We start from the raw sequence: 57092 nt of genomic DNA, 5'->3' as shown, positions 1-57092 counted from the left end.
ACGCGGCGGACGTGGCGGCAGCGGGCTTGCGGGCCGCCGTACGGCTGCCGGCGGCCCCGGAGTGGTCGGCCTTCTCGTGTTCCTGCACGGGAGCCCCTTTTCTGGCGCGAGATCGTCAACTTCCCTGCGTACGCGGCGGGGAGTCACCGGCGCAAGGTACGGAAGGGCAGCATGAACCGACCGGACGGGCAGCGGCCCCACCGCCACCGGGCTCCCCGCGGACCACAGCCACGGCTACGGCCACGGCCCCGGCCATGTCCGGTCGGGCCTTGCCGGGGCCGACGTCAACTGCCGCCGCGGCAGCACGACATGAGGCCCGGGAGACAGCTCCCGGGCCCCTCACCTGTGCGGGCTGAACCCGCCGGTCTCAGGTCGCCGTCGTGAGGATGACCAGTTGCTGCGTCGCTCGGGTCATCGCGACATAGCGGTCCACCGCTCCTTCGATGCCGACTCCGAAGTCCTCCGGGTCGAGGAGGATCACCAGGTCGAATTCGAGGCCCTTCGACAGCTCGGGGGTGAGGGAGCGGACGCGGGGCGTCGTACCGAGGGCCGTGGGGGAGGCCGTACGGGATGCGGGGTCGGCGATGACGCAGGCGATTCCGTCGGCGTGTTCCGCGAGCCAGGTGTCGAGGACCGGGTCCAGGTCCGAGGCCGGTCCGTGTACGACCGGGACGCCGCCGCTGCGGATGGACGTCGGGACGTTGGCGTCGGGGAGCGCGGCGCGGATGACCGGCTCGGCCTCCGTCATGATCTCTTCCGGGGTGCGGTAGTTGATGCTCAGGGACGCCAGGGTGACCCGGTCGAGCCCGATCCGCTCCAGCCGCTCCTGCCAGGATTCGGTGAAGCCGTGCCTCGCCTGGGCGCGGTCGCCGACGATCGTGAAGCTGCGGGACGGGCAGCGCTGCAACAGCATCTGCCATTCCGCCTCGGTCAGTTCCTGCGCCTCGTCCACGACGATGTGGGCGAAGGGGCCGGAGAGCAGGTCCGGGTCCGCGGTGGTCAGTTCGGACTCGTCGACCAGGCTGACCTTGGCGTCCTCGCCGCGCAGCATCGTCACCAGGCCCTCGCCGTCGTCGGCGTCGGCGCCGGAGTTCGATACGGCCTCGATCAGGTTGTCGACGACCTGTTCCATGCGCTCGCGCTGGGCGGCGATGGTGGCCGCGTGCCGGCGCTTGCGCTGGGCCGTCTCCGGGTCGCCGAGGCGTTGGCGGGCCGCGTCCAGGAGGGGGAGGTCGGAGACCGTCCAGGCCTGCGGGTCCTCGCGCTGCAACCGCCGCACTTCCTCCCGGCTGAGCCAGGGCGCGCACATACGGAGGTAGGCGGGGACCGACCACAGGTCTCCGACCAGGTCGGCCGCTTCGAGGAGGGGCCAGGCGCGGTTGAAGGTGGTGACCAGTTCCCTGTTCTGCAGGAGGGACTTGCGGAGGAGGTGGGGCGGGGCGTCGCCGTCGTGTTTGTCGGTCAGGATCGTGAGGAGTTCCTCCCAGACCTGGTGGCGGGCCTCGTTGTGCGGGGTGCCGGGTTCCGCCGCTTCGAAGGCCGCCGTCCAGTCGTCGGCGCTCAGCCAGATGTCGGACCAGTGGGTGGTGACCGTCATGCCCTGGGTGGGCGGCTCCTCGTAGAAGCGGACGGCCTTCTCGATCGAGCCCACCAGGTCCGCCGACGACTTCAGGCGGGCCACCTCCGGGTCGGGCTCGATGCCGGCCGCCGCTCCCTCGGTGACCAGGTCCCGCAGGATGCAGGTCTGTACGCCCTCCTCGCCGAGGCTGGGGAGGACATCGGCGACGTAGGAGAGGTACGGGCGGTGAGGGCCTACGAAGAGGACGCCGCCCCGGCGGTGGCCGAGGCGGGGGTCGGAGTGGAGGAGGTAGGCGGAGCGGTGGAGGGCCACGACCGTCTTACCGGTGCCGGGGCCGCCGTCCACGACCAGGGCGCCGCGCGAGCTCGCCCGGATGATGGCGTCCTGGTCGGCCTGGATGGTGCCGAGGACGTCTCGCATCCGCTCCGACCTGTTGGTGCCCAGGCTGGCGATGAAGGCGGACTGGTCGTCGAGGGCGGCCGCGTGGTGGTCGGTGAGTCCGTCCAGTTCGTCCGGGGAGAACACCTCGTCCCAGTAGTCGGTGATGCGGCCGCTGGTCCAGCGGTAGCGGCGGCGGCTCGTCAGGCCCATCGGGTTGGCGTGGGTCGCGCCGAAGAACGGCTCGGCCGCCGGGGAGCGCCAGTCGATCAGCAGGCGGCGGCCCGTCGTGCTGTCCGTGAGGCCGAGTCGGCCGATGTAGACGGGCTCGGAGTCGTCCGTGCTCACCATGTGGCCGAGGCACAGGTCCAGGCCGAAGCGGCGCAGGGTGCGCAGACGGGCGGTCAGGCGGTGGATCTCCGTGTCCCGGTCCATCGCCTGCCGGCCCAGGCCGCCGGGTGCCTTGCGCGCGGCGTCGAGCTGGGCGGTCACCTCGGCGATCGACTGCTCCAGGCACTGCGCGAGGGCCGCGAAGTGCCGCCCGTCGTCGGCGATCAGCTCCGGGTCGGCCTTGGCGGAGAGACGGTCGGGGAGGTCGAACGCGCTGGTGGTGGTCGGGGGGTTCACGTTATTGACTCCGAACGCTCCGAGTGTGGGGTCGCTTACGACCTTGGGTTCTGCTCGATGGCTCTGCTGTGACCATGGGTTCTGTTCGATGGCTCTGCTGTCACCATGGGTTCTGCTCGATGGCCCAGCCGTGACCATGGGTTCTGGCTGTACGGGCCTGCCGTGACCTTGGGTTCTGGCTGTACGGGTCTTCCCTGACCTTGGGTTCTCGCCCTACGGTCCTGCCGTGACCATGGCTTCTGGCTCGGTGGCCCAGCCGCGACCATGGGTTCTGGCCCTACGGTTCTGCCGCCACCTTGGGTTCTGGCTCGACGCTCCTGTTCGTTCACGGGGTCCTGGCCGGCGGACCTCGCTCGACGACCCCGCCGGGATCACGTGGACACCGGCCGTTTTCTCTCGCCGGGATCAGGCGGACACCGGCCGTTTCTCCCGCCGGGATCACACGGACACCGGTCGCTTCTCCCGCCGGGATCACGTGGACACCGACCCTCCATCCTGGCTGATCGTGTCAAGGAGCAGTTTCGCCGCCACCATCGCCCCGTCCGTACGGACCATCCCGGCCACGGCGGTCGCCCGGGCACGCGTCTCGGGCGCCAGGGCCACCTCCAGCGCGGCCGACAGGGACTCGAACGTCGGGGCCGGGCCGTCGTGGGCCACGCCGATGCCCAGGTCGGCGACCCGCCCCGCGAAGTATGGCTGGTCCGCGAACTGGGGCACCACCACCTGCGGCGCGCCCGCCCACGTGGCCGCGGTCGTCGTACCCGCGCCGCCGTGGTGGACGACGGCGGCCACCCGGCGGAACAGCGCGTGGTGGTTGGCCTCGCCGATGACGAAGCAGTCGTCCCGGTCGTCGACGAGGGCGAGGCCGGCCCAGCCGCGGGAGACGACCGCGCGGCGGCCGTGCGCGCGGATCGCCTCGACGGACGCCCGGGCGACGTCCTCCGCGCCGCCCAGGACGATGCTGCCGAAGCCGACGTACACCGGGGGTGTGCCGGCGTCCAGGAACGCGGTCAGCCCGGCCGGCAGCGGGCGCTCATCCGGCACGATCCACGTACCGGTCTGTACGACATCAAGGTCAGGCTCCTGCCCCGGGCCCGAGGCGGAGCCCGGCGCCTCCTGCCCCAGCCCCGAGGCGGAGTCCGGCGCCTCCTGCCCCGGGCCGAAGGCGGAGCCCGGCGCCTCCTGCCCCAGCCCCGAGGCCGAGTCCGGCGGCCCCTGCCCCAGCCCCGAGCCGGACCCCGACGCCTCCCGCCCCACCCCCAAGGCGGAGCCCGACCGCTTCTCCCGCAAACCTGAGGCGGAGCCCCCCGCCCCCCGCCCCACCCCCAAGGCGGAGCCCACCCGCTTCCGCCACGGATCCAGGACCGGGTCCGTCCCCAGCCACGGGCGGTCCGTGAAGACATGGTCGCGGACGTCGTCGACCGGCGGCAGGCCGACCGACTCCCGGTGGGCGTTGATCACCTCGCCGAACAGTTCGTTCGCGCTCCGGGCGTCCAGGTCCCACAGCACGCGGTTGTCGGTCACGTCCGGGGGCAACGGCCGGCCCGGCCGCTGCATCGGCGGGTGGTGCGGCGAGGGCAGGGAGATCGACTGGAAGCTCGCGTACACGTAGGGGATGCCCAGTTTGTCGGCCACCGACCGCACGCAGGCCGCGGCCGGGAGCAGACCGGTCGCCACCAGCACATCGCAGCCCTCGGCCGCCTCCGCGACCGTGTCGAACTGCGCGAGCAGCTCGGCCGCGCGCCGGGGCACGCCGTCCGCCGTCGGCGACGTCGCCGCGGTCATCAGCGCGCGCACCGACCGGCCGAACGGCACCAGCGGTACGCCGACACCGGCCAGCCGCCGCTCGAACTCCTCGTCCGGCGGCGCGCACACCCGCACCTCCGCGCCGAGTTCACGCAACCGCATCGCGAGTCCCGCCACCGGTTCGACGCCCCCGCGCGAGTCGTAACTCGCCAACAGCACACGCATGTGCGCGCCCCCATTTCCTCGCGGATTCCGGCTCAGGCCGGAGATTCTGCGGCACGACGGGGGCCTTGCCGCAAGCCCCCCGGTGCGCTATAAGTTGAGAGTGGCAAGGAGTGGGTTACCTCCTTGCCTTTGCTTTTGACCCGGCACCCCGAGGGCGTCCAGCCAGGGGGCCGGGTTTTTCTGTGCACCTCGTCGTGCACCTCGTCGTGCACCTCGTCGTGCACCTCGTCGTTCACATCCTCGGACGAGAGTCAGTTCACCAAGCGTGATCCCGGGTTGATCCCGCCATCCACCCAGCATCCACCCACCCGTGGTTCATCTATGTGAACAGAAATCACGTGCCGATCTATTGACGTGCTCAGGCCACCCTCTCGACACTCACTCGCAGGGAAAGCGCTTTCCGGACCGCACTCTGGATCTCATCCCTGGAGGCCGAACGATGCACACGACGCACGTGAGACCCGTCATGGCGACCGCGAGCGCAGCTCTGGTCGCAGGCCTGCTCGTCGCGGTGTCCGGTACGACGGCGCACGCCGCGACCACCCGGTACGAGGCGGAGGCCTCACCGGCTGTCTGCACCGGCACGATCGACTCCGACTGGACCGGATACTCGGGCAGCGGATTCTGCAACGGCACCAACGCCGCAGGCGCGTACGCGCAGTTCACCGTGACCGCACCCGCATCGGGCACGGCGACACTGTCCGTCCGCTTCGCCAACGGCACCACCGCGGCGCGGGCCGCGAGCGTCACCGTGAACGGTGCGACGGCCGCGACCACGTCCTTCGAGGGCACCGGCACCTGGACGGCGTGGACCACCAAGACGCTGACCGTGCCCGTGAGTTCGGGCAGCAACGTCATCCGGATCAACCCCACGTCCTCCACCGGGCTCCCCAACATCGACCACCTCGACGCCAACGTGCCCGACGGCACCACCACACCGCCGCCGTCGAGCTCCGCGCTGTACGTCTCGCCGAGCGGGACGGACTCCGCGGCCGGTACGGTCTCGGCCCCCACCACCCTCACCTCGGCGATCAGCCGGATCACCGCCGGCGGGACCATCTACCTGCGCGGCGGCACATACGCCCACTCCTCGACCGTCACCATCCCGGCCGGCAGCTCCGGGACCGCCGCCGCCCGCACGAAGCTCTCCGCCTACCCGGGCGAGACCCCGGTCCTCAACTTCTCGGCACAGAGCGAGAGTTCATCGAACCGCGGGCTCCAGCTCAACGCCTCGTACTGGCATGTCTACGGCATCGTCGTCGAGCGCGCCGGGGACAACGGGATCTACGTCGGCGGCAGCGACAACGTCATCGAGCGGACCGTGACGCGGTTCAACCGGGACACGGGGCTGCAGTTGGGGCGGATGGCCTCCAGCACGCCCACCGCCGACTGGCCGTCGGACAACCTCATCCTGAGCGCCGAGTCGCACGACAACGCCGACTCCGACGGGGAGGACGCGGACGGGTTCGCGGCGAAGCTCACCACCGGGACGGGGAACGTCTTCCGCTACGCCGTGGCCCACAACAACATCGACGACGGATGGGACCTCTACACCAAGCCGGACACCGGTGCCATCGGGCCGGTGACCATCGAGGACTCCCTCGCCTACGAGAACGGCACGCTCAGCGACGGTTCGCAGGCCGGGAACGGGGACCGCAACGGCTACAAGCTCGGCGGTGACGACATCGCCGTGAACCACATCGTCCGGCGCAGCATCGCCTACGACAACGGCAAGCACGGTTTCACGTGGAACAGCAACCCGGGGACCATGGCGGTCTCGGGCAACGTGAGCATCGACAACACCGAGCGGAACTTCAACTTCGACGGTGGTACGTCGGTGTTCCGCGACAACACCTCGTGCCGGAGCGGCAGCGGTACGAACGACCGGATCATCGGTAACTCCGACAGCTCCAACCAGTTCTGGTCCGGGACGAACGGGGCCCGGTGCTCCTCGTACGACGGCGGCATGAACTGGTCCTTCGGCAGCGACGGCAGCCTCGACGTCACCTTCGGTTGAGGGCGTGACCTCGGTTGAGGACGTGACCTCGGCTGAGGGCGTGACCTTCCGTTGAGGTTTGCCCCCGCTCGGAACGGTTCGGTTCGCCGTTCCGAGCGGGGGGCCAAAGCTGTCGGTGGTGGCCCGGCTCGCCGGCGCTCAGCCCTGTGGCTCGCTGATGTTGACCATCCACGGGATGCCGAAGCGGTCCGTGCACATGCCGAAGACGTCGCCCCACATCTGCTTGTCGAGGGGGACGGCGACCGTGCCGCCGGCGGAGAGCTTCTCCCAGTAGCCGCGCAGTTCGGTGTCGTCGTCGCCGCTGAGGCTGACGGAGAAGTTGGTGCCGGGGGTGTGGTCCATGCCGGGCGGGGTGTCGGAGGCCATCAGGGTGAAGCCGCTCGGGGTCTCCAGCATGCCGTGCATGATTTTGTCGGACTCGGGAGCGTCCGGTTGGCCGAAGCTGCCGTAGGTGTTCAGCGACAGCTCGCCGCCGAAGACCTCCTTGTAGAACTCCAGCGCCTGCCGGGCGTCGCCGTCGAAACTGAGGTACGGGTTGAGCCGCGAGACCATGAAAACCTCCCTGAAACGGGCAAACGGTCAGTTGCCCGGAGACTAGCCCCCGGCACTGACAACGGCATGCCGGGCGCCTTCCGCGGCCGACTCCGCCGACCGACTCCGGCGTCCGCCCGCCCAGTTGTGGCCGCCGCCACAAACGGAACGGGACGCTTCAGGTCTTCACACAGTACCCATCGGTAGCAGGGGCCTCTGCTGTTACTTTCGGTTTCAAGATTCCCTGGAACCCCCACCGAGGCCCCCCATGCCCAGCACATCCCTTTCGCCTTCCCCCGCCCCTTCGCCTTTCCCTTCCCCTTCCTCTGTTCTCCGCGCGGGCGGTCGGCACCGTAAGACCAAGGCCCCCAACCCGGCGCTGCGCCGGGCGGCCGTGATCGCGGTGGTCGCCCCCGTCGCCGGGACGATCCTGGCCGGGCCGTCGGCCTTCGCCGCCGACAAGGCCACCGCCAAGGCGGGCACCACCGAACTCGACCCCACCGAGCAGAAGATCGCGGACAACCTGAACACGCGCAGCCAGGACACCCGGCTCGGCAGCACGCTCAGCGGTGTCGTCATCGACGCCAAGTCCGACAAGGTCGTGTGGGGGCACAACGCCGACACCGCGCTGATGGCCGCATCCAACACGAAGCTCGCGACCTCCACCGCCGCGCTGACGGTGCTCGGCCCGGACCACCGGCTCACCACGAAGGTCGTGTACGGCGACGGCACGCTCACCCTCGTCGGCGGCGGCGACCGCACCCTGACGACCGACGACCTCGACGCGCTCGCCAAGACCGCCGTCGCCGGGCTGAAGAACGCCGGGCTCACCTCGGTGAAGGTCCGTATCGACGACAGCCTCTTCCCCGAGCCGACCCTCGCCAACGGCTGGAACACCGGCTACTACCCGGACTCCATCGCACCGGTACGCGCGCTGGTCGTCGACTCGCACAACGTCGAGGACACCTCCCTCGACGCGGGCGGCGTCTTCGCGGGGCTCCTCGCCGAGCGGGGCGTCACGGTCGACGGCGAGGTCACCCGCGGCGTGGTCGGCAAGGGCGACGTGCCCGTCGCGACGCACACCTCCGACAAACTGTCCACCGTCGTGAAGCAGATGCTCAAGGTCAGCGACAACGACATCGCCGAGTCGCTGCTGCGCCTCACCGCGATCGGCGCGGGCCGCGCCGCCACCTTCGAGGACGGGACCGCGGTCGTCCGCGACGTCCTCACCCGGTACGGCATCTCGCTGGACCACTTCGAGATGTACGACGGCAGCGGGCTGTCCCGCGCGACGCGTATCCCGGCGCGGACCATGGCCGACATCGTCGACCTGGCCGCCGATCCGCGGCACAGCCAGACGCTGAAGTACATCATCGACGGGCTGCCCGTCTCCGGTGAGGCGGGCGCCACCCTGGGCCCGGAGTTCGGCCGCTTCGACACCGCCGACTCGCAGTGCGCCGTCGGCCAGGTCAAGGGCAAGACCGGCACCCTCACCGGCGCGGTCGCGTTGAGCGGTCTGACCAAGGACCAGGACGGCGACTGGAAGGTCTTCTCCTTCATCGAGAACGACTCCACCGCCGGCCCGTCCGACATCAAGGACGCCCTCGACGGCCTCGCGGCCACGGTCAACGGCTGCTGGGTGTGACGGCGGGAGCCGAGGGGGCGAGAAAAACTGTGATCACGGCAGCAGGATTTCGGTGGGGCCGCTGAAGTCTCCGTACGGGAACCCGCCCGACTCCCCGGTGTCGGCCGGGACTTCGCGGGCGGACGGTGAGGGTGGCGACGGCGGCCACGGCCGCTCTGACCGCTCCGGTGGCGCGTAAGAAAACTGGTGGCGCCGGAGGAGAAAATCGGCCGGGGTGGAGCGATGTTTTTATCGGTGTTCCGCCGGTATTCTTTCTGTATTTTTCCGGGCGGTTTTTGTTCTCCCCGCGTCGATTCCGTCCGTGCTAGGGTGGGCGTGAATTGCAGTTGTGGTTGCCATTTTCCGGTTCCCGGGCAGGTGATCATCACAGCGATCAGGGAGCCTGCGAGGTGCGGGTTCCAGTACTGCCACAGGAGAATTGACATGGCCACCGGTACGGTTAAGTGGTTCAACGCGGAAAAGGGCTTCGGCTTCATCGCGCAGGACGGCGGCGGCGCCGACGTCTTCGCCCACTACTCGAACATCGCCACCCAGGGCTTCCGTGAGCTTCAGGAAGGCCAGAAGGTGACCTTCGACGTCACGCAGGGCCAGAAGGGCCCGCAGGCGGAGAACATCGTTCCCGCCTGACGTCCGCATTACCTGACGCTCCGCGCATACACGGCGGAACAGAGGGCCCGCACCTTGAGGTGCGGGCCCTTTTCGTTGCCCGGCGCCGGTGGCCGCGGGCGCGGCGGTTCAGCCCGTGACCTCGAACGACGTTCAGCCCGTGACCTCGAACGACGCGGCGGGCGACACGAACTCCGTGTCGCCGTCCTCGGCCGTCGCCAGCGCCGAGATGTGCCAGGTGCCCTTGGCGAGGCCGGCCGCCTCCGCCTTCGTGACCTTGAGTGTGTAGGTGCAGCGGGACGTGTCGTCCGAGGTGCCGCGGCACTCGGCGCTGTCCACGTGCGTCATCTCCGCCTCGGTCGGGTCGAGCTTCGAACTCGCGGGCCAGGCGATGACCTTGAGGCCCTGGACGCCCGAGTTGTCGCTCACGTCCGCGGTGAAGGTGAACGAGCCGGCCTTGCCGCCGGTCGGGGCGACGTAGCGCGCCGACGTGTTCTCCACGGTGAGCTTCGTGGCGGCCGAGGCGAGGGCGAGACCACCGGCGGCCACTCCGCCGAGGGCGAGGACACCGACGACGGACGAGACGATGATGCGCTTGGACATGGGAAATCCCCCTGAATTCATTGCGGACGGAAATACACGGAAAGGTGAATCGCGGTGGAGCGATTCCCGCTTTCGATGTGATCGAGCTTATGGAGCGGGGTATATCCCGGTCGTCGCGCTGCGGGACGATTGCCCCCGTCGAACCGCAGGTAGAGGTCTATAACCCAGGTTCAAGAGGGACCTCCGCCTTCAGCCGGACTCGGGGCGCCGACCCGTGGCCCTAGCCTTGTCCCGCGATGATTCGAACAGATGACGACCGGCTGCTCCCGGTCCTGCTGATCTGCGCCCAGGCCCTGGTGTGGCCCGGGGCGGCGCTGGTGCGCGGTACGGTCCCGTCCGGGTCCGCGCTGCTGGTGGCGGCCCTGGTCGCCGGAGTGGTGACGGCCGCGCTCGCGCTGCGCCGTACCCGCCCGGTGGTCGCCCTCGTCGTGGTCGCGGCCGCGTGCGCGCTGGGTGCCGGGCCGCTGCCCGCCGGGGCGATGGCCGTCCTCGGCACGGCGGGGGTCGCGCTGGCCCTGTTCACCGTGGCGACCGAACGCGACACCTTCACCGCCGTGTTGTGCGGGGTGGCGCTCGCCGTCTGGCAACTCCTCCAGAACATCAGCCTGCACGGGCTCAGCGACCGCGACGGCCTCGACCTCGTCCTCACCGCCCTGCTGTACGCCGGCGCGTGCGGCGCCGGCCTCCTCGTACGACGGAACCGGCGCGCACGGCGGGCGGCCGAGCGGCGGTTGAAGCGGGCCGAGACCGAGCGGCATCGGCTGCCGGCGGTCGAACGGCGGCGGATGGAGCGGGAGTTGCACGATGTCAGCGCCCACCATCTGACGGCCGTCGTCGTCACGGCGGGCGCGGCGCTCGGGCTGCGCGACCGGCGTCCCGAACTGGCTGCGGAGGCCTTGGAGTTCGCGGTCGAGACGGGCCGTGAGGTCACGCGCGCGCTCAGCGCCGTACGGGCGCCGGCGCCCTCCCGCGAGGATCTGCCGTCGCCGGAGGAACGGCTGCTGGACCTCGTCGCCGGGTTCCGGCGCCTCGACCAGCAGGTGGACTGCGAGATCGACCCGCTGCCGGACGGTGCCGTAGCGGACGCGGCGTACGGCATCGTGCGCGAGGGCCTGACCAACGTGGCCCGGCACGCGCCCGGCGCGCACACGAAGGTGGTCGTCCGGTACGGCGACACCCGCACGGACGTCGTGGTCACCAGCGCGGCCCCGCCCACCGGTACGGCGGCCCACGCGGCGGGCCTCGGCGGCGGGCGCGGCCAGGGATTCCTGCGGTCCCGGGCCCGGGAGGCGGGCGGCACGCTGCACAGCGGCCCCACGGCGGACGGCGGTTGGGAGATACGCGCGGCCCTGCCCGGCCGCACCACCACCCAGGTCGAACAGTCCGCCCCGCGCGGCTACCGCCTGGCCCAGGTGATCGCCGCCGTCGCCCTCGTCCTCCAACCACTGCTCCCGGTCCTGGTCATCCGCGCCGAGACCACGTCGAGCGGGTCGCATGTCTCCGCGGGCATCCTCTTCGCCCTGCTCGCGGCGGCCCAGGCGGTCGCCCTGCTCTGGCTGCGCCGCGCACCCCGCACCGCCCTCGGCGCCCTCCTCGGCCTGGCCCCGCTCTGGCCGCTGGCGATGGCCGTCGGCGACTACACCGGCCCGGCCTTCCTGCCCCCCGCCCTGAGCATGCTGGCCACGTGCGCGGCTCTGGCGGGGGAGGCGGCGCGTGCGGTGGCGGATCCTGCGGAACGCACGGCCGCGGCCCCCGTTCGTACGGCCGACGAGCCGTCCCCTGCCGAACGGCCCCGCCATGTACGCCTGTTGGCCCTCCCGGGCACGGCGGCTCTCCAGGTCGCGCCCGTGGCGATCGCGGCCGTACTCGTGCACGCCCTCGCCGCCACCGTCGCCGTACTGGACCACGGCACGACGGCCCCCGACTGGGCGGTCGCCGTGGGGGCGTCGGCCGGGGCGGTCCTGGCGGTCGGCGCCGCCCGCTGGGGCGGCACCCTGCGTGGGCGGCGGGTTCTGGCGGTTCGGGGGACACAGGAGGAACGGCTCACCGTCTGGACCGAGGAGGCCGTGCGGGACGCGTGGGCGGAGCGGCGGCGGATCGCGGCGGGGCTGGAGACGACCGTGCTGTCCCGTACCGCCGACATGGTCGGGGAGGCGGAGGCGGGCCGGCTCGACGCGACCGCCGAACGTGCCCGTGAGGCCCTGGCCGCGATGCGCGCCCTGCTCGACGCGGTCCGGGAGAGCGAGGGCGAGGACGAGGCGGGGGCCCGGCGCCGTCCGCAGCCCACCCTCCAGGCGCTCGACCTGCTCGCCCACCAGTGCCGGGCCACCGGCCGCGACGTCGAGATACGCCTGACCGACCGCGTACCGCAACGCCTGCCCACCGCCGTCGACCTGGCCGCCTACCACGCCGCCGAGACGGTCCTCGCGGCCGGTGGAGACGAACCCGCGATGCTCGAACTCGACGCCGACGACGGTACGTTGACGCTCACGGCCACCGGGGTGCCGCGCGCCGCGCGCCCCGCCGTACGGGAGCGGCTGACGGCCCGGATCGCACCGCTCGGCGGCACCCTGACCACAGGCGGGCCGGGTACGGTCCACCTCCGGCTGCCGCTCGCCGCGGCGCCCGTGGAACAGGGCCGCGCGACAGACAAGGAAGAGGGAAGTGAGCGATGAGCCTCAAGGTGCTGGTCGTCGACGACCAGGGCATCGTACGGGCGGGGTTCGCCGCCGTGATCGACGCCGAGGACGACATGACGGTCGTCGGTGAGGCCGCCGACGGGGCCGAAGCGGTCCGGCTCGCCCAGGAGTTGGCGCCGGACGTCGTCGTCATGGACGTACGCATGCCCGAGCTGGACGGTATCGCCGCCACCCGCATCATCACCGGCCGCGAGGACGCGCCCCGCGTGCTCGTGCTGACCACCTTCGACCTCGACGCGTATGTCTTCGACGCCCTGCGCGCCGGAGCCTCCGGGTTCCTCCTGAAGGACGTGCACGCCGCCGAACTGCTGGCCGGCATCCGGGTGGTGGCCGCCGGCGAGAGCGTGCTCGCCCCGTCCGCGACCCGCCGCCTCATCGGCCACTACGCCTCCGGAACGGCCCCGGGAGCGGGGGACGGCAGCGTCCCCCGCGTACTCGAAACCCTCACCGGCAGCCAGCGGAACGTCCTCGGCCTGGTCGCCACCGGCCTCACCAACGCGGAGATCGCCGAGGAGCTCGGCATCACCGTCGGCACCGTGAAGTCCCACGTCAACGCCCTGCTGCGCAAACTCGGCCTGCGCGACCGCGTCCAGGCGACCATCCTCGCGTACGACCTGGGCCTCGCCCGCCCGAACCCACCGGGCGCCCACCTCTGACGGCCCGTACACCCCTCCCGCACCACAGCTGAGGAGCACACCGCCCGTGACCGGCACCGATACCGATACCGATTCCGGCCGATCCCTGCCGCGCCGATTCCCGCATGGCCGCTCGCGCCCCGCCGCAGGCGACATCCTCGCGCTCGTCTATCTCGCGGCCTGCGTCGCCCTGCTGATCTGGGCGATCGTGGTGAGCTCGGGCGACGGCTCGGACGGGTCCATGGCGGCCGTCATCCCTCTCCTGGCCACCGCGCCGGTCAGCTTCGTCTGGCTCGTGCTGCCGGACGGCGCGGTGACACTCGTCGTCGCCGTCGTCCTCGGCGGCCTGGCCAACGCCGCACTCATCACCTGGTGCGCCCGCGCCCTCCGCCGGGGCAACCGTCCGGACCCGACGCCCTGAGCCGTGCCTACTTGGTGAGGTGCTCGTCCAGGTCGCCGAGCACCTCGTCGGCGGCGGTCACGCCGAGGCCGAGGTACCAGGTCTCGTCCGGGACGTCGTAGGCGTGGCCGGACTTGACGGCGGAGAGGTTCTTCCAGAGCGGGTTGCTCTGGGCGGCGGACTTGTCGGTGGCCTTCGGGTCGCCGTAGACGCCGGTGAAGATGTAGTCGGCGTCGGCCTGGTCGATGTTCTCGGCGCTGATCTCGGCGGCGAGGTCCTCGATGTCCTGGTTCTTCGGACGCGGGACGCCGACGTCCTTGAGGATCGTGCCGATGAACGAGGCGTTGGCGTAGAGGCGGATGACGCCGTCCGGCATGAAGCGGACCATCGAGACGGTCGGCTTGTCGGCGCCGAGCTTCTTGCCGAGCGCGTCGGCCTTCGCCTCGTAGGCCGCCAGCTTCTCCTTCGCCTGGGCCGTCTTGTCGAGGGCGGCCGCGTTGAGGAGGTAGTTCTCCTTCCAGGTGAAGCCGGGGCGGACGGAGAAGACGGTCGGCGCGATCTGGGACAGCTCGTCGTACTTGTCGGCGGCGCGCAGCTGGCTGCCGAGGATCAGGTCGGGCTTCAGCGCGGCGATCGCCTCCAGGTTGAGGCTGTTGATCGTGCCGACGTTCTTCGGGCTGCCCGCGTCCTTCTTCAGGTACGACGGCAGCTCAGGGGAGCCCTCGGTCGGGGCGAGGCCGACCGGCTTGATGCCGAGGGAAACAACGTTGTCGAGCTCGCCGACGTCGAGCACGACCACGCGCTTGGGCTCGGCCTTCAGCTCCGTCTCGCCCATCGCGTGTTCGATGGTGCGCGGCCACTCGCCGGGCGCGGCGTCGGTGCCCATCGCGGCGGTCTTCTTCGCCGCGTCCGCGAAGTCCTTGCCCCCCTTGGCGACGTCCTTCTTGTCGGCGGCGCCGGCGGAGGCCCCGGCGCCCGACCCCTCCCCGTCGGAGGAACCGCCGCACGCCGTCAGGGAGAGCGCGGCGGCGAGGGCGAGGGCTGCGGCGGCGGTGCCGCGGCGGCGGAGGGACATGGGGAGGGCTCCCGTCGTAGAACTTAGGTACCCCTTACTTTATGGGCTTCCTGTGGGCCGGGACATCCTGGAGCGTGTGGCGCCGGACACCCGGAGGGCCCGGAACCACCAGCGGACCACCCGTCACCGGGTCCGGTACGACGACCGAGGCGAGCCCGAAGACGTCCTGGACGAGGTCGGCCGTGACGATGTCGGCGGGCGGGCCCTGCGCCACGATCCGGCCCGCCCGCATGGCGATCAGATGGTCGGCGTAGCGCGCGGCCTGGTTGAGGTCGTGCAGCACGGCGACCACCGTACGGCCGCGCTCGTGGTTCAACTGCCGTACGAGATCCAGGACTTCGACCTGGTGGGCGATGTCCAGGTAGGTCGTCGGCTCGTCGAGCAGCAGCAGGTCGGTGTCCTGGGCGAGGGCCATCGCGATCCACACGCGCTGGCGCTGACCGCCCGACAGTTCGTCGACCGGGCGCTCGGCGAGGTCGGTGGTCCCCGTGCGCTCCAGCGCGTGGGCGACGGCCGTCTCGTCGGCTTCGGACCACTGCCGCCACCACTTCTGGTGCGGCTGCCGCCCGCGCGACACCAGGTCCGCGACCGTGATCCCCTCCGGCGGCACGGGCGTCTGCGGCAGCAGCCCGATCACCTGCGCGATCCGCCGCGTCGGCACATGCGCCAACTCCGCCCCGTCGAGCAGCACGGCACCCCGGCGCGGCTTCAGCAGCCGCCCCAGGGCCCGCAACAGGGTGGACTTGCCGCAGGCGTTGGGGCCGACGATGACGGTGACCTTCCCGTCCGGGACCTCCAGGTCGAGGTCCTCGACGACGGTACGGTCCTCGTAGGCGAGGGTGAGGCCGCGCGCGGCGAGACGGTTGTCGGGCGCGGCGGCGTCGCCGTCGCGGGTGGTGCGGCGACCCCGGGTCGGCTGTGGCTGGTCGCGCGGTTCCCCGCGCTCCTGGGCCGGCTGCCGTTCGGCGTGGCCGGAAGCTTCGACTCTGTTGTGGTCGGTGGTCACGCGGTTCCTCCGGAGTGGGTGCCGCGGGTGCGGATGATCAGCCACATCAGATAGGGGGCGCCCACCAGGGCGGTGAACACGCCGACCGGCAGTTCCAGTGGCGAGAGCAGTTTGCGGGCCAGTACGTCCGCGACGACCACGATCAGCGCGCCCGTCAACGCCGAGCACACCAGCGGAGTGTGCGGGGTGCGGGTCAGCCGCCGGGCGATCTGCGGGGCGAGCAGCGCCACGAAGTCGACGGGACCGGCGGCCCCGGTCGCGACGGACGCGAGGACGACCCCGAGCACGCTCAGCCCGATCCGCACCCGGCCGAGCCGGAGTCCGAGCGCGGTGGCCGTGTCGTCGTCGAACGCCGCGCTCCGCTGCGCGCGGGCCGCCCACAGCAGGAACGGTACGAGCAGCAGCAGGACCGTCGCGAGCGGTGCGGCCTGGTCGTAGCCGCGGCCGTTGAGCGACCCGGTGAGCCAGGTCTTCGCCTGCTGGGCGACGAGATAGTCGCCCTTGGTCACCAGCAGCCGGGTCAGGGAGCCGAGCGCCACCGAGATGCCGATGCCGACGAGCACGAAACGGGAGGCGCTGAGCCCGCCCCGCCAGGCGAGTACATAGACGAGGAGCGCGGCCAGCAGTCCGCCCACGACGGACACGTACGGCAGGACGGCGTACGAGGTGAGGCCGAAGGTCATCGCGGCGACCGTCGCCGCGCCCGCGCCGTGCGTCACCCCGATGACGTCGGGGCTGGCGAGGGGATTGCGGGCCATCGTCTGGATCAGCGCCCCGGACAGCCCGAACGCGATCCCCACCAGCAGCCCGGTCACCAGCCGCGGCAACCGCAGCGTGCCCACGACCAGTTCGTCCGGGCTGGGCAGCCCGACCAGCACGCGCACGACCTCGGCGGGCGAGACGAAGGACTCCCCGACGCACAGCGACACGACCACGGCGGCCGCGAGCAGCACGCCGAGCACGACCGCCACCACGAGGGCCCGACGGTGCACCAGGAAACTGCTCCCCCGCCCGGCCCGCACGACGGCGTGCCCGGCGGGCCTGACGGAGAGGGACGCGCGCGGCTCGATGACCACAGGGTCCGGTTCGTCGACGTACGTCATGCCGCCGCCACCGCCTTCCTGCGCACCAGCGCGATCAGGAACGGCACACCCGCCAGCGCGGTCATGACGGCCACCGGTACCTCCGAGGGCCGTACGACGATCCGCCCGAGGACGTCCGCGAGGAGCAGCATCACCGGGCCGAGCAGCGCGGCCATCGGCAGGAGCATGCGGTGACCGGGGCCGACGAGGGCGCGGGCGATGTGCGGTACGGCCAGGCCGACGAAGGCGATGGGGCCGGCCGCGGCGACCGCGGCGCCCGTGAGGACGGTCGCGCCCAGGGCGCCGGTCGCCCGCAGCAGGGCGACGTTGCGGCCGAGCCCCCGGGCCATGTCGTCGCCCAGCGCGAGCGCGTCGAGGCCGCGGGCCATGGCCAGCACCAGCAGCAGACCGGCGAGCAGGAACGGCCAGACCTGGCCGGCGATCGTCGCGTCCCGCCCGCTGATCGAACCGACGTCCCAGAACCGGAACTCGTCCAGTGCCCGCGCGTTGGTGGTGAGGACCGCCGAGACGACGGAGGCGAGGAACGCGTTCATCGCCGCCCCGGCCAGCGCCAGCTTCACCGGCGACGCACCGCCGCGCCCGCCGCTCGCGACGGCGTAGATACAGACCGCCGCGACTCCGGCGCCCGCGAAGGCGTACCAGACGTACCCGGTCAGGGTGTGCACGCCGAGGAAGGCGATGGCGACGACGACGCCCAGCGAGGCGCCCTGGCTGATGCCGAGGATGCCGGGCTCGGCGATCGGGTTACGGGTGATGCCCTGAAGGACCGTGCCGGCGACGGCCAGCGCGACGCCGACGAGCACACCGATGACCGTCCGCGGCACCCGCAGGGCCCGTACGACCTGGGCGTCGTCGCCGCTGCCGCCGTGCACCAGCGCGTCCCACACCGCCGAGGGCGGGATCGTACGGCTGCCCACGGCGAGGCTGAGCAGCACGGCCAGCGACAACAGGAGAAGGGCGGCCACCAACCAGCCGACGCGGCGTCCTACGACCCCCGACATCGACATGCATGCACCCTTCTCCCTCACTTCCCCGCTCTCAGCAGCTAAGGCTTGCCTAAGAGTACGGGGTGGGAGAAGGGCGGCTTCAGCCCGTCCCGGCCGGCGTCAGAGGCCGAACTCCTGGGGGGACAGGCCGAGTGCCGCGCACGCCTCGCGCAGGACCTGCTCCTCGGCCGGGGCGATGAAACCGTCCGCACCCGCCACCACGAAGCCGGTCTGTACGACCGCCCGCGCCTCCGTCGGCTTCTTCGCGGCCTTGGCGATCTCCTGCATGGCCTCGGTCTTGCCCTGCTGGAAGTTGAAGGACAGCTGGTCGACGTGCTTGTTGAAGCGCTGCCGCAGCTGGTCGGCCGGGAAGTTCTGCAGGACGTCGTTGTTCAGGATCAGCGACTCCACATGTTGCCGCTCGGCCGGGTCGACATTCCCGTCGGCGGCGGCGACCAGGGCGCACATCGCCATGCTGGCGTCCCGGTAGGCCCCGCTCTTCAGCTCCGTCTTGAGGGAGGTGAGCTGGGACTTGAGCGCGCTCACCAGCTGGGCCTTCGAACCGCCCCTGGACCCCGAGGATCCCGAGGACCCCGTCGGTCCCATGGACCCCGCACCCGGCCGCCCGTGTCCGCCGGCGCCCCGCGCTCCCTGCGCCTGCTGCAGACCCTTGGCCTGGTCCTTGATCCGATCCCACATCGCCATGCGTGCCACCTCGGCTTCAGCCCATGTCGTTCCGGTTGTCCCGGTTGTCCGCGTGAGTTCCCCGCGTCCTCCTGTCAACGCCTGCCGCACCCTGGGAAGTTCCAAGGCCGGGCACAGGGCGAAGCGCGGGGCTGGGCGAGTTCGTGGCTGTCGTGGGGTCCTGCTCCGGTGAGAAAGGCGGGTCTCAGCGGCCGTTGCCCTTGGCGGGGGCGCGGCGGCGGCTCTGGGAGGGGCGGCTTCGGCGTCCGCGTGAAGAGGAGCCCGGGCGCGCGGGGCGTTCCTCGGTGACCGGCGGCGCGAGGACGACGGGCACACCCGACGGGGCCTGGGCGCCGGTGATCCGGTTCAGGTCGGCGCCGCCCGAGCGGACCCGGGTGGTCGTCGGGGTGATGCCGGCGTCGGCCATCAGCCGGGTCATCTCGCGGCGCTGGTGCGGCAGGACCAGGGTGACGACGGTGCCGGACTCGCCGGCGCGGGCCGTACGGCCGCCCCGGTGCAGATAGTCCTTGTGGTCGCCGGGCGGGTCGACGTTGACGACGAGGTCGAGGGCGTCGACGTGGATGCCGCGGGCCGCGACGTTGGTGGCGACCAGGGCCGTGATGTGACCGTCCTTGAACTGGGACAGGGCCCGGTTGCGCTGGGACTGCGACTTGCCGCCGTGCAGGGCGGCGGCGCGCACGCCCACGGCCAGCAGCTTCTTGGCCAGCCGGTCCGCCCCGTGCTTGCTGTCCAGGAACATGATCACCCGGCCGTCGCGGGCGGCGATCTCGGTCGTGGTGGCGTGCTTGTCGTCGTCCTCGACGTGCAGCACGTGGTGGTCCATCGTCGTGACGGCGCCCGCGGACGGGTCGACCGAGTGGACGACGGGGTCGTGGAGGTAGTCGCGGACCAGCCGGTCGACGTTGCGGTCGAGGGTGGCCGAGAACAGCAGCCGCTGCCCGTCGGGGCGGACCTGGTCGAGCAGGGCGGTGACCTGCGGCATGAAGCCCATGTCGGCCATCTGGTCGGCCTCGTCCAGGACGGTGATCGCGACCCGGTCCAGCCGGCAGTCGTCGCGGTCTATGAGGTCCTTGAGCCGTCCGGGCGTCGCGACGACCACCTCGGCGCCGCCGCGCAGCGCGCTCGCCTGACGTCCGATGGACAGGCCGCCGACGACGGTGGCGAGCCGCAGGCGCAGGGCGTGGGCGTAGGGGGTGAGGGCGTCGGTGACCTGCTGGGCCAGTTCCCGGGTGGGTACGAGGACGAGGGCCAGCGGATGGCGGGGTTCGGCCCGCTGTCCCGACGTACGGGCGAGCAGGGCGAGGCCGAAGGCGAGCGTCTTGCCCGAGCCGGTGCGACCACGGCCCAGGACGTCCCGGCCGGCGAGCGAGTTCGGCAGCGTCGCGGCCTGGATGGGGAACGGGGCGGTCACCCCTTCGGCACCGAGGGTCTCCAGCAGCCGCGCGGGCAGTTCGAGGTCGGCGAACGCCTCGACGGCCGGCAGGGCGGGGGTGACGGTGACCGGCAGCGCGAACTCACCGCCGACGGCCGCGGCGGCACGGCCGCCACCGCCACCGCCACGACGGGTCCGGCCGTTCTTGGCCGAAGCGTTCCTGGCGGTGCCGTTCTTCGCCGGGCTGTTCTTGGCCGAGCTGTTCTTGGCGGTGCCGTTCTTCGCCGAGCCGTTCTGGGCGGAAGTGGTCCTCGCCGAGCCGTTCTTGGCGGAAGCGGCCTTCGCCGAACCGTTGGTGGACGAACCGTTCTTGGCCGATCGGGAAGGTGTGGTCTGGTTGCCCGTCCCCTGCGAGCCCTGCGAGCGGGCGCGGGAGGCGGAGCTGTTGTTCGTACGAGCCGTGCGGTTCATGGGGGACCTTCCTCGATGCGGCACTGTCGCACACGAGCCGAGGCCCGCACCCCGAAGGTGCGGGCCCCGGCTCATGCATACGCGTCAGGGTCAGGCGGGAACGATGTTCTCGGCCTGCGGGCCCTTCTGGCCCTGCGTAACGTCGAAGGTCACCTTCTGGCCCTCCTGAAGCTCGCGGAAGCCCTGGGTGGCGATGTTCGAGTAGTGGGCGAACACGTCCGGGCCGCCACCCTCCTGCTCGATGAAGCCGAAGCCCTTTTCCGCGTTGAACCACTTCACGGTGCCAGATGCCATGTTGTAACTCCCTTGATGCAGTGCCCGGAACCGCACCTTGCGGACCCGGCGTCGCAGCAACGATTTGACCCGACGGGAGATCTGAAAACCCCGGAAAGTCCCGGAAACAAAAAGAGTGCTCGTCGACGGAAGGTCGAAGAGCACTCAGAAGCCTCTGGTAACCAAAACTGCCACTTCATGCGAATGTAGCACAGCCCTGTGCGGTGCGGGAGTGATCACACGACTTCGTTTCCCGGAGCCGGGCGGCGGCGCCGTCACCTGCGGCGCAGCCCCGCGATGAGGAGTCCGACCAGTCGGCGGGCGTCGTACTGGGGATTGTTCTCGGCGCCGATGCACAGGTTTCCGACGCCGCGCATGAGCTGGAGGGCGCCGACGTCGGAGTGGATCTCGCCGGCCTCGGCCGCGGCGTCGAGCAGGTGGCCGCACACGGGCACGAGCCGGTCGAGGAAGTAGGCGTGGAGGGCCTCGAAGCCGGCGTTGTCGGACTGGAGCACGGCGGCGAGGCCGTGCTTGGTGACGAGGAAGTCGACGAAGAGGTCGATCCAGCTCCCCAGGGCGGCGTACGGGGTGGGGCCGGCCGCCAGCAGGGCCGGGCCGGCCTCGGCGCAGGCCTCCACCTGGTGCCGGTAGACGGCGACGATGAGATCCGCGCGCGTCGGGAAGTGGCGGTAGATCGTGGCCGTACCGACGCCGGCCCTGGCCGCGATGTCGCGCACCGGCGCCTCCACGCCCGACTCGACGAAGACCGCTGCGGCCGCGTCCAGCAGCGTCTCCTGATTGCGCCGGGCGTCCGCCCTCTTGGGCCTGGCCGCCCGTGCGTCCTGGCCCGCGACCGCGCCACCGCTCCCGCCGCCGTTCCCGCTGTCGTCCATCGTTTCGCTCCCTCCGCCGCCGAGCGTGCCACATCCACCGGCCTTGTTAAACGGGACGCTGTTCCGTATCGTCAAACGGGACGACGTTCCGTTTAATCGCCGCTTCTCGGAGGAGACCCGTCATGCAGTACCGCACCTTGGGCCGCACCGGTGTGCAGGTCAGCTCGCTCGCGCTCGGCGCGATGAACTTCGGCAGCATCGGACGCACCACCCAGGAGGAGGCCACCGCCCTCGTCGACGCCGCCGTGGAGGCGGGGATCAACCTCATCGACACCGCCGACATGTACGGCGACGGCGAGTCGGAGGAGATGGTCGGCAAGGCCGTCGCAGGGCGCCGCGACGACATCGTGCTGGCCACGAAGGCGGGCATGCCGATGGGCGACGAGCGCAACCACCGGGGCGGTTCGCGCCGCTGGCTGGTCACCGCGCTGGACGACAGCCTGCGCCGGCTCGGCGTCGACCACGTCGACCTCTACCAGATCCACCGCTGGGACCCGGCCACCAGTGACGAGGAGACCCTGTCGGCCCTCACCGACCTCCAACGCGCGGGAAAGATCCGCTACTTCGGCTCCTCCACGTTCCCCGCCCACCGCATCGTGCGGGCCCAGTGGGCCGCCCACGAGCACCACCTGAGCCGCTACGTCACCGAACAGCCCAGCTACTCGATCCTGCAGCGCGGCATCGAGGCCCATGTGCTGCCCGTGACCGAGGAGTTCGGGCTCGGCGTACTGGTGTGGAGCCCGCTGGCCTCGGGCTGGCTGTCGGGCGCGGTCCGCGAGGGCCGGGAGGTCACCACCAGCCGCTCGGCGTTCATGCCGGCACATTTCGACACCACCCTGCCCTTCAACCGCGCCCGGCTCGACGCCGTCGAGCAGCTGGCGAAGGTCGCGGACGAGGCCGGCCTGACCATGATCCAGCTCGCCCTCGGATTCGTGACCGCGCATCCCGCCGTGACCAGCGCGCTCATCGGCCCCCGCACGCCGGACCATCTGCGCGCGCAACTCGCCGCCGCCGACACCGTGCTCCCCGCCGACGTGCTCGACGCGATCGACGCCATCGTCGCCCCCGGCACCGACCTCGCCCCGCACGAGAAGTACGACACCCCGCCCGCGCTCCTCGACCCGTCACTGCGCCGCCGCTGACCGCCCGAGGGGCGGCGCCCCTCGCCGTATCCGCCCACTCACTGAAGGGACCAACGGCTTCATGCCACCCACCCCCCGGCCCCGCTTCGGGATCATGACCGCCCCCATGCAGGTCGACTACCACGACGTCCTACGGGTCTGGCGCGAGGCGGACGCGATCCCGGAGATCGAGCACGCCTGGCTGTTCGACCACCTCATGCCGATCGGCGGCGACCCGGCCGGTCCCATCTACGAGGGCTGGACGCTGCTCTCGGCCCTGGCCGCCCTGACCCGGCGACTGCGGCTCGGCGTCATGGTGAGCAGCAACCGCTTCCGGCCGCCCGCGATGCTGGCCAAGATCGCCACGACCGTCGACGTCGTCTCCGGCGGCCGGCTCGACTTCGGGATCGGTGTCGGCTCACGCCCCAGCCCTCCGGAGGCCCATCGCGAGTACCCGGCCCACGGTCTGCCCTTCCACGACACCGCCCACGCCGTGGAGAGCCTCGCCGAAGCCTGCACGGTGATCCGGCGGCTGTGGACCGAGGACGAGCCGTTCGACTTCCACGGCACCCACCACCGCCTCACCGGAGCCTTCGGCAACCCCAAACCCGTCCAGCGACCCCACCCGCCGATCCTCATCGGCGGCCGCGCCTCCGCGACGCTCCGCGTGGCCGCCGAACACGCCGACCTGTGGAACATCCCGGGCGGCGACCTCGACGACGTCGTCCGCCGCAGCGCCCTCCTGGACCGGTACTGCGCCGAGATCGGCCGCGACCCCGCCGCGATCACCCGCTCGATCCACCTGCCCGTCTCCTACGAGCACCCCGGCGCCACCCGCGCCGCGATCGCCGACGCCCTCGCCGCCGGCTTCCACCACATCGTCCTCGGCCTGCCCGCGCACTACCCCGCCGATGTCGCCCGGTGGCTCACCGACGAGATCATCACGAGGTCGGGACCTGATGCTCATGCGGGGGCCGCGTCATAGAGTGAAAAGGATGTAGAAAAAAGGATGTAGTGGGATATATCGAGGGAAAGAACCTCGGTGGGGTGAAGAGCTCGGCGAGAGCGAGATGAGTGGCCATGGAGCGGCATACCGTCGACGACCTGGGAGCGGTTCTCGGCCTGGCTGCCGTCGGCGAGGCGCTCACCGCGCGCGCCACCGTCGACGAACAGGGCTACGTGACCGGCTGGAGCGCCGGCGCCGAACACCTCCTCGGGTACGCGCCGACGCAGATCCTGGGCCGCCCGGCCGTCTCCCTGCTCGCCGAGGAGCCCGCGGCGAGCGACCTCCCGCCCTTCCGGGACCTGCCGAGGTGGCACGGCACGCTCGTCCTCCGGCACCGGGACGGCCGCCGGGTGGAGGTCAAGGTGCTGGCGCATCACCGGACGTCGTACGCCGGGGTCCGCGACTGGTTCCTGGTCTCCGCCCTGTCGGGGGCACCGCCCCGCCCCGACGACGACGCGCTCACGCAGCGGGGGTTCCTCGACTCGCCGTGCTGCGCGACCTCGGTGCACGACACCGCTCTGCGCTTCCGCCGGTCCAACCGGTCCTCCCGCGGCGCCCTGGGCCTGAGCGACGACGACCTGCGCGGGCTGCGGATGACGGAGGCGCTGGACGACCCCGTGAGCGGTGAGGTCGAGCGGCTGATGCGGCTGGCCCTGGAGACCGGCGAGCCGCAGTACCTGGAGAACCACGCGCGGGCCCCCGGCGAGACCCGTGAGCACGCCTGGTCGGTCCACCTCTACCGGCTGGAGGACGACGACGGCCGCGTCCTCGGCGTGGCCTCCACGGGGCACGACATGACGGAGCAGTACTGGGCCCGCAAGCGCCTCCAGCTGATCGCCGGGGCCGGCCGGCGCATCGGCAGCACCCTCGACGTGACGCGGACGGCCCAGGAACTGGCCGACGTGGCGGTTCCGGACCTCGCCGACTTCATGAGCGTCGATCTGCTGGTGTCCCTCGACGAGGGCGGCACCTCCGACGACGTCGAGGCGGGGGCGGCGGTGGGGGAGCGGGAGTCGCCCTCGGAGGCATCGGCGGCGGGCCGCCGTTCGCTCGCCCTGCGGCGGATCGCCCACCAGTCCGTGTACGAGGGGAGTCCCGAGGCGGTCGTCGTGCCGGGTGAGGTGGACGACTACCCGGAGGGCTCCCCGCCGGTGGAGAGTCTGCGGTCGGGGCGGGCCGTGCTGTACCGGGTGACCGAGCCCGCGATCGCCGACTGGGTGGCCCAGGACCCGCTCAGGACCTCCCGTATCCGCGATTTCGGGTTCCACTCGGCGATGACCGTGCCCCTGTCGGCGCGCGGCACCACCCTGGGCGTCGCCGTCTTCGCCCGGCACCGGCACCCCGACCCGTTCCAGCAGGACGATCTCGTCCTGGCCGAGGAACTGTCGGCCCGGGCGGCGGTCTGCATCGACAACGCCCTGCGCTACACCCGCGAGCGCGGCACGGCCGTCACCCTGCAGCGCAGCCTGCTGCCGCAGGGCCTGCCCGAGCAGGCCGCGGTCGAGGTCGCCTCCCGCTACCTCCCGGCCGGCGCCCGGGCCGGGGTGGGCGGTGACTGGTTCGACGTGATCCCGCTGTCCGGGGCCCGGGTGGCGCTGGTCGTGGGCGACGTCGTCGGCCACGGCATCCACGCCTCCGCGACCATGGGCCGCCTGCGTACCGCCGTACGCACGCTCGCCGACATCGACCTGCCCCCCGACGAACTCCTCACCCACCTCGACGATCTCGTGGCCCGCCTGGCCACCGAGGCGGAGGGCGCGGAGCGGGCCCCGGGGGACGGGGAGACCACGGGAGACGTCGGCGCGACCTGTCTGTACGCCGTGTACGACCCCGTCACCCGCCGGTGCACGCTCGCCCGGGCCGGGCATCCGCTGCCGGTCGTGGTGAGCCCGGACGGCACCGTGGATCTGCTCGACCTTCCGGCGGGACCCCCGCTGGGCCTGGGCGGACTGCCCTTCGAGGCGCTGGAGACGGAACTGCCGGAGGGCAGCCTGCTCGTCCTCTACACCAACGGCCTGGTCGAATCCCGGGGCGCCGCCATCGACGACGGCGTGGACCGGTTGCGCCGGGCTCTCGCCGCTCCCGCCGCCTCCCTGGACACGCTGTGCGACAAGGTCCTCGGAGCCGTGCTTCCCCAGCGGCCCACCGACGACGTGGCCCTGCTCGTCGCCCGCACCCGCGCGCTCGACGCCGACCACGTCGCCAGCTGGGACGTGACCCCCGACCCCTCCGCCGTCGCCGAGGCCCGTAAGAACGCCCTCTGCCAGCTGGAGATCTGGGGCCTGAACGACGCGGCCTTCGTCACCGAGCTGGTCGTCAGCGAACTGGTCACCAACGCCATCCGGCACGCCGAGCCGCCCGTCCAACTGCGGCTCATCCATGACCGCAGCCTCATCTGCGAGGTCTCGGACGCCAGCAGCACGGCACCCCATATGCGCCGCGCCCGCACCTTCGACGAGGGCGGCCGCGGCCTGCTCCTGGTCGCCCAGCTCACCCAGCGCTGGGGCACCCGACCGACCCCCGTCGGCAAGACGATCTGGACGGAACAGACCATCGAGCCCGCCGAACCGTGACCTAGGGCCTGCCCTGCTTGGGCCCGTTGAGGACGTCGGCGGCATGCCGGGGGCCGTGCTTGGACGAGAACTGGCCGACGAGTTCACGGAAGCACACCAGTGCGGTGATCGGGGGAATTCCGACGATCACCATGGCCAGCAGAGAACTCCCTGACTGACCGATGCACAGAGCGACCGCCGTGCCCGAGGAGAGCAGCATCACCGCCCAGGACCGACGGGCGGTTCGGTTCTGAACAGCCGCCCGCAGGATGGACAGACCCGCCAGCAGCCATGGCCCGTACACGGTCAGCGGCCACCAACGCGCCAGATGTTCCGACACCACGAGCAGGGCGATGTCGCGTAGTTGGCTGTACGAATAAGAGACCGACCAGTACAGCATCGTCAGCGCGCACACGGCGATCGTCGAAATTAAGATCGCCACAGGAATGATTCTCGGGTTGCCGGAAATGATGTGAGCCCCCGGGCGTGGTCGCCGTCGGCTGACCGGGCGGCGCGGGGGCTCATGACCGTCCATCAGGGGTGCGAGGGGATCCATGCTGTGCGCCGTGTGCGGCATGGGGACCAGCTGGTCGTCCCCATCCCATCCGCCTGACGGGGTCCTCGGACCGGGGAGCCAGATGTGCTGCATCTCGAGTGGTTGAGTGCAGTCGGGGTTCTGATCGACCGAATCATAATCGGTTCTCATTTTTGAATTCTGTCCGTTCGGGATCTGCTTTTCCGACCGGTGCGAGAGGGTCGGTGTCAGACAATGAGCATCCGGGAGAATATCGACCGGCAGGGAATATCGCGAGGACCGAATCGCGGTCCATGGTCGATGAAATGGTGAAGGCTCGTCGCGTGAAAGGCCGAGATCGTCACCCCGGGCAACGTCCAGACACGCCCCCGGATGGCCTATCCGCCGTGATCGTGGGCATCTCGTCATAACGTGCGCAATATGACGAAATGGCATATTGCGCATCTGGCGTGTATCGCGGCGGTCATCGGGGTGGGGCTCGGGGCCGCCCCGTCGGCTGTCGCCCATGAGCGGACCCACGTGGTCTTTCCGGGGGAGTCGATCCAGAAGACGGTGGACGCCGCCCGGCCGGGAGACACCGTTCTCCTGGCCTCCGGTACGTTCCACGAGAGTGTCACGGTGAGCACGCCCGGGCTCACCCTGCGCGGTATGGGCCGCGGCACCGTGATCCGGCCGGCCGCGAAGAAGGCCGCCGACAGCTGTGCCAAGAGCGGCAACGGCATCTGCGTGGTCGGGAAGAAGGGCCGCCACGTCAAGGGTGTCTCCGTCGCCGGCCTGACCGTGACCGGCTTCGCCGGGTCCGGTGTGTTCGCCGAGTCGACCGACGGGCTGACCGTGCGGCATGTGACCGCCGTGAAGAACGGGGTCTGGGGCATCGCCCAGGAGCGTTCGGTGCGCGGTGTGTTCCGGCAGAACACCGCCCGGCACAACGGCGACGCCGGCCTGTTCCTCGCCAACACGATCAAGGCCGAGGAAGGCGCCGCGGACACCAAGGGAACGGTCGTCGCGCACAACCTCCTGGAGGGCAACCGGATCGGCGTCACCGTCCGGCGCCTGCGGAACCTCACCGTCGCGGACAACCTCGTCACCGGCAACTGCGCGGGCGTCTTCGTCGTGGGCGACGAGAACAAGCCGAGGGCCGGCGCGCTGACGGTGAGCGACAACCGCATCGAGCGGAACAACAAGTCCTGTCCGAAGACCGCGCGGCTGGACGCGCTGCAGGGCACCGGCATCGTCCTGACCGGCACCGAGGACACCCTGGTGACACGGAACCTGATCAGGGAGAACACCGGCAACTCCCCACTGTCGGGCGGCATCGTCGTATGGAAGAGCTTCGTGGGCACCACCAGCGAGCGGAACCGGATCACCGGCAACGTGCTGGAGGGCAACGGCCCGGCGGACCTCGTCAACACGGACACCGCGGGCAAGGGCAACACCTTCCAGGGCAACGCCTGCCGGGCGTCCAAGCCCGCGGGACTGTGCTGACCGGCCGTGGTGTCGCTCATCAACTCCCGGAGGAGGAACGCCACATGACGACCGCACGGACGGCACAGACAGCACAGGCGGCACAGGCGGCACAGACGGCACAGACGGCACAGACCGTGCAGGCCGTGGATACGGCGGGGGCCGCGCAGACCACCTCCCCACCCTCCCCACCGGCGCCCATGCGGTTCAGGGAGCTCGTGTTCGGGGCGGCCTGTGCCGCCGCCCTGCGCGCGGCCGCCCGGCTGAAGGTCGCCGACGCCCTCGGTGACGTCCCGCTGGCCGTGGAGGAACTCGCGGCGGCGGTGAAGGCCGAACCGAGGCCGCTACGACGGCTGTTGCGGGCCCTGTCCTGCTACGGCGTCTTCGCCGAGCGGCCGGACGGGACGTTCACGCACACCGACATGTCCCGGCTGCTGCGCGAGGACGACCCGCACAGCCTGCGCGCCATCGCCCTGTGGTGCACCGAGCCGTGGACCTGGGACGCCTGGCCGAGGCTGGACGAGGCGGTGCGCACCGGCCGTAACGTCGTCGAGGACCTCTACGGCAAGGAGTTCTTCGTCTACCTCAACGAGGACGCCCCGGAGTCGGCCGATGTCTTCAACCGCGCCATGACGACGTCCAGTGTGCAGTCGGCGCGGGACGTCGCGGAGTTCCTGGATCTGTCGGGGAGTTCGTCCGTCGCCGACATCGGCGGTGGTCAGGGGCATGTGGTGGCGAGCCTGCTGGAGAAGCATCCGGGGCTGCACGGCACCCTGCTCGATCTGCCGCGCGTGGTGGAGCACGCCGACCCGCGGCTGCGGGCGGGCGGCGCGCTCGCGGGCCGGATGCGCATCGTGCCCGGTGACTGCCGTGTGGCCGTCCCGGTTCGGGCTGATGTGTACATCATCAAGAACATCCTGGAGTGGGACGACGACAGCACCGCCCGGACCCTGCGCAACGTCATCGGTGCGGGTGGGCCCGGAACGCGGGTCGTGATCATCGAGAACCTCGTCGACGACACGCCCTCGATGCGGTTCAGCACCGCCATGGACCTGCTGCTGCTCCTCAATGTGGGAGGTGCCAAGCACACCACCGAGAGCATGGTCGGCAGGCTGACGGCCGCGGGGCTGGTCATCGACGACGTGCGGCCGGTCAACGCCTACCTGCACGCGTTCGACTGCCACGTGCCCGGCTGAGCACCGGCACCCCGCGAAACCGGCCGCCGGGCCCGCGATGTCGCGGGCCCGGCGGCCGGTGTGGTCGGCCGGGTCAGCCGGCCGGGTCGCGTTCCCAGAGGTAGAAGCGCCGTGCCATCGCGTCCTTCGGGGAACGCCAGGTGGCGGGGTCGTATGCGCTGACATGGGCCGTCAGCCGGTCGCTGACGGCCCGGAACTCGGGGTGCCCGGCCGCCTCGGCGATGGCGGGTCCGGGGTCGCGCTCGGACTCGATGAGGTGCAGGTACACCTCACCGAACTGGAAGAGGCTGCGCCGGGAGACCCCGATGAGGTGCGGCAGCTCCCCCCGGTCGGACTCCTCGAAGATCCTGGCGATGTCCGGGGCGGCGTCCGGGGCCATCCGGGCGACGATCAGGGTGTGGTGCACAGGCGTTCTCCGTCCGGCTCAGTCGGTCAGGCCGGGCGCGGCGGCACCCTGCTCGGCGGCGGCCTTCTCGATGCGGTCCCGGATCAGGGCCATCTGGACCTTGGAGTTCCGGTTGATGTTGCCGGTCATCCAGTCGTCGTCGACCGGGGCGTCCGGCTTCATCGCGAAGTCCTGCGTCCACACCATCCGGGTGCCGCCCGGGACCTTCTCGTACTCCCACACGATGTCCATGTGGGCGAACGGCCCGGTCTCGACGCGGCGGGCCCGCACGCTGAGCGTGTCGCGGTCCGTCTCCCGTTCCGAGACCCAGCTCCACACCTTGCCGTTCTCGTCGGGGTGCATGGTCAGCCGGAACGTCGTCCTGTTCCCCTCCTGGGAGAGGATCTCGGCGGTGGCGTACTCGCTGAACAGCCGGGGCCAGTTCGCCACGTCGTTGGTCATCTCCCAGACCAGGTCGACCGGCGCGGCGATGGTGATCTCGTTCTGTGTGTGTCCGGCCATGTCAGGCTCCCGCGAGAAGCGCGCTGTTGGTGAGTTCGAGGAACTGCCGGGGGCTCTTGCTCTTCTCCGCGTCCGGCGGCATCGGCGTGCCGTAACGGTTCTCCAGCTCGCCCACGATGCCGAGCAGACCGAGCGAGTCGACGCCGAGGGCGTCGAAGCCCGAGTCGTACCGCCGTTGGAGCTCCTCCGGGGGGACGGTGACTCCGGCGGCCTTCTTCATGAGCTCGGACAGCTCTTCCACGGTGATGCGGTCACTCATGCGGGTTCTCCCTTGGTGGTTGGTGACGCCTCGCTACGAGGCGTCGCCGGCGCCGAGCCGTAGCACCAGCGCCGAGTTCGACCCCATGAGTCCTCGGCTGAGGACAAGCGCCGTGCGCGGTTCGGCGGCGCGGGCGCGGGTGGTGACGAGGTCGAGGTCGTGGCAGATGTCGAAGACGTTGGGGGTGGGCGGGATCACGCCGTGCTCCATCGCGAGCACCGCCGCGGCGACGTCCAGGACGGGAGCCGCGCCGTAGCCCCGGCCGATGGCGGTCTTCGGCGCGGTGACGGGGACGCGGATGCCGTGCGGGCCCAGGGCGTCGGCGATCGCCAGCGCCTCGGCCCGGTCCGCCTCCGGTACGCCGAGGGCGTCCGCGAAGACCACGTCGATCTCCTCGGGGGCACAGACCGCCTCGCGCAGGGCACCCCGGATCGCCTCGGCCAGCCCCTCCCGGGACCGCTCCCAGCGGGACGCGCCGGTGAAGGTCGCCGCGTGTCCCGCCAGGACGGCCCGGACGGGCGCGCCCCGCTGCCGGGCCGCGCTCTCGGCCTCCACGACGAGCATGGCGCCGCCCTCGGCGGGCACGAAACCGCAGGCCGCCGCCGTGAAGGGGCGGTAGGCCCGCTCCGGGTCCTCGACGGTGCTCAGCTCGTCGTAGCCGAGCTGGCAGACCACCGAGTAGGGGGCCAGCGGCGCCTCGGTCGCGCCGGCCACCATCACATCGGTGCCGCGCCGCACGGCCCGCGCCGCGTGCGCCAGGGCGTCCAGGCCGCCGGCCTCGTCGGAGGCGATCACCCCGCAGGGGCCCTTGAAGCCTCGCCGGATGGAGATCTGGCCGGTGCTGGCGGCGTAGAACCAGGCGATCGACTGGTACGGCCCCACGAAACGGCTGCCCTTGGACCACAGCTGCTGCAGCTCCCGCTGCCCGAACTCACCGCCGCCGGAGCCGGCCGCGGTGACCACGCCCACGGAGAACGGCGCGGCGTCGGTCTCGGGCCGGTGGAGGCGGGCGTCGTCGAGCGCCTGGTCGGCCGCCGCCATCGCGAAGTGCGTGAACCGGTCGGTCTGGACGAGGTAGCGCTCCTCGATCGCCGACGGCGGGTCGAAGCCCCGGATTTCACCGGCCACCCGCAGCGGCAGGTGCTCGCATCCGTCGCGGGTGACCCGGTCCAGGACGCTGATGCCCTCCCTGGTGGACTTCCAGAAGGTCTCGGTGCTGGTTCCGTTGGGCGCGACCACGCCGATTCCGGTGACGGCCGCGCGCCGAGGACGCCGTTCGCTCATCGTGTCTTCTCCCTCGGCAGGGTCAGGACCACCGCGGACTGGAAGCCGCCGAACCCGCTGCCCACGGAGAGCACGTTGTTCAGCCGTCGCTCACGGGCGACGCGCGGGACGTAGTCCAGGTCGCACTCCGGGTCCGGGGTCTCGTAGTTCGCGGTGGGCGGGACGACCTGGTGGGCCAGGGCCAGCGCGCAGGCGACGACCTCGATGGCGCCGATCGCGCCGAGGGAGTGGCCCACCATGGACTTGATGGAGCTCATGGGCGTGTCGTAGGCGTGTGCGCCCAGGACCCGTTTGACGGCGGCCGTCTCGTGCCGGTCGTTCTGTTTGGTGCCCGAGCCGTGCGCGTTGACGTAGTCGATGGCGGTGGGGTCGAGCCGGGCGTGGTCGAGGGCGTCCTCGATGGCCCGGGCCATCTCCAGGCCCTCGGTGGTCAGACCGGTCATGTGGTAGGCGTTGCCGAAGGTGGCGTAGCCGCTGAGTTCGCAGTACACGTGCGCACCCCGGGCCCGGGCGTGGTCCAGCTCCTCCAGGACGAGTACGGCGCCGCCCTCGCCCATGACGAACCCGTTGCGGTCCGCGTCGAAGGGGCGGGAGGCGTGGGCCGGGTCATCGTTGTTGGGGGACGTGGCCTTGATGGCGTCGAAGCAGGCCATGGTGATCGGGGAGATCGGCGAGTCAGAGGCGCCGGCTATGCAGATGTCGGCCCGGCCCTCCTCGATCGTGTGGAAGGCGTACCCGACCGCGTCGAGGCCCGAGGTGCAGCCGGTGGAGACGGTCTGCACCGGCCCGCGTGCTTCGAACCGCTCCGCCACCGTCGACGCGAGGGTGCTGGGCGCGAACGCCCGCTGCAGATGCGGGCCCGCCTCCCGGTGGTCCACGTCCCAGCGCTGCCCACGGCCGCTGACCAGGACGTAGTCGTGCTCCAGCCGGGTGGTGCCGCCGACCGCGGTGCCCAGGGAGACCCCGACCCGCCAGGGGTTCTCCGTGGCGAGGTCGAGCCCGGAGTCCGCAATCGCCTCCTCACCGGCGACCAGGGCGAACTGGATGTACCGGTCGCACCGGGCGATGTCCTCGGCGTTCAGCCCGTGGGCCGCCGGGTCGAAGTCGCACTCGGCGGCGATCCTCGACCGCAGGCCGGACGGGTCGAAGAAGGTGATGCCGCGTGTCGCCGTACGACCGCCTGCCAGGAGGTCCCAGAACGCCGGGACACCGATGCCGCCCGGAGCGACGATGCCTATGCCGGTGACCGCCACGCGCCTGGTCATGAGCGGACCTGAGGCCGCTCGGCCGCCCGCCCCGCACCCGCGTGGGTGGCCTCCACCGGGATCGGCACGCCGTTCGCGTCCTCGGTGTCGACATGGCCGAGCGGCGGGCTCGGGGCCAGCGGGCCGAGGTGGAAGACCATACGGGCCTCCACCCTGCCGACGTTGCGGAAGCGGTGCCGCATGTGGGACGGGATCAGGAGCCCCTGCTCGGGCCGCAGTTCATACGGCTCGCCGTCCAGGTCCACCTCCAGCTGCCCGCAGATGACGTAGATGAACTCCTCGGAGTACGGGTGGTAGTGCTCGGCGATGCGGTCGCCGGGCGGCACGATGGCGACCCCCATGAAACCGCTGGTGGAGCCGACTGTGGTGGGGGTCAGCATGGCGCGCAGGTCGCCGCCGCGCCGAGTGTTGGGCTCGACCTCGCTGACATCCACGATTCCGGGATGGCGTTTGATCACGACGTTCCTCCGAACATGTGCTGCGTCGAACGTGAGCTGTGTCGAACAGGTGCTGCGTCTACGTGAGGGCGTGGCCGTCACCGCCCGGGTGGCGGTGGGTCAGGCGTCGGGCGCGCGGCGGTCGGTGACGAGTTCCATGCGGGCGACCGTGAGCAGGCGGGCGGGGGCGCCGTCCTTCAGCGCCGAACCGTCCAGGCCGAGGGCCGCGCCGTCGAGCAGCTTCGTCAGCTCGGCCGCCCGTCCGCGATCCGTGAGCCCGAGCACGGGGCCGGGTTCGCTGTCGATCCCGCCGCGTACGTCGACCAGCCGCACCACGACGTCGTCGCGCTGGAAGATCGTGCTGCGCAGCACCGGCCCGCGCGTATCGTCCGCCGCCGCCTCGTCCTGGCGGGCGAGCAGCTCGGCCAGCCGCAGACCGCACCCCTGACGGGCCGGGTAGTACAACGCGTGCCGCACGGCGTCCGGGCTTTCCTGGCCGGCCGTCACATGGTGGACGGCGGGCAGCGCCGCGCGGGTGAAGAAGACCCGGGCGGACTCGGGGTCGTCGAGGTCCCGGTCCTGCTCCAGATAGGGGTTGATGGCCTCCTCGACGGCCCGCACCTCGGGCTGCCGGGCGACATGGCGCAGCGCGGCGAGCAGATCGCCCCGCACCTCGATGGCCCGCACCACCCGGTTGCCGTGCATGAACAGGGAGGTGCGGCACAGCCGGGTGGTGTCGTCGACCTTCGGTTCGGGGGAGGTGTAGCCGGCCAGGATCCGGGCGACGGTCTCCTCGCTGCCCGGCTTGACCGTGAAGGTGAGCGCGTGCCGGATCAGGCCGTCGCCGATCCGGGGCGAGGTCTGGAGCCGGCGCTTGCCGGGCTCGGCGTCCACCGCCGGGCCGCCGGTCTCGCGGACGATGTGGAAGCGCAGCGAACGGGTGTCCCGGACGCAGCTGTGCAGGGGCTCCACCATCCGTACGTGTTCCTCGCTGTTCACCCAGGTGAGGAAGGGCGGGGCGCTCTCCCACTCACTGGTGATGAGCCATTGGGAGGGGTTCTCGATGGACTGGCACAGCTGGTCGCTGACATGCCCGGGGACGGACGCGACCTGGTTGCACAGCTGCTCGTACGCCTCCAGGAACTGCTGTTGGGCGCCGTCGTAGACGTCCACCAGCAGGACGACACGGAGCCTGGAGCCGTCGAACACGGACTGGGAGACACGCTGCGACGCCTGGTGCGTCAGCTGGTCAGAAACACGTTCAGAAGTGGTGGTCATCCTGCGCACATCTCCTTCATGGGGGCGGAGGCGGACGGACGTCGGCCCCGTCGGCGGGACGTCGGCGTGCCTCGATCCTGAGCCCGCCCCCTCAGGTGCGCGACTCGTATGCACTACGCGGGTGACCGGCTTACTCGTAAGGGGGAACCGGCTCCGGCCGGCGGCCGCCACGCGGCGCGTGCGTGGCGGCCGCGGCGGCTATCGCGTCCGGCATGGATCAGGCCACGCTTCCGGCCGACTTCTTGCGGCGCGCCGCGTACAGCGCGCCGGCGGCGACCGTCAGCACGGCCAGCCCGCCCGCGGTCATGGTCGGCGAGGCCAGGGCGCCACCGCCGGTGTGCACACCACCGCTGGGCTTCTCGTGCTTCCCGCTCCAGCCGTTCTCGTCGTGCTTCTCACCGCCGGCGCTCTCGTCCTGCTTGCCGCTCCAGGAGTCCTCGCTGTGCGCGCCGTCCTTCGAGGTCTCCGAGTCCTGCTTGCTCCAGTCGTCCTCGTTCAGGGTGGTCAGCGCGCCACCGCCGGTGTGCACACCACCGTGGGGCTTCTTGTGCTTGCCGGTCCAGGAGCCCTCGTCGCCCTTCGTGCTGTCCTTGGAGGTTTCCGAGTCCTCCTTGGACGTCTCAGAGTCCTCCTTGGTCCAGTCGTCCTCGTTCACGGTGGTCAGCGCGCCACCACCGGTGTGCATGCCACCACGCGGCCCGTCGTGCTCCTTACCGTGCTCCTTCTCCTTGCCGTACTCCTTCTCCGCGTCCTTCTCCTTGTCGTACTCCTTCTCCGAGTCCTGCTCCTTGTCCTGCTCCTTGCTGTAGGAGGAGTCCGTGTGGTCCCCGTCGTCCTCGACCGCGTAGGCGACGGGTGCGCCGAGTGCGAGGACGGCCGAGGTCGCCGCAGTGGCCATGAGCATGCGAGCAGAGCGCATCTGACGTTCCTTCCGTCGACGGCAGGGCAGCTGGCACTTCGTCAGCTGGGATGACCCGCCCCCGACGTGATCCACCGTCAGCCAGTCCGCGCCCCGCCACCACTCGGGACAATCACTCGGGTGAACCGGCGTGGGAAGCGAGGGAACGACCACGTCAAACAGCCGGCCGACCCCCGGTGTCGCGGGGTCGGCCGACTGTGTCTGACAGAAGGTCAGGCCGCTGCCAGCAGCGTGGTCAGGACCTCGCGCAGTGCCGACTCGGCATCCGGGACCGGCCCAGGCGACCGCCAGGCCACGAACCCGTCGGGCCGGACCAGTACGGCGCCTCCACGCGTCGTCCCGTGGGCGGCCGCCCAGTCCGCGCCGCCCTCGGGCGTCAGGTCGGCGTCGGGCCCGTCGCCCACCCGGTACGAGGCCAGCGGGACGGACATCGCCTCGGCGAGGCGGAGGGCGGCCTCGTGCCAGCCGCCCGGTTCGGCGGCATCGGTGCCGGTGCCGGTGCCGGTGCCGGTGCCTGTGCTGGCGTCGGCGTCGCTGAGCAGGACGAGTGAGCGTTCGTAGAGGTCGAGGGTGGAGATACGGTCGCCTCGGTGCCGTACCGCCAAGTGGGGTGCCCTGCTTCCGGGTTCGCCGGACAGGTCGAGGCGTTCCGGGACGACCGGGGTCGCGGGGTCGGTGCCGAGGACGGCGCCGCGCGGATAGCGGTAGCCGAGGGCCACGTTGAGGATGCCCCGCTGCGGGCCCCCGCCCCCGCCACCGCCGACGCCGGGAGCCGGGGCGAAGCCGGGGTGGCTGTGCTCCACCGACCGGCCGGCGGCGCGGGCGCTGGTCGCCTCCGCCACCGGGCGGCGCTCGGCGTCGTACGTGTCCAGCAGGCCGTCCCCGGCCCAGCCGCCGAGCACGGCCGCCAGCTTCCAGGCGAGGTTGTGTGCGTCCTGGATACCGGTGTTGGAGCCGAACGCCCCCGTGGGGGACATCTCGTGGGCCGAGTCACCGGCCAGGAAGACCCGTCCCGCCCGGTAGCTGCGGGCGACCCGCTGGGCGGCGTGCCAGGGGGCCTTGCCGGTGACCTGGACGTCGAGGTCGGCGACCCCGACCGCGCGGCGGATGTGCGCGACGCACCGCTCTTCGGTGAACTCCTCCAGCGCTTCGCCGCGTTCGGGGTGCCAGGGGGCGTGGAAGACCCAGTTCTCCCGGTTGTCCACGGGCAGCAGCGCGCCGTCGGCGTCCGGGTTCGTCAGGTAGCAGACGATGAAACGCCGGTCGCCCACGACGCCGGCGAGGCCGCGGGAGCGGAAGGTGATGCTGACGTTGTGGAACAGGTCGCCCGGACCGCTCTGGCCGATGCCGAGCTGCTCGCGGACCGGGCTGCGGGGGCCGTCGGCGGCCACGAGGTAGTCCGCGTGGACGGTGGTGTGCTCACCCGTCTCCCGGCTCTTGACCACCGCGGTGACGCCGGAGGGATCGCTGTCGAACGACAGCAGTTCGGTGCCGTACCGCAGATCGCCGCCCAGCCGCTCGGCGTGCTCGAACAGCACCGGCTCCAGGTCGTTCTGGCTGCACAGGCACCACGAACTGGGGCTGAACCGGGCCAGCCCGCCGCCCGCGTCGATCTCCTTGAAGAGCCACTCGCCCGCCTCGCCGACCAGGGTGGGCGTCTGCAGGATGCCGTGGTTGTCGGCCAGCGTGGCGGCCGCCCGCCGGATCCCCGGCTCCACACCGGCCGTCCGGAACAGCTCCATCGTGCGGACGTTGTTGCCCCGGCCGCGCGGATGGATGGAGGTACCGGCGTGCCGCTCCACCAGCATGTGCCGCACCCCCAACCGCCCCAGGAACACCGAGGTCGACAGCCCGACGAGGGAACCCCCGACGACGAGGACGGGAACCTGATGGGTCGTGGGGCCGGTTCCATGGGCTCGACCGGTGTGATCGGCTCGACCGGTTCGGCCCTCTTGATCGGCTCGACCGGTTCGATCGGCTCTCTGATGCATCGCTCGCCTCCAGCGCGTGGGTGTGGGTGTCCGTCGTGTCCGTGGTGTCCGCCGACTCGGCCGGATCCCGGCCGGGGGCTTCATCCATGCCCCACACCACCCACCCGGGCGCATGCTTCACCCGCTTAACCCGTCCCGTTCCCCGAGTCGGCGGGCACGTCCCCGAGCGCTCACGTACTCACGTGGAGTTGGTCGGACGACGCCGGCGGCCTCTACGGCGTCGGCGTGACGCCGATCCTGATCGGCACCGCGCTCCGGTTCGGGGTGCTGCGGAGGTGGACATGAGACGCGTGCGGGCGGGTTCCGTACGTCCTGCGCGTGGGGAACTGAGACCTTGTGACCGGCAGGTCGTCCCTCTCAGGCCCGCCCCCGTGACTCCGCGGCGCGCCGCGCCAACGCGTCGAAGATCACCGCGATGAGCAGCACACCACCGGTGATCATGAACTGGACGGCGGGCTGGACCCCCAGGAGTGCCATGCCCGAGGCGATGGACTGGATGATGAGCACGCCCAGCAGGGCGGACCAGGTCGAGCCGCGGCCGCCGAAGAGGCTGGTGCCGCCGATGACGGCGGCGGCGATCGCGTTGATCAGCAGCATCCCGGAGCCCGGGACCTGGGTCGCCGAGGTGAGGCGCGACGCGACGAACAGGCCGCCGACCGCGGCCAGGGTCCCCGACACCAGGAACACCGAGATCCGCAGGCGGGACACATCGACGCCGGCCCGCCGGGCCGCCTCCACACCGCCGCCGAGTGCGAGGACCTGGCGGCCGTAGGCCGTGCGGCGCAGCAGGAGGTCCGAGGCGATGATGACGCCGAGGAAGATCAGGAGCGCCAGCGGCAGGCCCTCGAACCGGCCCAGCACCCAGACGGTGGCGAACGCGGCCACCGCGAGGAGGGCCGTACGCGCCCAGATCTCGCCCATCCGCCGGTACGGCATCCCGGCGGCACCGCGGCGCCTGCGGTCGTAGGCGGAGACGAGGAAGTACGTGGCCGTGCCGAGCGCCGCCAGGCCGTAGGTGACGGCGGCGGTGCTGAAATAGCGGCTGGTCAGCTCTGCGACCAGCCCGTCCTGGCTGAAGCTGATGGAGCTCTCGGGCCCCAGCAGATAGAGCATCAGGCCGTTCCAGGCCAGCAGGCCCGCGAGGGTGACGACGAACGCGGGTACGCCGATCTTGGTGAACACGAACCCGTGGATGGCCCCGGCGGCGGCGCCGCAGACCACCGCGATGAGCACGGCGAGCCCTTCCGGCACCCCGTGGTTCACGTTCAGCGCCGCGAACAGCGCGCCCGAGAGACCGGCCAGTGAGCCCACCGACAGGTCGATCTCGCCGATCAGCAGCACGAAGACGACGCCGACGGCGACCATGCCGGTCCCGACGATCTCCACGCTGAGGACGGACAGGTTGCGCGGCGAGAGGAAGTTCTCGTTGAGGCTCTGGAAGACGATCCAGGTCACGGCGAGAGCGAGCAGGGCCGGGGCCGGGCCGAGTTCACCTTCGCGCAGCCTGCGGCGCACCGCGTCCGCGTACGACCTGGGGCGTCCGGTGTACCACCGGTGCCCGTCCGGCTGCCGGCCGGCGGCGCGCGCCCGGCTCTCCCTCCCCCTCCACCTCACGGCCATGCCTCCTCCGGGCCGGCCGGGCGGTGGTTGGCGGTGTTGTCCACCGCGCCGGTGATGGAGGAGATGATCTGCTCCTGCGAGGTGGTGTTCACGTCGAAGACGCCGTTGTTACGGCCGAGGCGCAGGACGGCGACCTTGTCGGCGACGGCCTTGATGTCACCCATGTTGTGGCTGATGAGGAGCACCCCGGCGCCTCGGTCGCGCAGCTCCTCGATGAGGTCGAGGAGCTGATTGGTCTGTTCGAGGCCCAGCGAGGCGGTGGGCTCGTCGAGCAGCAGCAGCCTGGGCGCGCTGAGGAACGAGCGGGTGATCGCGACGACCTGCCGCTGGCCGCCGGACAGCGTGGCGAGCGGCACCCGTACATCGGGGATGCTGATGGACAGGGTGCGCAGCAGTTCGCGGGTCCGGCGCTCCATCTCGACCTCGTCGAGGATGCCGAACCGGTGGATCTCCCGGCCGAGGAAGAGATTGGCGACGACATCGAGGTTGCCGCACATCGCGAGGTCCTGGTAGACGGCCGCGATCCCGAGGAGCTGGGCGTCCTGGGGGCGCTTGATCTGGACGGGTTCGCCCTCCCACTTGATGACACCCTTGTCGGGGGGACCGACCCCCGAGATCACCTTGATCAGGGTGGACTTGCCCGCGGCGTTGTCGCCCACCAGGGCGACCACCTCCCCGGCCCTGATCTCCAGTTCCACGTCCACCAGCGCCTGGACGGCGGCGAAGCGCTTGGATACGCCGCGCAACGCCAGCAGCGGCTGCACCACGGCGCCACCTCCTTCCCCCTACGAGGCTTACGAAGCTCACGAGGCGTACGAAGCTCATGAGGCCTACGAAGCTCATGAGGCCTACGAGGCTTCGAGGCGAACTCATCCGGTGAGTCCGGCCTTGTCGCAGGCGGACCGGTACTTCGGGGTGCAGATCTGGTCGATGGTGTACATACCGTCCTTCACCAGGGTGTCCTCGATGTTCCCGGCCGTCACCGAGACCGACGGGAGCAGGACCGCCGGGACGTCCTCGGTGGTGGGGCTGTCGACGGTGCCGGTGGCGATGGAGTCGACCGGCTCGCCGCGCCCCAGGGCGACGGCCATCTCGGCGGCGGCGTCGGCCGCGGGCTTGAAGGGCTTGTAGATGGTCATGTGCTGGTCGCCCGTGACGATGCGTTGCACGGCCGCCAGGTCGGCGTCCTGCCCGGTGACCGGGGGCGGTGGACTGACCCCGCTGGCGCCGAAGGCGGAGACCACGGCGCCGGCGAGGCTGTCGTTGGCGGCCAGCACGCCGTCGATGTTGCCCGCGCCCAGGGCGGCGATGGCGCCGGTCATGTTGACGTAGGCGTTCTCCGGCCGCCATCCGACGGTGTCGTACGACTTGCCGATCTTCACCTCGCCTTCGAGGACGGCGAGCGCGCCCCGCTTGAACCAGCCGGCGTTGGGGTCGGTGGTGGCGCCGTTCATCATGACGATCTGGCCGCCGTCCGCCTTGTCGCCCATGGCCTTCAGCAGGGCCTCGGCCTGCAGCCTGCCGACGATCTCACCGTCGAAGGTGACGTAACCGGAGATGGGCCCCTCGGCGAGCCGGTCGTAGGCGACGACCGGGATGTCGGCCCGGTCCGCGGCCTCGACCGACGAGCGCAGCGCCTTGGGGTCGACGGCGGCGAGGATCAGGACGTCCACGCCCTTGGTGATCATGGCGTCGAGCTGCTGCCGCTGGACCGCCGGCTCGGCTGTGGCGGCGACGGTCGCCGCCGGGCAGTCCGGGCACAGCTCCTTCAGTTTCTTCTCGATCAGGGGCCTGTCGAACTGCCCGAACCGAGAGGCCCCACCACCCGGGAGCAACAACCCGACGGTGAGGCTGTCGCCCCCGCCCCCGCTCCCGCCCCCACTGCCTCCCCCGCAGGCCCCGGTCAGGGCCAGGCCGACGGCGACCGCCATCGCCACCGACGCACGGGTGAGGGACCTACGCTTCACGGCCCGCAGGCCGACACCGAGACCCATTTTCGGTTCCTTAGGGAAATTTGCCCGATCTTACCCCGCTATGGACACCTTCTCCCCAGCGTAGTCAAGCAGCCCCCGACGAACAGCGCGCCCGGCCGCGCCCGGTGTCATCGCCACCCGCCCGCCCGAGCGCCCGTGCCACTCGGCGTCTCGTGGTCTCAGGAGAACAGCAGGCGCCAGGTCAGCGGGCCGGGGGTGCCGTCGGCGTCGCCGCGCAGTTCCTTGCGCGACTTCTGGAAGGCCCGCACGTTCAGCCGGTCCGCCTCGCCCCAGGTCCTGCTGGGGCCGACCTTGTAGTGGTCGCCGAAGCCGCGCTTCACCAGCTGCTTGCCGAGCTGCAGGACGTACGCGTTCGAGGCCCCGCCCACGAAGTACTTGCGGCCCGGGAAGGCGGGGACCTTCGGCTTGGCGGGGGTGGTCGCCTCCGGGGTGTCGTCGCCCAGGTCCAGATCGGCCTTCGCGTACTTGATGATCCGGGCGAAGTCGACCGCGCCGGGGTCGCCATGGACGTTCTCGGGCACGTGCATGTGCCCGCAGACGCCCTTGAAGCCGGTCCACTGGGCGGCCGTCATCCGCTGGCCGCCGCCGTTCGCGTACGACGTGGGGTACGCGGGCCATGTCTTCGGGCCGGACAGCGGTACGCCGTGTTCCTCGTGCATCCAGGCCAGGAAGTCGGCGACGCCCCGCAGCGCCCAGTCGGGCGCGTCCGGCCAGTAGACGTGCGCCCGGCCCGCGGCCTTCCACTTCGCGTGGGTCTTCGGGTCGCAGGTGCCGACCAGCTCGACCTGGCACACGTTCATGGTGTTCGTCTCGACACCGCCCCGCAGATTGACCAGCGCTCTGGAGGAGGTCTCGATGTCGAAGTGCTGGTACCACCTCAGCTTCTTGGCGGCGAGGTCGGGGACCGCCGTCAGATTCGGCGCGGACGAGCCGCCGCCGTATCCGGGCAGCGTGGGACCCTCCGTGGTGTGCAGCACGACGACGTTCACCTGCATCGGGTCACCCCCGAAGTCGTCCTGGTACCAGTTCGCCCGGCTCGCGACGGGGTAGCGCTGGGGACCGGCCTTGGTGCTCATCACAGACTCCTGATCGTCTTCCCAAGCTGCCTTCGACGGTTGTCGGTCGGCACGGGAAAATTCTCGGAGAACGGCCCTCACGGAACATCGGCCCAGAACCCGATCTCCCCACCGTCCCTCTGTAACCAGAGATAGAGGGCTGCCTACGCCCGCGGTCGCACCCCGCCGAGCGGCCGTGCCCTTCGTGTGACGATCTCCCTGGCACATCGAGGGCGAGTGTGGCGCAGGTCACGGGAAGTCGGTGTGGGGTGCCGGACAGCTCATTGAGGTGAGCACTCATATGCGTACCCGGGTACGGGCCGGGGATCCGAGCGCGTTCGCCGAGCTCTTCGACACGTATGCGCGCGCGGTCTACAACCATGCCTTCCGGCTGGCCGCCGACTGGTCGACGGCCGAGGACGTGATGGCAGCGACCTTCATGGAGGCCTGGCGGCTGCGCGACAAGGTCGACCCGGAAGGCGGTTCCCTGCGGCCCTGGCTGCTGGGCATCGCCACCAACACGGCGCGCAACCAGTTCCGGAGCAACCGGCGCTACCGGGCGGCGGCGGAGGCGGCCGCGGCCGCCGAACTGTCGGTGCCCGACCACGCCGAGGAGGTGGCCGACCGGCTCGACGGCCGGCGGCGCCTCGCGACGGCACTCACCGCGCTCGCGGCGCTGCGCCGGCCGGAGCGCGAGGTCATCGCGCTCTGTCTGGGGGAGGGCCTGGACTACGAGGCCGCGGCGGAGGCGCTGGGCATTCCGGTCGGCACGGTCGCCTCCCGGCTCTCCCGCGCCCGCAAGAAGCTCCGCAAGGTCGCCGAGGCCGCCGAGGTCGACTGGCCGGGACTTCAACCACCAAGAGAACAAGGGGAGTTGAGACATCCGGCTGCGACAGCGGCCCTCGAAAAAAGTCTCGGGAAACGGGAAGTCGGCCGCCCCGGCCGACAGACAAGAGGCGATCACGCACACGCGATCCGGCCCGCACAGGAAGGAAACCGATGAACGCGAACACGTCCCGGCGGAACACCGCCGAGTGGGAAGAAGGCGCCCAGCTCTTCGACCGGACGACACGCGACCTGCCACCGGGCCGTCACCGGTTCCACAAGGAGCGCATGATGGCCCAGATTCACGAGACCCAGGCGGAAGAGCGTACGGCGGCGAAGCCGACGGCCCCCGCGCGGACCCGGCGCTTTAGCCTGCCGCGCCCCGCGATCGTCCTGCCCGCGCTGGCCGCCGCCCTCGCCGGCGTGGTCGTCGCCGGGGTGGTCGCCTCCGGCGGCAGCGGAGTCCAGGACGAAGGCGTCGCCACCGGACCGGCCCTGACCACGACCGTCGGCGCCGCGACCAGCAAGGGCGTGCCGCAACTGCTCGACCGGATCGCGCTGGCGGCCGGCGAGGGGGACCATCCGACCGTCGAGCCCGGCCAGTACATCTACGTCGAGTCCAAGTCGGCCGGCACCTTCGTCAAGACGGTCGACGACAAGAGCACCCTGGCCAGCCACGAGCTGCACCGCCGCCAGGTGTGGATGTCGCCGGACGGCACCAAGGGCTGGCTGATCGACCCGGCCGTCAACGACAGCTCCGAGGGCGAGACCCTGAGCCTCCCCGACGAGCAGGGCAACACCCCCGAGGCGAACCTGAACGCCCCGTCGTACGACTATCTGACCAAGTTGACCACCGACCCCGACGCCCTGCTGGCCAAGATCTACAAGGAGACCGAGGGGCAGGGCAACACCCCCGACCAGCAGGCGTTCGCCACCATCGGTGACCTGCTCTCCGAGAGCTACCCCCCGGCGGAGCTGTACTCGGCACTTTTCAAGACCGCCGCGAAGATCCCCGGTGTCGTCGTGGTCGACGACGCGGTGGACGCGGTGGGCCGACACGGCGTGGCGGTGGCCCGGCTGGACGAGACCAGCGGTCAGCGCGAGGAATGGATCTTCGACAAGAAGACCCATGTCTTCCTGGGCGAGCGCATCGTCCAGGTGAACGGGAACAGCGGAGAGGACGCCCTGATCAAGCCCGGCACGGTCGTCTACACCAGCGCCGTCATGAACCGCGCCATCGTCGACGGCATCAAGCAGACGCCGTCCCAGACCGGCTGACCCGTCCGCCGGCAGGGCCCGCACCGCACGGCTGCGGGCCCCGCACGCCCAGCGCGTCGAACACGGCGGACGGCGCGCGCCCCACCACGCTCCGGTGTCCTCCGGCGCCGCCTGCCGTACTGCACACGACCTGCCCAGGAGACACCATGTTGGGAGGGAGGCCGCGGCCGGACCGAGTGCGTGGATCTTCGGGTGAGAGAGGACGTGCCCCATGCCCGAGCTGCCGGACGTCGAGGGTTTTCGGAAGGTGCTCGAGTCCTGCGCGAAGGGCAGGGTCATCCAACGCGTCGACGTGCGCGATCCGGGCGTACTGCACGGGACGAGCACGGAGCGGCTGCGTGACGCGCTGGAAGGCCGGCGCTTCACCGAGCCGGAGCGGCACGGGAAGTGGCTGCTCGCCCGCACCGGCGGCCCCACCTTGTTGCTGCACTTCGGCATGACCGGCCGACTGCTCTGCGGCCGTCCCGACGACGCGGTCGAGGCGCACGACCGTGTCCTGTTCACCGTGGCCCGTGACCGTCAGCTCCGCTACCGCGACCAGCGCAAGCTGAGGGGCCTCTGGCTGGCCGACGACGAGTCGGAGGTCGCACGGCTGCTGGAGCGCCAGGGTCCCGACGCGATGGCGGTGAACCGTGAGGAGTTCGAGGCCGCGCTCGCCGCACGCCGCGGCAGCGTCAAGACGGCCCTCACCGACCAGTCCGTGCTGGCCGGACTCGGCAATCTGCTGGCCGACGAGATCCTGTGGCGGGCGGGGCTGCGTCCCACGAGCCGGGCGAGCGATCTCACCGAGGCCGACTGCCGTCGCCTGTACACGCAGATGCGCCGCACCCTGCGCTCCGCGGTCACCGCCGGCTGCGTCCCGCCGCGGGATACCTGGCTCACCGGTCACCGCGACGACCCCGTCCCCACCTGCCCGCGCTGCGACAACCCCCTGCGCCGGTCCCGTATGGCAGGCCGCGGCACGGTGTGGTGTCCGCAGTGCCAGTGATACGTACGGCCCCTCGGACCTCCGGGCGGCCCGTGCCCAGGTGATCAGCCGGAACCGGGAGCGGAACCGTCGGGCGCTTCGTGCCCGGCACGGCGGCGGTACTCGGCGTTGATGCGCTGGGCTTCCTCGAGCTGGTCCTCGAGGATGACGATGCGGCACGCGGCCTCGATCGGGGTGCCCTTGTCGACGAGCTCGCGGGCGCGCGCCGCGATCCGGAGCTGGTAGCGGGAGTACCGGCGGTGTCCGCCCTCCGAGCGCAGCGGAGTGATCAGCCGAGCCTCACCGATGGCGCGGAGGAAGGCCGGGGTGGTGCCGAGCATCTCGGCTGCCCGGCCCATCGTGTAGGCGGGGTAGTCGTCGTCGTCCAGACGACCAGTGAGCGGTGTATCTGCTGTCATGTCACCTCTTTGTGCAACGCGTCGAGGGGCCCTGGTGCCGTACGGCACCAGGGCCCCGAAGGAAATTCAACACCATCTGTCGGCCCTCGTGCTCGGCCGACCTTCTGTTTCCGCTACCAGCCCTGCGGCAGGGGGTGCGGGGATCGCGGCTGCCTGACCGGGGACCACCTTCCGTTCCGGGGTCTTGCGGTACCCGGGCCGAGCACTGCTCGGGCCGGGCGATCCTGATGGCGTCTGCTCCTCCGTTCCTTTCCTCTGAACCAACCACTGGGCGAATTGGTACTGCGGTACTGCTGGGTGGTGCTGTCGGCGGCCCCTCGTCCTGCGAGCCGCCCAGTGCGGTTCCCAGTCCGTCACCGTCCTGCTGACACTCTGGCTTCGGAACTCCGGAACCGCACTGACCTGCGAACTTCATGTACTCCAACTCCGGCAGTTCGTGTCTGCCGGGCTTCGCTCGACCGTCTCAACGAGAAAAAGACTAACCACGCTGGCGCCCAATGTCTACTCTGGCCAGAGTAGATTTCACCTCTGTGGGGGAACAGATAGCCTGCGACCTGCGATAACGGGGGAGTGAGGGAGTGCGTCCCGGAGGCCCGGGTGACTCGGACGGCGAGACGACGACGAGGGCCCTGCCGACATGTGTCGGCAGGGCCCTCGTCGGGATCCTGGTGGCGGTCGCCCGCCCGTCCTCATCCGTCCAGGGAGGCGACGCCGAGCAGTGCCGACGCGGTCTGGAACGGAGTGGCGACACGCACGGGCGCGGCCTCGAGGTGGTCGTGGCAGGTGAAGCCGAGACGGGTCATGGCCCGGACGACCTCGCCGCTGGTGAAGTCGCGGCTGTCCTGCCGGGTGAGGATCTGGCCCACCTGCTTGACCGGGTAGCGACGGCGGCCGATGGTCACGGACTCACCCGTGATGAGTCCGGGCGCGACGCCCTTCATGGACGCCAGCACTCCGCTCTTGGTCAGGTCGAACGGGTACCGGGCGATGACACAGCGCATGAAGCCCCCACGGGGAGAAGGAGAACGGGCTGACCGGGGCGAGACGGATCAGCGGGAGAGGGCGAGGACGCCCGGGGCCCGGCCGTGCACCCCGGCCCCGAAGGGCCGGGGGACGGACGAGGTGAAGGGGCCGTCGAGGACGTCCCGCAGCCGGATCCGGTCCGTGTACGTGGAACTGCCGAGGTGAACGGCGAGTTCGGCCCGGCTGACCGAGCCCGTGCACTGGTCGTCCCCGTCGCACAGGAGGAGGTACTCGACACCGGCACCGGCCATGACGGACAGCGCGACCTCGACGGTCATGTCGTCCCGGACCCGCAGGCCGGACACCTCCATGTCGTCGACCACGGTCATGTCGACCACGGTCATGGGGAAGGGAACCGCCTGGTGCCGCTGTGTCCGAACCGGTGTCAAAGCTGCCTCCTCGAAGATGGGTGACCTTCTGATCGATGCCTGGGCCTGATCGACGTCTCTAGGCCGCCGGGGCGACGGCGGGCCGCTGCGCCCTGCGCCGCCCCGCCTGTCCGGTGGCGCGCCCCCGGGCGGGACGGTCGTGGCGGCCTCGGGACGAGGGAGCCCCGGACGACCCGGACGACCCGGCGCGCCGAGGACGTGCCACGGCCGGTGCGGTGATGACGACCGGGACACCGGAAGGGGCCTGGGCGCCTGTGATGCGGGTCAGCTCCGCCTCACCGGACCGTACGGAGGTGATCTGGGGGGCGATGCCGGCCGAGGCCATCAGCCGGCTCATGCCGCGGCGCTGGGAGGGTGTCACGAGGGTGACGACGCTGCCGGACTCGCCGGCCCGGGCGGTACGGCCGCCGCGGTGCAGGTAGTCCTTGTGGTCGCTGGGCGGATCCACGTTGACGACCAGGTCGAGGTTGTCGACGTGGATGCCGCGGGCCGCGACATTGGTCGCCACCAGCACCGTCACATGTCCGGTCTTGAACTGGGCGAGGGTCCGGGTGCGCTGGGGCTGGGACTTGCCGCCGTGCAGAGCCGCGGCGCGGACACCGCTCTTCAGCAGGTGCTCGGTCAGCCGGTCCACGGCGTGCTTGGTGTCCAGGAACATGATCACCCGGCCGTCGCGCGCCGCGATCTCGGTGGTCGTCCGGTGCTTGTCCGCGTCGTGCACGTGGAGCACGTGGTGCTCCATCGTGGTGACCGCGCCCGCCGAGGGGTCGACGGAGTGGACCACCGGGTCGGCCAGGTACTGGCGGACCAGCCGGTCGACGTTGCGGTCCAGGGTGGCCGAGAAGAGCATCCGCTGCCCTCCGGGGCGCACCTGGTCGAGCAGGGCGGTGACCTGGGGCATGAAGCCCATGTCGGCCATCTGGTCGGCCTCGTCGAGGACGGTGATGTCGACGTCGTCCAGTCGGCAGTCGCCCCGGTCGATGAGGTCCTTGAGCCGTCCCGGCGTCGCCACGACGACCTCCGCGCCGGTCCGCAGCGCACCCACCTGCCGGCCGATCGACATGCCGCCGACCACGGTGGCCAGCCGCAGCCGCACGGAGCGGGCGTACGGGGTGAGCGCGTCGGTCACCTGCTGGGCCAGCTCGCGGGTGGGGACGAGGACGAGGGCGAGCGGCTGCCGCGGCTCCGCGCGCCGGCCCGCGGTACGGGCCAGTACGGCGAGGCCGAAGGCGAGGGTCTTGCCCGACCCGGTGCGGCCGCGGCCGAGCACGTCACGTCCGGCGAGGGAGTTCGGCAGGGTCGCCCCCTGGATGGGGAACGGTGTGGTCACACCCTCGTGCCCGAGCGCGCTCAGCAGCGGCGCCGGCAGGGCGAGGTCGGCGAACGACTCGACGGCGGGCAGCGGGGGAGTGACCGTCACCGGCAGCGCGAACTCGCCCTGGGGTGCGGTCTGTCGGCGGTCGTAGCCGTTGGAACGCCGGGGAGCCCCCGAGCGCTTGGCCGCGGACCCCCAGGAGCGGTCGTTGGTACGGGTCGTGCGGGCGGTGCGTGCGCGGTTCAAGCGGAACCTTTCCTCGATGTGAGCGCGTAGGCATGTAGCAAGGAATTTCCGCAGCAAAATGAACAGCGCAGAGAATCGCGAGAACGAGCGGCACATGCCTTGAAATACAGCGAGCTGGGGCCCGCACCCCAAGGTGCGGGCCCCAGCTGCGAAATATGCGTTGCTGTGTGGGTCAGGCGGGAACGATGTTCTCGGCCGTCGGACCCTTCTGGCCCTGAGCGATGTCGAAGGACACCTTCTGGCCTTCCTGCAGCTCGCGGAAGCCCTGGGCGGCGATGTTCGAGTAGTGGGCGAAGACGTCGGCGCCGCCGCCGTCCTGCTCGATGAAGCCGAAGCCCTTTTCCGCGTTGAACCACTTCACGGTGCCAGTAGCCATGTCATTTCTCCTTCGGAGACGAGTTCGGAATTCGCCCTGTGCGGATTCCGTGTCGCCGTGCTGATTAACCCGTCGGAAAATGAACCCTCTGGCAACCACACCTGCAACTGAGACAGACATTAGCATGGCGTGATCGGCCCTGCGCCGTAAATAATTCCGCCCTCGTCGGTGACCGAGGAATACTCGCCGTGTGCCGCACCTATTTCTTACTTCACGGATACAGATATTGATCTGCGCGGAGGCGGTGTTCCCGCCGGGTACTGCCGGCCGCAGCGCCATGACCTCCGTGGATGAGCCCTGGGGCGCTGCCGTCGTCACCGACGGACGGGACGGCGGCGAACACGCCGCGACCCCGCCGGCGCAATAAAGGTCACATCGGCCCGTTCGCCGATGGCACCGTCTCCTGGTCGGCGCGTGCGGCGGTCCAGGTGATGTGCGGGGGCTCCACTCGCGCGCACAGGGGTCCGCCCTGGGCGTCGGTCAGGCCGAGGCGTCCGATCAGCAGCCCGTCGCGTGCGGCGGCGGCGAGTACGTCGGCGGGGACGACGTCGAGCATGAGCTTGGCGCGGCGGAACATCGTGAAGGCGCCCGACTCGTCGACCGTGCCCCACGACAGGTAGATGAACCGTCGGCCCAGACGGTCCTGCACGTAGGGCCCTTTGATCTCGGTGCCGGTCGGCGAGGTGCTCGTGGTGCACTCCAGGGTCCACGTCGCGGACGGTGCGTCGCCGCGCTGTGGCTCCAGGAGTTCGGCCGGCCGGTCGCGGCGTTGCACGGCGACATGGAGGTTGCCGTACGCGGGGACTCTGCCGTCGGCGGAGGCGGGGCGGGTGAGGCCGGGCAGGTCGACGGCGTCGATGCGGATACGCATACGGCCATCATCCCGCCATCCTCCGCGCGGAGCGGCAGACCCTGCTCGCGGCTCAGTGGTCGTCGGTGATGGTGGTCGCGATGCCGTTGCTGATGACGACCTCGGCGGTGAAGCCCTTCTTGGCGGCGGCCTCCAGTTCGTTCTCGTAGCACTGGATGCCGCCCTGGCCCCCTTCACCCGTGTTCGTGTCGCCGCAGATGTCGCCGTAGCCCCAGATCTTGGTGTCCTCGGCGACGAGGAACTGCTGCTCGACGCCCTTCATGTCCGAGACCGTGTACTTGCCCGGCGCCAGGTAGGAGACGTTGCCGAACCAGGTTCCGTCGACGCCCTTGCCCTTGTCGATGCCCTCGACAACGGTGTCACGGGAGTCGGAGCCGGAGCCGGAGCCGGAGTTCGAGCCGGAGCCGGACGAGGAGCCGGAGTCCGAACCCGAGCCGGAGGAGCCGGAGGAGCCGGAGGAACCGGCGGACCCGGACGACGATCCGGAGCCGGTGCCCTGCTGGGCGGCACGCCGCTCGGTCACCAGGGTCGCGATGCCCTTCTTCATCTCCACGTCGGCGTTCACGGCGCCCTTCTTGGTGGCCGCCTCCAACTGGTCGAGCGTGCACGGCGCGTCGACCTTGGCGCCCGCCTCGCCGCATATCGTGCCGGCGCCGTAGACCTCGGTGTCGTCGGCGACCAGGAACTGCTGGTCGTCCTTGCCCGGTACGGACACGATGTACTTGCCCGGGGCGAGATAGGTGACCGTGCCGTTCTTGAACGTGCCGCTGACGCCCTTGGAGTTCGTCGTCTTCTCCGCGACCGCCGCCGTGTCCGTCCCGCTCTTGCCGGAGGAGTCGGTGTCGGTGCCGCTCTGGCATGCCGTCATCAGCAGCCCGGCGGTGATCGCGGCGGTGAGGACGACGGCCTTGCGCAGGTGGCGGTTCATCACGGGAGGTTCCTTCCGAAGCGGGGGTGGCGGGGAGCCGGTGGCGTTTCCTCCGGTTCCCGCTCTGTGCTGACTATGAGGAGCCCCGGAGCCCTCAGGTCACGCCCGTCTCCCCTTCAGGACATCGCCGTTGCACGGCTGTGACACGGCAACACATCGACTGGGTACGGCGGTCCGGAGACACCCGCCGCCCGACCGTTTCTGTTCGTCCCGTTGACACCTCGCGTATCCCCTCCTAATGTCACGCCAGCCTTCTGACCATGTGACGAGATTTCGAACGATTGAAAGGCAAGTGCCCTACGTATCGCCGGAATCAGTACACACGTGGCCGGAACGCCGTGGCGCACCCTGACGTACGGCGTCTGAGGCCCGACTCGGCAACGTGGCGGTCGCCGTCATCCTCTCAACGACGAGAAGAACAGGGAACGATCACCCATGCGCAACCGAAGAGCCGCCTTCGCCGTCATCGGCGGAACCGTCTCGCTCGCCCTCACCCTGTCCGCCTGCGGCGGCGAGACCAGCGAGAGCGGCAGCGTCGAACGCGGCACCATCGGCATCGCGATGCCGACCCAGGCCTCCGAGCGCTGGCTCACCGACGGCAAGAGCGTCGTCGAGAACCTGCAGGGCAAGGGGTACAAGACCGAGCTGGTCTACGGCGAGGACGACCCGGAGACCCAGGTCTCGCAGATCGAGAAACTGATCAAGCAGGGCGTCGACGCGCTGATCGTCGCGGCCATCGACAACACGTCGCTGAACGGCGCGCTCCAGCAGGCCGCCGACGCGGACATCCCCGTGATCTCCTACGACCGGCTCATCCGCGGCACCGAGAACGTCGACTACTACGTCTCCTTCGACAACGAGCAGGTCGGCCGGCTCCAGGCCCTCCACATCATCGAGAAGCTCGGCCTGGAGGACGGCAAGGGCCCGTTCACCATCGAACTGTTCGCCGGCTCCCCCGACGACAACAACACCAAGTACTTCTTCGACGGCGCCATGCACCTCCTGCAGCCGTACCTGGACAGCGAGCAGTTGGTGGTCCGGTCCGGGCAGACCGCGCTCAAGCGGATCACCACCCTGCGCTGGGACGGGCCCACCGCGAAGAAGCGCATGGACCGCATCCTCGCCGAGTCGTACCGGAGCGAGCGGGTCGACGCGGTCCTCTCCCCGTACGACGGCATCTCGATCGGCATCCTGTCCGCGCTGAAGGCCGACGGCTACGGCTCCGCCGGCAAGCCCTTCCCGGTCATCACGGGACAGGACGCCGAACTGGCCTCGGTGAAGTTGATCGTCGCGGGTGAGCAGTCGCAGACCGTCTACAAGGACCTCCGGCAGCTCGCCGAGCGGGCCGCGTTCATGGCCGACGACATACTCAACGACCAGACGCCGGAGCTGAACAACAGAAGGGCCTACAAGAACGGCGTCAAAGCCGTGCCCGCCTACTTGCTTCAGCCGATCAGCGTCGACAAGACCAACTACGAGTCCGTTCTGATCGGGACCGGCTACTACACCGCCGCCGACCTCAAGTAGCCGAGGGAACTCACCTGTTGCGCCACGTCAGCTCACGGTGAAGAAGTAGTCGTAGGGCGCCAGCCGGACGCCGGAGCGGGTCGTCGCGTGGACCGTGAGGTAGTGGAAGCCGTCCGTCGGCGGGGTCCAGTCGACGGCCGCCCCGTGGTGGGCGTCCGCGGCGACCGTGACCTCCGGGTCCCCGTCGGAGGAGTACGTGTAGCTCACGACGTCCGAGCGCGGCGCTCAGCGCAGTCGCCGGCCGGTGACCTCGTCAACCCGCTGCCCGACCTGCTGGGCACGGGGACGTACCGGTGAACCGCGTGACGCGGCCCCGTCCGGCCCGGCCCTGAGCGACGGGGCGCGGCCCCGGTCGCTTTCGGCCGGGTCGCGCCCCGTGGCACGTCGGTGAGCACTCCCGGGGGTGGGCGTGCGGGTCGGACCGGGCAGTCAGAAGCTCGGCGGCGGAGGCGCCGTCCTGGACGCCTTCCTCAGCCCCAAGTGGCCGTCCGGGTCCTGGAGTCGCGCCCCCTGGGTCGCCAGCATGCGGCGGACCGCCGGCGCGGGCATGCGGATCACCACCGGCCGCCGCAGGGTCAGCTCCCGTACGGCGGTCCCGGTCCGGCCGGTGCGTACCCGGTCGGTCACCCGGGCGACCACCCGTACGTCCAGGGTGAACTGGACGAGGACCGACTCGAACCTGGGCTTGTGCACCGGCATCGTGCCGGCGGCGTTCACCGCCGCGTCGGCCGCGCCGCCCGCGCCGCCCGCGTTGCCCATCATCTGGTTGAGGCGGAACTGGTCGGCGTTGAGCAGCCCCGCGCCCCCCAGACCGTACGCCGACCTGCCGTGGTCGGCGGAGCTCTGACCGTCCGTCTGGGTGGGCCGGGGCGCGTCCAGGTGGCTCTGGCCCACCGTCTCGAAGGTCATCTTGTCGCCCACGCCCAGGACCCGCCCGGCGCGCAGCCGCGCGTGCAGGGACGCGCGCAGGTCCTGGCCCTCGGCACCGGAGGCGTGGACCGGCGGCAGCTCCGCCCCGGCGGAGGTCAGCAGGGGCAGCGCCGCGATCAGCCACTCGGTGGAGACGGCCTCGTTCAGGGCGTACGCGGCCGCCTGGCCCTTGTCCCTGAAGCGGTCGCCGCCGCCCGCCTCACGGACCGCCGAGTTGACCAACTCCCGTACCTGCGGGGCTCCTTGGAAGCCGTTGACCTGCGCTTCCATCGGGAGCTTCACACCCGCGGAGCGCCAGGCGCCGAGTCCGGCGGAGCGGTTGTCCCGCGGGCCGGGGGCGGGGGTGGGGGTGTTTCCGGCGGCGGGTGGCACGGCCACCTGGCTGAGGGCCGCGAGGTCCTTCTCCAGGACGCGGTGGGTCAGCGCCTGGCGGCCCAGGGAGACGAGCGCCAGCCGGCGGCCGCCCCGGTGCAGTTCGAGGGTCGCCTCGATCGGCACGCGCATCTTCGCCGACTTCGCGGTCTTCGCCTCCGCGACCGTCTTCATGCCGAGCTGGCCACGGCCGGCGGCGCCGGTGCGCCGCGAGTCGCTGGAAGCCATGCCGAGCCCCGCCGAAGCGCCCGTGCTCTTCAACGGCCCGGCCCCGCCCTCCGGTTTGCCCGAACCGGCGAGAACGCCCTCCGCGCCGGTCGTCACGCCCTCGTCGTGGGAGGTGCCCCGCTGGGCGACGGCCGAGGTGATGTACTCCATGTCCCGGCCGTCGTCCGCCGCACCCTCGGACGTTCCGTCGCCCACGCGGTTGACCTTGAACACCGCCCAGTACGGGGTCTTACGGCCGTCGAACAGTTCGACGGTGACCCCGCCGTCCATCGCGCCGGACAACAGCCCGGCGGAACCGTCCCGGTCCAGGACCCGCAGCAGCCGCTGCACGTTGTCGTTGCGGTCCGCCAGCTGCTGCCTGGGCAGCAGGTCGTCGGCGAGAGACTGCTGCCGGTTCTCCGTGAGGCGCGTACGCAGCCGCTCCAGCAGCGGCACGAAGTTCGGCAGGTTCTCGATCATGCCGAAGCCGAGGGGGAGCCCCCGGTCGAAGGACGGGGCCGGACCGGGCCGCGCGGACGAGGAGGACCCGCCCGTGCCCGTGGCGAGGGCCGCCTGCTCCCGGGCCGCGCGCTCGGCGCCCGTCCGGGAGCTCTCCGCCCTCGTCTCCCCCTTCTGGGACGACGACTTCCCGGAGGGCGTCCCGGAGGAGGACTTCTCGGAGGACGGCTTCGGGGCGGGCGACATCACGCCCGGATCGGCGTCGAGCTTCAGCTGCCGCCGTATCGGTGCCGGCAGCTGCTCCTCCGTCAGCCACACCGCCGCCTCGGCCGGCAGGGTCCGGGCGGCCTTCGCCACGTAGGGGCCGCCGCCGGTGACCTTGACCTCGGCGACCATGGTGACCAGCAGGTCGCACTGGACCAGGTGGAGCGGTGCCTTCCGCGGGGTGTGGGCGTTGCGCTCGACCGTGCCGGACAGGGCGGCGGACCGTGCGTCGCCCTCGCTCGTGGTGCGGCTCGCGGACAGGCCCTCGGCGACGCGCCACTCGGGGCTGTTGTGCGAGCCGAGGGCCCCCAGCTGCGTCGTACTGGTGGTGCCCTGCCCCTCCTGTCCGGCGGCCTGGTGGCCGCCGAGCACGAAGGTCTCCGTGCCGGGACCCGCGCCGCTGTGCACGTACTTCGGGTTGGTCAGGGTGAGCCGGGTGCCGACCGCCCCGTTCAGCGCGGCGAGCCGGCGCGGGTAGCGCAGGTTCTTCACCACCCATCCGGAGGACGCGGCCTGCCGCAGCGACGCCGTGATGGCCTGCGGGCTGAACCGCTCCTCGATCGCCAGCCGCGGGGCGAGCCCCTCCGTCTGGAGCGCCGGGTCCTCGCGGACGCCCTTGTTGCGGGCGGCGGCCTGGGACAGCAGCTGGAAGGCGAGGTCCCGGACGGCCTGTCCGTCGCCGACGGTCTCCACCAGCTGCCAGTCCCGCAGCGCCCGCCCGGTGGACGGCCGGGGGGTGAGCGCGGCCAGGTCACCGATGCCCTCGGCGGTGACCGCGTGTTCGGGCCGCGCGGCCTGCCCCTTGCGCTTGGCGGTCACCGAGTCGTGCCGCTGCTTCCCCTCGTCGTCGAGCGTGAACTCCGTCGGCGTGACGAGCCGTACGTCCTGTTCCTCCATGTGCAGCCCGCCCACCAGCTTCGCCTCCGGCGCGTCCCGGCCCGGGGAGCCGGGGGTGAGACCGCGGGCGAGCTTGCGCTGCCGGGACGTCATGGTGACGTCCACGTCGAGGCGCAGGGCCGCCCCGAAGGCGCTGGCCTTCTCGGAGCCGTTGGTGAGGACGTCCGTACGGGTGGTGGGGCCGGCCTGGTTGCGACGGCTGCCGGAGCTGTGCTTCTCGTAGCGGGCCGAGCCGGCCAGGATGCCGGGGACCAGCCTCGCCTGCGCGAGGACCAGACCGCCGATCGACCGTGAACTGCTGCGCCCACTCTGTGCGTTGGCGGTAACACCGGAGTGGCTGCGCACCAGCCAGTCGTCGGTGTCGCCGAGGTAGCCGGTCTCGCGGAGCCCGCCCTTGACCCGTATCTGTACGTCGTGCGCGTGCATCGTGGTCTTGCGGCGCAGCCGCACCCGGATGCCGGTGGACAGCAACTGGTCCTTGTTGACCCGGAGGTTGGTCTCCGACAGGGCGGCCATCAGCTCGCGGTAGTTGCGCCGCTGGACCTCGGCCTCCTCCCTGCTGCTGAGCGCGCCGGGCGGAGCCTGGCCGAAGGCGGGCAGATAGCCGGCCAGCCGGGGGTCGGTCGCGAACATCTCCTGTACGGCCTTCACCATGGGCCCGGTGTCGAGCTGGCTGAGCGTGACACTGGACCCCATGGCGCCGAAGGGGAGATGACACTCGACGTCCACCTCGTCGCCGTTCTCGTCGGTCCGCTTCGGCTTCTCGATGAACTCCCCGGCGGTGACGCCCGGCGGCAACGGCAGCCCGAGGGATTGCGCCTCGTCGGCCCGCAGGCTGATCCACACCTTCATCGAGTGATCGGCGACCCGGGTACCGGGGCGCAGGACCATCTGCGCCGACCGGGGCCCCGTACCCTCCGCGGTGAACTTCACGGTCCCGACGTAGAGCACCTTGTCGCCCCGAACCTCCGCGCCCTGCCGGCTCGTCACGGTCTGCTCGGCCACGGTGAACCGTGCCTTGCGGGCCGCCGCGACCGGCATGGCCGTGGCCCGGACGACGGCGGCGTTCGCGGCCGCTCCGACGCCGACCGCCGGGCCCACGCCGGCCGCGGCGGAGCGCCCCTTGCCCGCGCTGTCGGTGACCGAGTGCTGGGTCTGCTGATGGGTGCGCAGCTGCGTCTTGCCGGTGCTCCAGGCGGGCGACAGGGCGGTGATCGCGGCGCGCATCCGGTAACTGCCCACGCTGCTGCCGTCCTTGGACTGCAGGTCCTCGCCGGTGACGCCGTCGCCCAGCAGCCGGGGCATGTCCTCCAGGACGGTCGCCGTGGACGTCGCCTCGTA

Annotated in this window: 51 protein-coding genes (2 of these 51 only partly in view); 15 read left to right on the top strand and 36 right to left on the bottom strand. The window is 71.2% G+C overall.

The annotated features are described in order from the left end of the window. The 3 genes from JIX56_RS22195 to JIX56_RS22185 all read right to left on the bottom strand — a co-directional run. Positions 1-88, bottom strand: the 5' portion of a protein-coding gene (locus tag JIX56_RS22195; protein WP_443031854.1) for an eCIS core domain-containing protein. It extends 1463 nt beyond the left edge of the window; only the first 88 of its 1551 coding nucleotides appear in the window; the start codon lies at positions 86-88; its stop codon lies off the left edge, out of view. Between the two features lie 279 nt (positions 89-367). Beyond that, positions 368-2584 carry an RNA polymerase recycling motor ATPase HelR gene (gene helR / locus JIX56_RS22190; RefSeq protein WP_257542950.1) on the bottom strand — a complete coding sequence of 739 codons (2217 nt, stop codon included), beginning with the start codon at positions 2582-2584 and terminating at the stop codon, positions 368-370. 471 nt (positions 2585-3055) lie between these two features. Continuing rightward, a complete protein-coding gene (locus JIX56_RS22185) occupies positions 3056-4555 on the bottom strand; it encodes a glycosyltransferase (RefSeq protein WP_257542949.1) in 1500 nt (499 codons plus the stop codon). A gap of 466 nt (positions 4556-5021) precedes the next feature. On the opposite strand from JIX56_RS22185, the gene JIX56_RS22180 reads away from it, so the two are divergent. Next, on the top strand, positions 5022-6572 hold the full coding sequence (locus JIX56_RS22180) for a carbohydrate-binding protein (RefSeq protein WP_257542948.1): 1551 nt from the start codon (positions 5022-5024) through the stop codon (positions 6570-6572). A 138-nt stretch (positions 6573-6710) separates the two neighbouring features. Here the strand turns inward: JIX56_RS22180 and JIX56_RS22175 are convergent, their stop codons facing one another. Next, positions 6711-7124 carry a VOC family protein gene (locus JIX56_RS22175; protein WP_257542947.1) on the bottom strand — a complete coding sequence of 138 codons (414 nt, stop codon included), beginning with the start codon at positions 7122-7124 and terminating at the stop codon, positions 6711-6713. 247 nt (positions 7125-7371) lie between these two features. Here JIX56_RS22175 and dacB point away from each other — a divergent pair, with 247 nt between their 5' ends. Beyond that, on the top strand, positions 7372-8748 hold the full coding sequence (dacB, locus tag JIX56_RS22170; protein ID WP_257542946.1) for a D-alanyl-D-alanine carboxypeptidase/D-alanyl-D-alanine endopeptidase: 1377 nt from the start codon (positions 7372-7374) through the stop codon (positions 8746-8748). 423 nt (positions 8749-9171) lie between these two features. Next, positions 9172-9375, top strand: a complete 204-nt coding sequence (locus tag JIX56_RS22165) for a cold-shock protein (protein ID WP_257542945.1) — start codon at positions 9172-9174, stop codon at positions 9373-9375. A 132-nt stretch (positions 9376-9507) separates the two neighbouring features. Here the strand turns inward: JIX56_RS22165 and JIX56_RS22160 are convergent, their stop codons facing one another. Further along, a complete protein-coding gene (locus tag JIX56_RS22160) occupies positions 9508-9957 on the bottom strand; it encodes a DUF5707 domain-containing protein (RefSeq protein WP_257542944.1) in 450 nt (149 codons plus the stop codon). 236 nt (positions 9958-10193) lie between these two features. Between JIX56_RS22160 and JIX56_RS22155 the strand changes: the two genes are divergently transcribed. From JIX56_RS22155 to JIX56_RS22145, 3 genes are read left to right on the top strand one after another with little or no spacing between them, the layout of a single operon-like run. Further along, on the top strand, positions 10194-12632 hold the full coding sequence (locus JIX56_RS22155) for a sensor histidine kinase (protein ID WP_257542943.1): 2439 nt from the start codon (positions 10194-10196) through the stop codon (positions 12630-12632). After that, positions 12629-13312 carry a response regulator gene (locus JIX56_RS22150; RefSeq protein ID WP_257542942.1) on the top strand — a complete coding sequence of 228 codons (684 nt, stop codon included), beginning with the start codon at positions 12629-12631 and terminating at the stop codon, positions 13310-13312. Before JIX56_RS22155 ends, JIX56_RS22150 begins: the two co-directional genes overlap by 4 nt. 46 nt (positions 13313-13358) lie before the next feature. After that, positions 13359-13712 (top strand): SCO4225 family membrane protein, encoded by a 354-nt coding sequence (locus tag JIX56_RS22145; RefSeq protein ID WP_257542941.1) that lies wholly within the window; start codon positions 13359-13361, stop codon positions 13710-13712. Positions 13713-13719: 7 nt separating this feature from the next. On the opposite strand, the gene JIX56_RS22140 is transcribed toward JIX56_RS22145, so the two are convergent. From JIX56_RS22140 to JIX56_RS22105, 8 genes are all read right to left on the bottom strand, one after another. After that, on the bottom strand, positions 13720-14766 hold the full coding sequence (locus tag JIX56_RS22140; protein ID WP_257542940.1) for an ABC transporter substrate-binding protein: 1047 nt from the start codon (positions 14764-14766) through the stop codon (positions 13720-13722). 34 nt (positions 14767-14800) lie between these two features. Continuing rightward, complete coding sequence (locus tag JIX56_RS22135; RefSeq protein WP_257542939.1) at positions 14801-15772, bottom strand: ABC transporter ATP-binding protein; 972 nt, start codon at positions 15770-15772, stop codon at positions 14801-14803. Beyond that, the gene (locus JIX56_RS22130; protein WP_257542938.1) at positions 15769-16875 is read right to left on the bottom strand and encodes a FecCD family ABC transporter permease; all 1107 of its coding nucleotides are present in this window, start codon (positions 16873-16875) and stop codon (positions 15769-15771) included. Before JIX56_RS22130 ends, JIX56_RS22135 begins: the two co-directional genes overlap by 4 nt. Next, a complete protein-coding gene (locus tag JIX56_RS22125; RefSeq protein ID WP_443032059.1) occupies positions 16872-17876 on the bottom strand; it encodes a FecCD family ABC transporter permease in 1005 nt (334 codons plus the stop codon). The genes JIX56_RS22130 and JIX56_RS22125 overlap by 4 nt, the downstream gene beginning before the upstream one ends. Positions 17877-17981: 105 nt before the next feature. Beyond that, positions 17982-18566: a tellurite resistance TerB family protein gene (locus tag JIX56_RS22120; RefSeq protein ID WP_257542936.1), complete on the bottom strand. Its 585-nt coding sequence runs from the start codon at positions 18564-18566 to the stop codon at positions 17982-17984. A 184-nt stretch (positions 18567-18750) separates the two neighbouring features. Further along, complete coding sequence (locus JIX56_RS22115; RefSeq protein WP_257542935.1) at positions 18751-20409, bottom strand: DEAD/DEAH box helicase; 1659 nt, start codon at positions 20407-20409, stop codon at positions 18751-18753. 90 nt (positions 20410-20499) lie between these two features. Next, positions 20500-20703 (bottom strand): cold-shock protein, encoded by a 204-nt coding sequence (locus JIX56_RS22110; protein WP_031482971.1) that lies wholly within the window; start codon positions 20701-20703, stop codon positions 20500-20502. Between the two features lie 254 nt (positions 20704-20957). Further along, positions 20958-21575 (bottom strand): TetR/AcrR family transcriptional regulator, encoded by a 618-nt coding sequence (locus JIX56_RS22105; RefSeq protein WP_257542934.1) that lies wholly within the window; start codon positions 21573-21575, stop codon positions 20958-20960. 122 nt (positions 21576-21697) lie between these two features. Between JIX56_RS22105 and JIX56_RS22100 the strand changes: the two genes are divergently transcribed. The 3 genes from JIX56_RS22100 to JIX56_RS22090 all read left to right on the top strand — a co-directional run bounded on the left by JIX56_RS22100 (position 21698) and on the right by JIX56_RS22090 (position 26275). After that, on the top strand, positions 21698-22717 hold the full coding sequence (locus JIX56_RS22100) for an aldo/keto reductase (protein WP_257542933.1): 1020 nt from the start codon (positions 21698-21700) through the stop codon (positions 22715-22717). 61 nt (positions 22718-22778) lie between these two features. Next, positions 22779-23681: an LLM class flavin-dependent oxidoreductase gene (locus tag JIX56_RS22095; RefSeq protein ID WP_257542932.1), complete on the top strand. Its 903-nt coding sequence runs from the start codon at positions 22779-22781 to the stop codon at positions 23679-23681. Between the two features lie 95 nt (positions 23682-23776). Beyond that, positions 23777-26275 carry a SpoIIE family protein phosphatase gene (locus JIX56_RS22090; RefSeq protein WP_257542931.1) on the top strand — a complete coding sequence of 833 codons (2499 nt, stop codon included), beginning with the start codon at positions 23777-23779 and terminating at the stop codon, positions 26273-26275. A gap of 1 nt (position 26276) precedes the next feature. Here JIX56_RS22090 and JIX56_RS22085 read toward each other — a convergent pair whose 3' ends face one another. Next, on the bottom strand, positions 26277-26696 hold the full coding sequence (locus tag JIX56_RS22085; RefSeq protein WP_257542930.1) for a DUF2637 domain-containing protein: 420 nt from the start codon (positions 26694-26696) through the stop codon (positions 26277-26279). A 513-nt stretch (positions 26697-27209) separates the two neighbouring features. Between JIX56_RS22085 and JIX56_RS22080 the strand changes: the two genes are divergently transcribed. Together JIX56_RS22080 and JIX56_RS22075 are read left to right on the top strand one after the other, a co-directional pair. Then, positions 27210-28274 (top strand): right-handed parallel beta-helix repeat-containing protein, encoded by a 1065-nt coding sequence (locus JIX56_RS22080; RefSeq protein ID WP_257542929.1) that lies wholly within the window; start codon positions 27210-27212, stop codon positions 28272-28274. A gap of 179 nt (positions 28275-28453) precedes the next feature. Further along, positions 28454-29449 carry a methyltransferase gene (locus JIX56_RS22075; RefSeq protein ID WP_257551022.1) on the top strand — a complete coding sequence of 332 codons (996 nt, stop codon included), beginning with the start codon at positions 28454-28456 and terminating at the stop codon, positions 29447-29449. 73 nt (positions 29450-29522) lie between these two features. Here the strand turns inward: JIX56_RS22075 and JIX56_RS22070 are convergent, their stop codons facing one another. The 13 genes from JIX56_RS22070 to JIX56_RS22010 all read right to left on the bottom strand — a co-directional run bounded on the left by JIX56_RS22070 (position 29523) and on the right by JIX56_RS22010 (position 42479). Further along, on the bottom strand, positions 29523-29855 hold the full coding sequence (locus JIX56_RS22070; protein WP_257542928.1) for a TcmI family type II polyketide cyclase: 333 nt from the start codon (positions 29853-29855) through the stop codon (positions 29523-29525). 18 nt (positions 29856-29873) lie between these two features. After that, positions 29874-30356 carry an SRPBCC family protein gene (locus tag JIX56_RS22065; protein ID WP_257542927.1) on the bottom strand — a complete coding sequence of 161 codons (483 nt, stop codon included), beginning with the start codon at positions 30354-30356 and terminating at the stop codon, positions 29874-29876. A 1-nt stretch (position 30357) separates the two neighbouring features. Next, positions 30358-30615, bottom strand: coding sequence for an acyl carrier protein (locus JIX56_RS22060; RefSeq protein ID WP_257542926.1), 258 nt, complete (start codon positions 30613-30615; stop codon positions 30358-30360). Between the two features lie 33 nt (positions 30616-30648). Next, the gene (locus JIX56_RS22055) at positions 30649-31899 is read right to left on the bottom strand and encodes a ketosynthase chain-length factor (RefSeq protein WP_257542925.1); all 1251 of its coding nucleotides are present in this window, start codon (positions 31897-31899) and stop codon (positions 30649-30651) included. Beyond that, on the bottom strand, positions 31896-33164 hold the full coding sequence (locus JIX56_RS22050; protein ID WP_257542924.1) for a beta-ketoacyl-[acyl-carrier-protein] synthase family protein: 1269 nt from the start codon (positions 33162-33164) through the stop codon (positions 31896-31898). The genes JIX56_RS22055 and JIX56_RS22050 overlap by 4 nt, the downstream gene beginning before the upstream one ends. Then, on the bottom strand, positions 33161-33544 hold the full coding sequence (locus JIX56_RS22045) for a cupin domain-containing protein (protein WP_257551020.1): 384 nt from the start codon (positions 33542-33544) through the stop codon (positions 33161-33163). The genes JIX56_RS22050 and JIX56_RS22045 overlap by 4 nt, the downstream gene beginning before the upstream one ends. Positions 33545-33721: 177 nt before the next feature. Then, positions 33722-34879 (bottom strand): SchA/CurD-like domain-containing protein, encoded by a 1158-nt coding sequence (locus JIX56_RS22040; protein WP_257542923.1) that lies wholly within the window; start codon positions 34877-34879, stop codon positions 33722-33724. A 217-nt stretch (positions 34880-35096) separates the two neighbouring features. Continuing rightward, positions 35097-35798, bottom strand: coding sequence for a hypothetical protein (locus tag JIX56_RS22035; RefSeq protein WP_257542922.1), 702 nt, complete (start codon positions 35796-35798; stop codon positions 35097-35099). 212 nt (positions 35799-36010) lie between these two features. Continuing rightward, complete coding sequence (locus tag JIX56_RS22030; protein WP_257542921.1) at positions 36011-37789, bottom strand: FAD-dependent oxidoreductase; 1779 nt, start codon at positions 37787-37789, stop codon at positions 36011-36013. Between the two features lie 357 nt (positions 37790-38146). Further along, positions 38147-39409 (bottom strand): sugar ABC transporter permease, encoded by a 1263-nt coding sequence (locus tag JIX56_RS22025; protein ID WP_443031853.1) that lies wholly within the window; start codon positions 39407-39409, stop codon positions 38147-38149. Next, positions 39400-40176 carry an ATP-binding cassette domain-containing protein gene (locus JIX56_RS22020; RefSeq protein WP_257542920.1) on the bottom strand — a complete coding sequence of 259 codons (777 nt, stop codon included), beginning with the start codon at positions 40174-40176 and terminating at the stop codon, positions 39400-39402. Before JIX56_RS22020 ends, JIX56_RS22025 begins: the two co-directional genes overlap by 10 nt. Positions 40177-40278: 102 nt before the next feature. Further along, on the bottom strand, positions 40279-41403 hold the full coding sequence (locus JIX56_RS22015; RefSeq protein WP_257542919.1) for a sugar ABC transporter substrate-binding protein: 1125 nt from the start codon (positions 41401-41403) through the stop codon (positions 40279-40281). A 158-nt stretch (positions 41404-41561) separates the two neighbouring features. Next, positions 41562-42479 (bottom strand): peptidoglycan-binding protein, encoded by a 918-nt coding sequence (locus JIX56_RS22010; protein WP_257542918.1) that lies wholly within the window; start codon positions 42477-42479, stop codon positions 41562-41564. Positions 42480-42759: 280 nt separating this feature from the next. Here JIX56_RS22010 and JIX56_RS22005 point away from each other — a divergent pair, with 280 nt between their 5' ends. From JIX56_RS22005 to JIX56_RS21995, 3 genes are all read left to right on the top strand, one after another. Further along, positions 42760-43461, top strand: coding sequence for an RNA polymerase sigma factor (locus tag JIX56_RS22005; protein ID WP_257542917.1), 702 nt, complete (start codon positions 42760-42762; stop codon positions 43459-43461). Further along, positions 43458-44561: a CU044_5270 family protein gene (locus JIX56_RS22000; RefSeq protein ID WP_257542916.1), complete on the top strand. Its 1104-nt coding sequence runs from the start codon at positions 43458-43460 to the stop codon at positions 44559-44561. Before JIX56_RS22005 ends, JIX56_RS22000 begins: the two co-directional genes overlap by 4 nt. Positions 44562-44772: 211 nt before the next feature. Then, positions 44773-45549, top strand: coding sequence for an Fpg/Nei family DNA glycosylase (locus tag JIX56_RS21995; RefSeq protein ID WP_257542915.1), 777 nt, complete (start codon positions 44773-44775; stop codon positions 45547-45549). A 44-nt stretch (positions 45550-45593) separates the two neighbouring features. Here JIX56_RS21995 and JIX56_RS21990 read toward each other — a convergent pair whose 3' ends face one another. The 7 genes from JIX56_RS21990 to JIX56_RS21960 form a co-directional block, all read right to left on the bottom strand. Continuing rightward, positions 45594-45947, bottom strand: a complete 354-nt coding sequence (locus tag JIX56_RS21990) for a helix-turn-helix domain-containing protein (protein WP_257542914.1) — start codon at positions 45945-45947, stop codon at positions 45594-45596. 689 nt (positions 45948-46636) lie between these two features. Then, positions 46637-46948, bottom strand: coding sequence for an SCO5918 family protein (locus JIX56_RS21985; protein ID WP_257542913.1), 312 nt, complete (start codon positions 46946-46948; stop codon positions 46637-46639). Between the two features lie 48 nt (positions 46949-46996). Beyond that, a complete protein-coding gene (locus tag JIX56_RS21980; protein WP_257542912.1) occupies positions 46997-47314 on the bottom strand; it encodes a hypothetical protein in 318 nt (105 codons plus the stop codon). Positions 47315-47417: 103 nt separating this feature from the next. Next, entirely contained in the window at positions 47418-48920 is a 1503-nt protein-coding gene (locus tag JIX56_RS21975) for a DEAD/DEAH box helicase (RefSeq protein WP_257542911.1), read from the bottom strand. A gap of 172 nt (positions 48921-49092) precedes the next feature. Beyond that, entirely contained in the window at positions 49093-49296 is a 204-nt protein-coding gene (locus tag JIX56_RS21970; protein WP_030224351.1) for a cold-shock protein, read from the bottom strand. A gap of 370 nt (positions 49297-49666) precedes the next feature. Then, positions 49667-50167: a DUF5990 family protein gene (locus tag JIX56_RS21965; protein ID WP_257542910.1), complete on the bottom strand. Its 501-nt coding sequence runs from the start codon at positions 50165-50167 to the stop codon at positions 49667-49669. A 52-nt stretch (positions 50168-50219) separates the two neighbouring features. Continuing rightward, positions 50220-51095, bottom strand: a complete 876-nt coding sequence (locus tag JIX56_RS21960; protein WP_257551016.1) for a hypothetical protein — start codon at positions 51093-51095, stop codon at positions 50220-50222. A 435-nt stretch (positions 51096-51530) separates the two neighbouring features. Here JIX56_RS21960 and chvE point away from each other — a divergent pair, with 435 nt between their 5' ends. Further along, positions 51531-52622 carry a multiple monosaccharide ABC transporter substrate-binding protein gene (chvE, locus tag JIX56_RS21955; protein WP_257542909.1) on the top strand — a complete coding sequence of 364 codons (1092 nt, stop codon included), beginning with the start codon at positions 51531-51533 and terminating at the stop codon, positions 52620-52622. Positions 52623-52649: 27 nt separating this feature from the next. Here chvE and JIX56_RS21950 read toward each other — a convergent pair whose 3' ends face one another. Further along, positions 52650-52829, bottom strand: a complete 180-nt coding sequence (locus JIX56_RS21950; protein ID WP_257542908.1) for a hypothetical protein — start codon at positions 52827-52829, stop codon at positions 52650-52652. 222 nt (positions 52830-53051) lie between these two features. Further along, positions 53052-57092: the 3' portion of a hypothetical protein gene (locus JIX56_RS21945; RefSeq protein ID WP_257542907.1), read on the bottom strand. It continues 1170 nt past the right edge of the window; only the last 4041 of its 5211 coding nucleotides appear in the window; its start codon lies beyond the right edge, outside the window; its stop codon occupies positions 53052-53054.

It is taken from the genome of Streptomyces sp. CA-210063 (genome assembly GCF_024612015.1).
Taxonomy (GTDB): domain Bacteria; phylum Actinomycetota; class Actinomycetes; order Streptomycetales; family Streptomycetaceae; genus Streptomyces.
The sequence above is the reverse complement of the archived record's forward strand: the minus strand, read 5'-3'. Positions and strand labels throughout refer to the sequence as shown.

Coding starts and splice junctions, on each gene's coding strand:
- JIX56_RS22185 (WP_257542949.1), bottom strand. CDS start 4,555: ATGCGTGTGCTGTTGGCGAGTTACGACTCGCGCGGGGGCGTCGAACCG.
- JIX56_RS22180 (WP_257542948.1), top strand. CDS start 5,022: ATGGCGACCGCGAGCGCAGCTCTGGTCGCAGGCCTGCTCGTCGCGGTG.
- JIX56_RS22175 (WP_257542947.1), bottom strand. CDS start 7,124: ATGGTCTCGCGGCTCAACCCGTACCTCAGTTTCGACGGCGACGCCCGG.
- dacB (WP_257542946.1), top strand. CDS start 7,372: ATGCCCAGCACATCCCTTTCGCCTTCCCCCGCCCCTTCGCCTTTCCCT.
- JIX56_RS22165 (WP_257542945.1), top strand. CDS start 9,172: ATGGCCACCGGTACGGTTAAGTGGTTCAACGCGGAAAAGGGCTTCGGC.
- JIX56_RS22160 (WP_257542944.1), bottom strand. CDS start 9,957: ATGTCCAAGCGCATCATCGTCTCGTCCGTCGTCGGTGTCCTCGCCCTC.
- JIX56_RS22155 (WP_257542943.1), top strand. CDS start 10,194: ATGATTCGAACAGATGACGACCGGCTGCTCCCGGTCCTGCTGATCTGC.
- JIX56_RS22150 (WP_257542942.1), top strand. CDS start 12,629: ATGAGCCTCAAGGTGCTGGTCGTCGACGACCAGGGCATCGTACGGGCG.
- JIX56_RS22140 (WP_257542940.1), bottom strand. CDS start 14,766: ATGTCCCTCCGCCGCCGCGGCACCGCCGCCGCAGCCCTCGCCCTCGCC.
- JIX56_RS22130 (WP_257542938.1), bottom strand. CDS start 16,875: ATGACGTACGTCGACGAACCGGACCCTGTGGTCATCGAGCCGCGCGCG.
- JIX56_RS22125 (WP_443032059.1), bottom strand. CDS start 17,876: ATGTCGGGGGTCGTAGGACGCCGCGTCGGCTGGTTGGTGGCCGCCCTT.
- JIX56_RS22120 (WP_257542936.1), bottom strand. CDS start 18,566: ATGGCGATGTGGGATCGGATCAAGGACCAGGCCAAGGGTCTGCAGCAG.
- JIX56_RS22115 (WP_257542935.1), bottom strand. CDS start 20,409: ATGAACCGCACGGCTCGTACGAACAACAGCTCCGCCTCCCGCGCCCGC.
- JIX56_RS22110 (WP_031482971.1), bottom strand. CDS start 20,703: ATGGCATCTGGCACCGTGAAGTGGTTCAACGCGGAAAAGGGCTTCGGC.
- JIX56_RS22105 (WP_257542934.1), bottom strand. CDS start 21,575: ATGGACGACAGCGGGAACGGCGGCGGGAGCGGTGGCGCGGTCGCGGGC.
- JIX56_RS22100 (WP_257542933.1), top strand. CDS start 21,698: ATGCAGTACCGCACCTTGGGCCGCACCGGTGTGCAGGTCAGCTCGCTC.
- JIX56_RS22095 (WP_257542932.1), top strand. CDS start 22,779: ATGCCACCCACCCCCCGGCCCCGCTTCGGGATCATGACCGCCCCCATG.
- JIX56_RS22090 (WP_257542931.1), top strand. CDS start 23,777: ATGGAGCGGCATACCGTCGACGACCTGGGAGCGGTTCTCGGCCTGGCT.
- JIX56_RS22080 (WP_257542929.1), top strand. CDS start 27,210: ATGACGAAATGGCATATTGCGCATCTGGCGTGTATCGCGGCGGTCATC.
- JIX56_RS22075 (WP_257551022.1), top strand. CDS start 28,454: ATGCGGTTCAGGGAGCTCGTGTTCGGGGCGGCCTGTGCCGCCGCCCTG.
- JIX56_RS22065 (WP_257542927.1), bottom strand. CDS start 30,356: ATGGCCGGACACACACAGAACGAGATCACCATCGCCGCGCCGGTCGAC.
- JIX56_RS22060 (WP_257542926.1), bottom strand. CDS start 30,615: ATGAGTGACCGCATCACCGTGGAAGAGCTGTCCGAGCTCATGAAGAAG.
- JIX56_RS22055 (WP_257542925.1), bottom strand. CDS start 31,899: ATGAGCGAACGGCGTCCTCGGCGCGCGGCCGTCACCGGAATCGGCGTG.
- JIX56_RS22050 (WP_257542924.1), bottom strand. CDS start 33,164: ATGACCAGGCGCGTGGCGGTCACCGGCATAGGCATCGTCGCTCCGGGC.
- JIX56_RS22045 (WP_257551020.1), bottom strand. CDS start 33,544: ATGCTGACCCCCACCACAGTCGGCTCCACCAGCGGTTTCATGGGGGTC.
- JIX56_RS22040 (WP_257542923.1), bottom strand. CDS start 34,879: ATGACCACCACTTCTGAACGTGTTTCTGACCAGCTGACGCACCAGGCG.
- JIX56_RS22035 (WP_257542922.1), bottom strand. CDS start 35,798: ATGCGCTCTGCTCGCATGCTCATGGCCACTGCGGCGACCTCGGCCGTC.
- JIX56_RS22030 (WP_257542921.1), bottom strand. CDS start 37,789: ATGCATCAGAGAGCCGATCGAACCGGTCGAGCCGATCAAGAGGGCCGA.
- JIX56_RS22025 (WP_443031853.1), bottom strand. CDS start 39,409: ATGGCCGTGAGGTGGAGGGGGAGGGAGAGCCGGGCGCGCGCCGCCGGC.
- JIX56_RS22015 (WP_257542919.1), bottom strand. CDS start 41,403: ATGGGTCTCGGTGTCGGCCTGCGGGCCGTGAAGCGTAGGTCCCTCACC.
- JIX56_RS22010 (WP_257542918.1), bottom strand. CDS start 42,479: ATGAGCACCAAGGCCGGTCCCCAGCGCTACCCCGTCGCGAGCCGGGCG.
- JIX56_RS22005 (WP_257542917.1), top strand. CDS start 42,760: ATGCGTACCCGGGTACGGGCCGGGGATCCGAGCGCGTTCGCCGAGCTC.
- JIX56_RS22000 (WP_257542916.1), top strand. CDS start 43,458: ATGAACGCGAACACGTCCCGGCGGAACACCGCCGAGTGGGAAGAAGGC.
- JIX56_RS21995 (WP_257542915.1), top strand. CDS start 44,773: ATGCCCGAGCTGCCGGACGTCGAGGGTTTTCGGAAGGTGCTCGAGTCC.
- JIX56_RS21990 (WP_257542914.1), bottom strand. CDS start 45,947: ATGACAGCAGATACACCGCTCACTGGTCGTCTGGACGACGACGACTAC.
- JIX56_RS21985 (WP_257542913.1), bottom strand. CDS start 46,948: ATGCGCTGTGTCATCGCCCGGTACCCGTTCGACCTGACCAAGAGCGGA.
- JIX56_RS21980 (WP_257542912.1), bottom strand. CDS start 47,314: ATGACCGTGGTCGACATGACCGTGGTCGACGACATGGAGGTGTCCGGC.
- JIX56_RS21970 (WP_030224351.1), bottom strand. CDS start 49,296: ATGGCTACTGGCACCGTGAAGTGGTTCAACGCGGAAAAGGGCTTCGGC.
- JIX56_RS21965 (WP_257542910.1), bottom strand. CDS start 50,167: ATGCGTATCCGCATCGACGCCGTCGACCTGCCCGGCCTCACCCGCCCC.
- JIX56_RS21960 (WP_257551016.1), bottom strand. CDS start 51,095: ATGAACCGCCACCTGCGCAAGGCCGTCGTCCTCACCGCCGCGATCACC.
- chvE (WP_257542909.1), top strand. CDS start 51,531: ATGCGCAACCGAAGAGCCGCCTTCGCCGTCATCGGCGGAACCGTCTCG.